Raw genomic sequence first — 57,384 nt, forward strand, 5'->3', positions numbered from 1 at the left:
ATCGTCGGCGTCCTGGCCGTCGCGCGCCACTGGCGCACCGCGATGGCCTCCGCGGTTCCGTTCGCCCGCTACGGCGAGGCCGCGCTCGTGCTCCCATCGCCGGCCATCCTCACCGAGGACTACGTCGGCAACTGCCTCCCGCGGGCCCGCGCGTACGGCCTCGCGGTCGTCACGGCCGACCCCAACGCCGTCGTGGACCTCGACCTCGAGGGCCGTCACCTCGCCGACGGGTTTCCGCCGGCAACGCGGGGGTACCTGCGGCGGATGGCGGGAAGACGCGAGGAACTGCAGCGGATCGCGGCCGAGAACTTCGGCTGGTCCCGGCTGACCGGCGAGCAGCTGGCGGCGATGGAGCAGGTGATGGCCGGCCACGACGTCCTCGCCGTGCTGCCCACCGGGGCCGGCAAGTCCGCGATCTACCAGGTGCCCGCGCTGCTGCTGGACGGCCCGACACTGGTGGTGTCGCCCCTGATCGCCCTGCAGAACGACCAGATCGAAGGCATCGGGGACAGCCGCGCCCCGGCGGCGGTCGCCGTGAACTCGGCGCAACGCGCGGCCGAGCGCGAGCACGCGTGGGCGTCGCTGCGGGCGGGCGAAGCCGAGTACCTGTTCCTGTCTCCGGAACAGCTGGCCTCCGACGAGGTGCTCGACGCCGTCGCCGAACTCGGCGTCTCGCTGTTCGTGGTGGACGAAGCGCACTGCGTTTCGGCGTGGGGCCACGACTTCCGGCCGGACTACCTGCGCCTGGCGCCGGTGATCGAGCGGCTCGGGCACCCGCGCGTGATCGCGTTGACGGCGACGGCCGCGCTGCCGGTCCGCACCGACATCGTGGCCCGGCTGGGACTGCGCGACCACCGCGAGGTCCTCGCCGGGTTCGACCGGCCCAACCTGCGCCTCGGCGTCGATCCGCTGCCGGACGACGACGACCGGCACCAGGCGGTCATCACCCGGACGCGTGCCCTGACCGCGGACCCCGCGACGCGGCCGGGTCTGGTGTACGTCACCAGCCGCAAGGACGCCGAAACCTACGCCGGCGAGCTCGCCGCGGAGGGCGTCCGCGTCGCGGCCTACCACGCCGGGATGAAGGCGGCCGACCGCGAGCGGGTGCACGAGCAGTTCCAGACCGGCGACCTCGACGCGGTGGTGGCGACCTCGGCGTTCGGCATGGGGATCGACAAGGCCGACCTGCGGTTCGTGCTGCACGCGGCGGCACCGGAGTCGCTCGACACCTACTACCAGCAGATCGGCCGCGCCGGCCGCGACGGCGAACCGGCGGAAATCACGCTGTACCACCGGCCGCGCGACCTCGGCAGGCAGAAGTTCCTGACCGCGGCGAAGGCGCCGGAGCAGGCGCTGGCGGAGGTGGCGGCCACCCTCGCCGAGGGCACCCCGCTGACGCCGGCCGAACTCGCCGAGCGGGTCGGCGTCTCGGCGGCCCAGCGCACCCGGGCGGTGAACCTGCTGGAGCAGACGGGCTCGGTCGGCGTCACGGCCGACGGCCGCCTCGAATACCTCGATTCCGATGTGGACCCCGCGGAGGCCGTGGAACGGGGCGTCGAAGCCGCCGAAGCGCACCAAAGGCTGATCCGGAGCCGGATCGAGATGATGCGCGGCTACGCCGAGACGACCGGCTGCCGCCGCCAGTACCTCCTCGGCTACTTCGGCGAGCAGCTCGGGAAACCGTGCGGCAACTGCGACACGTGCATCGCGGGGACGGCCGAGGCGTCAACGACCGGCGATGGTGCCTTCCCGGCCAACAGCGTGGTGGAGCACGCGGAGTGGGGCCGGGGAATCGTGATGTCCACGAACGAGAACACGGTGACGGTGGTGTTCGACGACCACGGCTACAAGACGTTGTCGGCGCAGGCGGTGCGAGAGCACGACCTCCTCACGGTTTTGACCCACGGCGGGTAACGGCGTCGTCCGACACCGACCTATCATGGCCCGCATGGTGAGGGATTCCGGCGCTGCGCCGGCCGGTGCGCGGCTGAGCAGCCAAGACGCCATTCTGAACGCGGCTCGCTCCCTCGTCGGTGAAAAGGGTTACGACGGCATGGCCATCTCGGACCTGTCGGCGCAGTGCGGCCTGCCGCCCAGCTCGATCTACTACCACTTCGGGAACAAGCTCGGCGTCCTGTCGGCCCTGCTCGAACGCACCTTCGAGGAACTGCACGCCGCGTTCCCGAACCCGTCCTCGTTCGACGACCGGGAGCCGCTCGAGCGGCTCGAAGCGTGGTTCTCGGCGGCCTGCGCCTCCCTCGACCGGCGGCCGGACTACCTCCAGCTCCTCGTGGCCATCAGCATCGGCCCGCAGAAGGACGCCGAGGCCGTTCAGGCGACCGTGCGGCGGATCCGCGACTACGCCCACGCTTCCTGGGTGGACGCCCTCACACCGATCTTCGCGCCGAACGGCGGCAAGAACAACGAGGCCCTCGTCGAGCAGCTGGCCGTTCTCGGGCGGGCGCTGACGGACGGCCTTTCGGTGGCCAACAACTTCGACGGCGCCAGCTACAGCTCGCAGGTCGCGCCGTTCGTCTCCCTGGTACGCGGACTGGCGGCGCAGCGAGCCGCGGGGGCGAAGCGGAAGCGCTGAGCCCCCCGGCCGCTCGCGGGCCTTGATAACCCTGCCGTCCGTTGTATAGTGAGCGCTACATACAACGGATGGGTGGCACTGTGACGAGCACCTTGGATGTCGGAGACGCGCGCCTGGCCTACGCCGAGACCGGCTCCGGCGACGCGGTCGTGTGGCTGCACGGCTCGGGGCCGGGCGCCACGGGGATGAGCAACTTCGGCGGCAACCTGCCTGCTTTCGCCGACTACCGCAACATCGTGGTCGACCTGCCGGGCTGGGGCGAATCGCCGCGGCCGGATTCGGCCGAGCCGCTGATCTTCCACGCCGCCGAGCGGGTGTGCCGGGCCATGACGGCGCTCGGGATCGACCGGGCGCACCTGGTCGGCAACTCCTACGGCGGCGCGGTGGCCATGCGGATCGCGATGCGGTACCCGGACCGCGTGCACCGGCTCGTGCTGATGGCGCCGGGCGGGGTGCTCCCGGCCGACGCGCCGCCGTGGCCGGCCGGGCTCGACCGCCTTTTCGGTTACATGGCCGCGGAAAAGCCGTCGCGCGAGGCGATGGCCGAGTTCGTGCGGCTGATGGTCTTCGACGAGTCGCTGGCGACCGAGGCGCTCATCGACGAACGGTACGAGTCGAGCCTCCGGGCCCATCCGGAGCTGCCGATCCCGCCGAACTTCGGTGACCTGACGCCGGACCTGGGCCGGATCGCCGCCCCGACACTGCTCGTGTGGGGCCGCGAGGACCAGACCGTTCCGCTGACCTGGGCGCCCAAGATCCTCGACGGCATCCCGAACGCGGAGCTGCGCGTGCTGCCGCACTGCCGGCACTGGGTCCAGTACGAGCGGGCGCCCGAGTTCAACCACATCGTCCGCGAATTCCTGCGGGGCGGCGCGGCCGCCGCGGCGGAGGGGTGAGCCCGGTGGGGATCAGGAAACTGGGCTACGTCGGCCTGGAGGTCACCGACGTCGACGCGTGGACCGACCTGCTCGGGCGCACCCTCGGCGTGGGGGTCACCCACGCCAAGTCCGGCACGGACGAGATCGTCCTCGCCGAACTCGACGAGTTCAAGTACCGCCTCGCACTGCATCCGTCCACCGAGGACCGCCCGCGCGAGCTGGGCTGGATCGTCGACACACCAAGGGAACTCGACCGGCTCACGCGGAGGCTTGCCGACGCCGGATTCGCCGTCGCCGACGCCTCGGCCGAGGAGAGGGAACTGCGCGGGGCCACCCAGCTGCGCTGGTTCACCGACCCGGTCGGCTACCGCGTGGAGCTGGCGGTCGGCGAGGCCAAGGTGCGCCTCGGCGTCGACCGGCCGGCCGGCGGCCCCGGCATCACCGGCCTGGGCCACTTCGTCCTGGCGAGCCCCAAGCTCGCGGAACTGCGCGAGCTGTACGAGTCCGTGCTCGAATTCGAGCTCACCGACTACCGCGCGCCCGGCCTGTTCTTCTTCCGCTGCAACCGGACCCACCACAGCATCGCGCTCGCGAACGCGGAAACGCCGTCGATCCACCACCTGGAGTTCGAACACGCCTCGCTCGACGACGTCGGCCGCGCCTACGACCGGGCGCAGGCACACGGCGTGCCGATCTCGATCAGCCTCGGTAGGCACATGAACGACAAGGCGATCTCCTTCTACGTCCGCAACCCCAGCGGGTTCCACCTGGAGATCGGCTGCGGCGGCATCGAGGTGGGCGACGACTGGGTCCCGCACGACTTCGGGCGCTCCGACGAGTGGGGTCACCACCACGCCGAGGCCAACCCGTTCGCTTCGCCGAAGTCGTGACCGGCCCGGAGGCACACGGTACCGACCGTTCTCTCTGCTAGACTTGACCGGGTGACGCACAGCTCCCGAGGTCAGGTGTCCGAAGCGCGGTCGAGGCTGCTCGCGACGGCCACCCGGCTGTTCTACGCGGAGGGCCTGCACTCCGTGGGGATCGACCGGATCGTCGCGGAGGCGAAGGTCACCCGCGCCACGCTGTACCGGCACTTCCCGAGCAAGGAAGACCTGGTCGTCGCGTACCTGCAGGGCGTGCACGAGATGGAACGCGAAGGCGTGGACAAGCTGCTCGCGAGCGGCCTGCCGCCGGTCGACGCCCTACGGGGCATCGCGGAGCAGATCGCCGGGGGGATCCGGTCGGCGCACTTCCGCGGCTGCGCCTTCCTCAACGCGGCAGCGGAGTACCCGGACCCGGAGCACCCGGTGCACCGAGCGATCGTCGACCACCGCGCGTGGTTCCTCCGCACGGTGACGGACTTGCTCGCCCAGGTCGGCGAGGAGTCTTCGCAGCCCGCGGGCCGGCACTTCGTGATGCTGCGGGACGGGGCGATGGCGTCCGGCTGCCTGGCCGATCCGGCTGAGGTCTGCGACACCTTCCTCAAGGGAGTCGACGGGATCCTCCGGTTCCACGAGGACTCCGTTTCGGGCTAGCTCTCCGGAGCGGAACCTTCGATCCCGGCGGGCTGAAGACCCCGACACTGTGTAGTGATCGCTCTATACAACGAGTTGTCCGAGTTGTAGAGTGAGCGCTACATACAGAGCTTCCCGGGGGGACGTAACCGGCCGCCGCAACGAAGCGAGGTTTCCCTTGAACGTCCTTGAACAGGTGAAGAACTCACCGATGAGCCGTGCCCAGGTGAGAGCGGTCGCGCTCTGCCTCGTGATCAACCTGGTCGACGGGTTCGACCTGCTGGTCACCTCGTTCGTCGGCCCGGCGATCACCCGGCAGTGGGGCCTGTCGCCGTCCGCGGTGGGCGTGCTGCTCAGCGGCGGGCTGGCCGGGATGGCCGTCGGCGGGCTCTTCCTCGCCCCGCTGGCCGACCGCGTCGGCCGCCGCCGGCTGACCCTCGGTTGCCTCGCCCTAGCGTCGCTGGGCATGCTCGCCGCCGCTGCGGCGCAGGACTTCGGCCAGCTGCTCGCCTGCCGCGTCGTGACCGGAGCGGCCGTCGGCGCGATGGCGGCCGGCCTGCCGGTGCTCACCTCCGAGTACGCGAACCACCGGCGCCGGGGGCTGGTGGTCGCGCTCATCACCACCGGCTACGGCCTGGGTTCGGTGATCGCCGGAATCGCGTCGAGCCTGCTGCTCGGCGCGTTCGGCTGGCGCTCGGTCTTCGTGTTCGGCGCCCTGGTCACCGCGCTCCTCTTCGCGGTCGCGCTGCGCTTCCTGCCCGAGTCGATGGACTTCCTCGTCGCCCGCCGCCCGCGCCAGGCGCTGGAGAAGCTCAACCGGATCCTCGTTTCGCTGGGCCGGGCCCCCGTCGACGCCCTGCCCGCGGTGACGTCGGCGGCGACGTCGCGCAAGGTCGTCCTCGATTCGCTGTTCCGCGGCCGCAACGCGGTGCGGACCGTGCTGGTCTGGGTGGCGTTCGTCTCGGCGCAGCTGATGTTCTACTTCGCCAGTTCGTGGACCCCCAGCCTGCTGCTGAAGGCCGGGATGTCCGGTCAGCAGGGCCTCAGCGGGGGAGTGCTGCTGAGCCTCGGCGGCGTGACGGGCGCGGTCGTGCTGGGGTTGCTGGTGTCCCGGATCGGCCCGCGGCGGCTGACCGCGGCCTACTTCGGCATCGGCGCCCTCGTGCTCATCCTGTTCTCCTTCTCGCTCGGGACGCTGGCGACCGCGCTGGTCGTGGCGGTGCTCGTCGGGCTGTTCCTCAACGGGACGGTCACCGGGATCAACGTCATCGTGCCCGGCCTGTACCCGGCCGAGGCTCGGGCGACGGCACTCGGGATGGCGGTCGCGGTGAGCAGGCTCGGCGCCGTCCTGGCCCCCCTGCTCGCCGGGTTCCTGCTGCAGGCGGGCTGGGCCCCCGGCGCGATGTTCCGGTTCTTCGCGATTCCCGGGGCGATCGGCGCGGTCGCGACGCTCCTGCTCGCCCGGTTCGGCCGGGTGCGCGAGAACGAAGCCACCCGAGTCGTCGCGCGGCTGCCGTGAGCCGCGTGCCGACGTACCATCCACAAAGGAGGACCGACGTGCCTGCCCTGGTGCTGCTCCACGGCGGCGGGCCCGGCGTCGACGCCGCGAGCAACTGGGCGAGCGTGCGGGCCGGGTTCGACGGCGAGTTCCGCTGCCTGGCCCCCGATCTGCTCGGGTTCGGCACGCAGGTCGCCGGGACCGGCGGCCTCGTGGGGCCCCGCGCCTGGGCGCTCGCCCGCGCCCGGCAGGTGCTGGACCTGCTCGACCACCACGGGCTGGAACGCGTGCACCTGGTCGGCAACTCGGCCGCGGGTGGCGCCGCGGCACTCGCGTTGCTGTCCGTCGCACCCGGCCGGGTCGGCCGCGCGGTCCTCATGGGCGGAGCCGGGACCGGGCCGCCGCCGCCCGCGGTTCCCTTCTACGACAACCCGACCAGGACGTCCATGCGGGCCACCCTCGGCCGGCTGGTCGCGGACGAGAGCGTCCACAAAGGACTCCTCGACGAGCTCACCGACCTGCGGCTGAAGCAGGCACTTCGGCCCGGCGCCGAGTCGGCGTTCCGGTCGATGTTCGCCGACGTCGTGGGCGGCCCGCCACCGCCCGACCCGGCGAAGATCACCACGCCCGTGCTCGCGCTGCACGGCGAACGTGACCGGGTGCAGCCGGTCGAGGTCTCCGAGCGGCTGGCCGAGGCGTTGCCGCACGGGCGGCTGCACGTGGTCGCGGGGGCCGGGCACTGGATCCACGTCGACCGGCCGGACGAGTTCGTCAAGGTGGCAGGGGAGTTCCTGAGCGCATGAGCGAAATCCTGATCGTCGGCGCCGGCCCGGCCGGCCTGACCCTGGCCATCGACCTCGCGCAGCGCGGCGTCGCCTGCCACGTCGTGGAGGCGACCGAAGCGCGCGGCGTGAACCCGCGGTGCAACACGACGTCCGCGCGGTCGATGGAGATCTTCCGGCGGCTCGGGCTGGCCGAGGAGATCCGGCGCGCCGGGCTGCCCGAGGACTACCCCACCTCGATCCACTACCGGACGACGTTGACCGGCGAGGACATCTACCGGATCGACCTGCCTTCCGCGGGCGACGTCCTGGCCGGGGTGGGCCAGGAAACCTGGCCGACGCCGGAACCGCAGCACCGGATCTCGCAGCTCTACCTCGAGCCCATCCTGGAGCGGCACGCGCGCAAGCAGCCCGGGCTGACCCTCGAGCGCGGCACGCGGCTGGTCGAGCTCCGGCAGCACGACGACCACGTCGAAGCCGTCGTGGAGAGTGCCGGAACCCGGCGCACGCTGCGCTACGCGTATGTCGTCGGCTGCGACGGTGCCCACAGCACCGTGCGCCGCCAGCTCGGCATCCGCTACGAGGGCGTCGACGCGATCCAGCGGTTCGTGTCGACGTTCGTCCGCTCACCCGAGCTGGGCCGGCTGGCCGCGAAAGACCGGGCCTGGACGTACTGGACCTACGGCCGCCGGATCGCGTCGCTGATCGCCATCGACGGCGACGAACTGTGGCTCAACCACGTCGCCTTCGCCCCCGATCACGACACCGAGGGCGAAGACCCGGAGCGCCTGCTGCGAGAGTCGGTGGGGAAGGACGTCGAGCACGAGGTGCTCGGTGTGGTGCGCTGGACCGGCCGCCGATTGGTCGCCCAGCGGTACCGCGCGGGCCGGGTGTTCCTGGCCGGCGACGCCGCCCACATCTGGATCCCCGTCGGCGGGTTCGGCATGAACGCCGGCATCCAGGACGCGGCGACGCTGGCGTGGATGCTGGCCGCGGTTCACCACGGCTGGGCGCCCCCGGAACTGCTGGACGCCTACGAGGCGGAGCGCAAGCCGGTCGGCGACCAGTTCGCCACCGCGGTGGGCGCCCAGGCACGCACGTCGTTCGCGGACGTCTCGCCGGACATCCACTTGCCCGGTCCCGAAGGTGACCGGGCTCGCGCGGAGTTCGCCGCGCGGCTGGCCGCCACCGAGCCGCGCCGGTATTCCCCCGACGGCTTCAGCTTCGGCTACCACTACGCGGGTTCGCCGCTGGTGGTCGGCGGCGAAGACCACGCCGAGCTCACCATGGGGGACTACCAGGACCGGCTGCGGCCCGGGTTCCGGCTCCCGCACCGCCGGCTCGACGACGGCCGGCCGGTGCTCGACGTCCTCGGCCCCGGCTTCACCCTGCTGCGCACCGACCCGGCGGCCGGGACGACGGCCTGGGTACTGGCGGCCCGCGACCTCGGGATCCCGCTCACCGTCGTCGACCTGCCCGGCCGGTACCCCACCCCGCTGCTGCTGGTGCGCCCCGACCAGCACGTCGCCTGGATGGGCGGCCCCGACGTCGGGCCCGCCGGCATCCTGCGGACCGTCACCGGCCGCGTCCCCGCCCACCGGCGCTGAGAACCAGGAGAACCGCAATGCCATACGCACTGGGCATCGACGTCGGCGGCACGTTCACCGACGCGGTCGCCTCCGACGGCGCCGGCCGGATCGTGTCGGCCAAGACACCGACCACGCCGCCGAACCGGGAGGCCGGCGTCATGCGCGCGATCGAGGACCTCGCCGGTGAGCTCGGCATCGGCGTCGGCGAACTGCTGGCGCAGACCGACTACATCGCCCACGGCACGACCGCGTCGATCAACGCGCTGGTCCAGGGCCAGGTCGCCGACGTCGGGCTGATCGCCACCAAGGGGCACCGGGACGCGATCTACATCATGAACGCCGAGGGCCGCACGCTCGGCCGGTCGGCCCACGAGATCCAGGACACGCTGCGGCAGCGCAAGCCCGCGCCGTTGCTGCCGAAGTACCGGGCACTGGAGGTCACCGAGCGGATCGACCACGCCGGGAAAGTCCTGGTACCGCTGGACGAAGCCGAAGTACGCCGCGTCGCGCGGTCCCTTGTGGACGAAGGTGTCGAGGCGATCGCGGTGTGCCTGCTGTGGTCGTTCAAGAACGGCGGCCACGAGCAGCGCGTGCGGGAGCTGATCCACGAAATCGCGCCGGACATGTACGTCACGCTGTCTTCGGAGGTCAGTCCCCGCATCCGCGAGTTCGCGCGGACCTCGACGACGATCATGAACGCGCAGGTGGGTCCCCGGTTGCGCACTTACCTGCTGCCATTGCAGAAGCACCTGGAGGCGAACGGCCTCAACGGACCGTTGCTGGTGATGCAGAGCGAGGGCGGCACGATCACCGCCGACCGCGCGCCGGAGCACGCCATCACCACGGTGGGGTCGGTGCTGTCGGGCGGGGTCGTCGGCGGGATGCGCCTGGCCGGGCAGCTGGGCCACCGCAACGTCATCACCACCGACGTCGGCGGCACGACGTTCCTCGCCGGGCTGATCGTCGACGGCGAGCCGGTGATGGCGCCCGGCTCGATCGTGAACCAGTTCCCGATCAACGCGGCGACGATCCGCGTGCACACCATCGGTTCCGGTGGCGGGGCGCTCGCGTCCGTCGACGACGGCGGCAACCTGCGGCTCGGCCCGCAGAGCGCCGAAGCCGTCCCGGGCCCGGCCTGCTACGGCAACGGCGGCACACGGCCGACGAACACCGACGCCAACCTGGTTCTCGGCATCCTGAGCGAGCGGGGGCTCCTCGGCGGCCGCAAGCCGTTGCGGCTGGACCTGGCGCGGGAGGCGATCCGCGTCCACGTGGCCGAGCCGCTCGGGCTGACGGTCGAGGAGGCCGCCATCGCCATCCACGAGGTGCAGAACGCGCAGGCGGGCGACCTCCTGCGCCGCGCGGTCGTCCAGGCCGGCTACGACCCCCGTGACTTCGTCGCCTACGCCTTCGGCGGCGCGGGTCCCGCCCACTGCGCCGGGTATTGCCAGGACCTCGGTGTGCGCGAGGTCGTCGTGCCGCTCGGCCCGGTGGCGTCGGCGTTCTCGGCGTACGGGCTCGCGGCCTCGGACGTCGCGTTGAGCGCGGAACTGTCGGATCCGTCGTCATTCCCGGTCGACCACACCGTGCTCGAGTCGCACTTCTCGCGGCTGGAAGCGGACCTGCAACGCGCGCTCGACCGGCAGAAGGTGAAGTTCCACGACGTGACGCTGCACCGCGAAATCGACCTGCGGTATTCGATGCAGGTCACCGAGCTCGCGACGGCCGTGCCGGACGCGAAGTTCACCGAACGCACCGGCCAGGAGATCCTCGAGCGGTTCGAGGAGCAGTACGAGCGCATCAACGGCAGCGGGGCCGGCTACCGCGAGGCGGGGGTGCAGGCGATCACCTACCGCGTCCGCGCGAAGGCGGGGCTCGGGTTCCCGGTCGCGCTGCCGGAGATCCCCGCGGCCGACGGACCCGACCCGCGGGAGGCCCTGCTCGGCGAACGGTCGGTCTGCCTCGACTCGCAACTCGGTTACGTGATGACGCCCGTCTACGACTACGCGCGGCTGCGGGCGGGTCACGAACTCGTCGGGCCCGCGATCGTCGACGTCCCGACCACCGTGGTCGTGGTGCCCGCCGGGGTCACCGGCCGCGTCGACCACCTCGGCAACCTCGTGCTGCGCTACCAGGGAGGGCACTTCGCATGACATCCAGGATCCCCGGCGCGGACGAGTTCACCAGCCGTCCCATGCCCCGCGAAGAACTGCTGCGGCAGATCTCGCCTTCGTTGCCCCTGCACCAGGTCGGCGACGCCGAGGTCGACGCCCTGACCTACGAGGTCGTCCGGCACCGGCTGTGGGCGATCACGCAGGAGATGGGGGAGACGCTGCGGCGCATGTCGGGCTCGCACGTCGTCACCGAGTCCAACGACTTCAACTTCTCCATCTGCGACGAGCTCGGCGAGCAGGTCCAGGTCGGCACCTACAACATCGGCCTGATCGGGTCGATGGACCTGGCCATCACCTGGACGTTGCGCAACCGCGGCGACAACCCGGGCATCGCCGAGGGTGACATGTTCCTGTGCAACGACCCGTGGATCGGCGGCGGGCTGCACCAGAACGACGCCGCGGTCCTCGCGCCGATCTTCCACGACGGCCGGCTGTTCGGCTGGACGACGGCCATCGCCCACCAGGTCGACCTCGGCGGGCCGCGGCCGGGCTCGTTCAGCCCGTCCGCCCACGACGTCTTCGGTGAAGCCGTACCCACGCCGCCGATGAAGGTGGTCCGCGGGGGCGTGCTGCAGCGCGACGTCGCCGACGCCTGGGTCCGCCGGTCGCGGTTGCCGCACCTGGTGGGGCTGGACCTGCGCGCCAAGATCGCGGCCAACAAGAACGCGGCCGAGCAGATCCTGCGGCTCATCACCAAGTACGGCGCCGACCCGGTCAAGACGGTGATGCGCCGGATGATGGACGACGCCGAACGCCGGCTGCGGGCCAAGCTCGAGACGTTGCCCGACGGGACGTGGAGCGCGGTCGGCTACCAGGAACAGTCCCGGACCGGCGACCGCGGCCTGCACGCCATCAAGGTCGCGATGACCAAGGAAGCCGGCAAGCTCGTCTTCGACTTCCGCGGCACCGCCGGGCAGACCGGCATCATCAACTGCCCCTACCCGGGACTGCGCGCGGGCATCGTGTTCACGATGCTCCCGTTGCTGGCCGGGGACATCCCGTGGGCCGCGGGCGGGCTGATGCGCTGCTTCGAGATCATCACCGACGAGGACACGATCACCAACGCGTCCTTCCCGGCCGCGGTGGGCAAAGGCCCGTTCGGGCCGGCGTGGGGCTCGGGCAACCTGGTCGCCGAGGTGCTCGCGAAGATGCTGGACGCCGAACCGGACCACCGCACCGATGTGCAGTCCATCTGCAACGGCACCACCGACCTCTGCGTGGTGTCCGGTGTGGACACCCGCGGCGGCGGCAGCAAGGGCTTCGTGTCCCCGGTGTTCGACGTCATGGCGGGCGGCTACGGCGCCCAGGTGCACCACGACGGCGTCGACACCGGCGGCCGGTTGATCATCCCCTCGGCCCGGGCACCGGACGTCGAGATGACCGAGTACCTCTACCCGCTGGTCGCGCTGTGGCGCCGGGAGCAGCCGGACTCCGGCGGGCCGGGGCGGCAGCGGGGCGGGATGAGCGGCTCGGTCTGCTACGTCCAGCACCCCGACCAGACGGGGACGATGTCCCTGGTCGTCTCGGGCACCGGCAAGGTCGCGAACCAGAACGTCGGCCTGGCCGGTGGCTACCCGGGCAACTCCCAGCTCGACCTGGTCGTGCGGGGGGTGCGCCGACCCCAGCTCGCCCAGGCGGACACCATCCCCGCCCACCTGGGCGAGCTGGGCGGGGAGATCGAGGTGCTGCCGTGTGAAGGGGAGTCGGACCTCGGCCCCGGTGACGCGCTCTACCTGCACTGGCAAGCCGGTGGTGGGTACGGCGACCCGTTGCTCCGCTCGCCCGAAAGCGTCCGCGAGGACGTACGGCAGGTCCGGGTGACCGCGGACGCGGCGGAGGACGTCTACGGAGTCGTGCTCCGCGGCGGCGAAGTGGACGTGGCCGCGACCGAAGAGCAACGCGCGAAACTGCGGCGTCGCCGGGCTTCCGGCGCCGGGCTGACCGGGCTCACGCCCAGCGGCACGCCGGACCTGAACGTGGTGCGCCGGCTCGACGACAACCTCGCCGTCCTGGCGAACGGGACGGTCGGGTGTGTCCACTGTGGAACGGAGATCGGGCCGCTGGCCGGAGGTGCGTTCTTCGCTTCACTGGCCCGCCGGGACGCGGCGCCGACCGAAGCGGGCCCGCACATCTGGCACGACCCCCTGGAGTACGTCGACGCGGAAGTCGTGTTCCGCCAGCTGTTCTGCCCGGGCTGCCTGACCGCGGTCCATTCGCGGGTCGTGCCGGTGGAGCACCCGCTGCCCGTGGACGAATACCGGCATTGGACACGGTGAGGTAGAACGTTCTGTCTTGACAACGCGGAGGCCGGCCGCCATGCTGAGATGAGATAGAACGTTCGGTATACCTTTCGAAGGGGATCATGGTGACTACAGTCGACTCGCCCACCGTCGGTGGGCTCGCCCCGGCGCTGCGCCGGTTGTATTTCGTGCGGTTCGCGTTCGCCGTCGTGTGGGCGGTCCTGGTGTTCCTGACGACGAAGTCGGGCTTGGGTGCGGCCGGCGCGGTTCTCGTGGTCGTGTACCCGCTGTTCGACGTAGGAGCGGCCATTGTGGACGCTCGCTCGGCCAAGGGTGCCGGGTCGGTCACCGGGTTGTACGTGAACATGGCGATCAGCCTGCTGGCCACGATCGGCATCGGGGTCGCGGCCGCGTCGGGTATCCCGGCGGTGTTGCGGGTGTGGGGTGCCTGGGCGATCGTCGCCGGGCTGGTCCAGCTGGTCGTCGCCGTCAGCCGCCGCAAGATGGGCGGTCAGTGGCCGATGATCCTCAGCGGCGGCATCTCCGTGCTGGCCGGGGCCAACTTCGTGATCAGCGCCTCCGCGGCGAACCCGGCACTGTCCAGTGTGGCCGGTTACGCGGTGCTCGGTGGCATCTTCTTCCTCGTCTCGGCGATCCGGCTCGGCCGCGCCGCCAAGGGGAACTGACGTGACCACCTACGACGTCGTCGTCATCGGGGCCGGCCCGGTCGGGGAGAACGTGGCCGACCGCGTCGTGCGGGGCGGGCTCACCGCCGCGATCGTGGAGCGGGAGCTGGTCGGTGGCGAGTGCTCGTACTGGGCGTGCATGCCGACGAAGGCGTTGCTGCGCAGTGGTGCGGCGCTCCGCGCGGCCCGGCAGGTACCCGGCGCGCGGGAAGCGGTGACCGGTGAGCTGGACGTGGCCGCGGTGCTGCGCCGGCGCGACTCGTTCGCCTCGAACTGGAACGACGAGGGCCAGGTGTCCTGGTTGGACTCGGTCGGCGTTCCGCTGTTGCGCGGGCACGGCCGGCTCGCCGGTGCCCGGGTCGTCGAGGTGACCGGCGCCGACGGCACCACGACGACGTTGACCGCGCGGCACGCGGTCGTCGTGGCCACCGGCAGCGGTGCGCTCGTCCCGGACATCGAAGGCCTTCGGGACGCCAAGCCGTGGACGAGCCGCGAAACCGTTGCGGCGAAGGAGGTTCCGGCCCGGCTGGCCGTCATCGGCGGCGGGGTGGTGGCTTCGGAGATGGCGACGGCGTTCAGCGACCTGGGGTCGTCGGTGACGGTGCTGGCCCGCGACGGCGTGCTGCACCTTCACGAGCCGTTCGTCGGCGAGCAGGTGGCGGCGTCGTTGCAGGACAAGGGGGTTTCGGTCCGCATCGGCGCCGAAGCCGGGTCGGTCAAGCGCAACGACGACGGTACGGTGTCCATCACGCTCACCGACGGCGAGCAGATCGAAGCCGACGAACTGCTCGTCGCGATCGGCCGCACGCCGAACACCCAGGACCTCGGGCTGGACAACGTCGGCCTGCAGCCGGGTGCCTGGCTCACGGTCGACGGCACGCTGCGCGTCGACGGCGTGGCGGGCGGCTGGCTGTACGCCGCCGGCGACGTCAACCGGCGTGTTCTCCTTACGCACCAGGGCAAGTACCAGGCCCGCGCCGTCGGAGACGTCATCGTGGCGCGCGCGAAGGGCGAACCCGTCGACGACGGTGAGTGGGGCAGGCACGCGGCCACCGCCGACGAGCGCGCGGTTCCGCAGGTCGTCTTCACCGAGCCGGAGGTCGCCTCGGTCGGCCTCACCGCGGCCGCCGCCGAGGCCGCCGGGCTGCGGGTCCGCGTCGTGGACTACGACCTGGCCGCCACCGCCGGGTCCGCCCTGCACGCCGAGGGCTACCGGGGGCACGCCCGGATGGTCGTCGACGAGGACCGCAAGGTGCTCGCCGGCTTCACCCTCGTCGGCCCGGACGTGGCGGAGCTGATCCACGCGGCGACGATCGCGGTGGCCGGAGAGGTGCCGCTGGACCGGTTGTGGCACGCGGTCCCGGCGTTCCCCACCGTCAGCGAGGTGTGGCTGCGGCTGCTCGAAGCCTACGGCCGCTGACCGGTTTCACCCGGGAGGCGCCGCCAACGAGGTGATGAAGTGCTCGGCGGCGGCGTCGACCTCGGCGGCCGGCGTCAGCAACCGCTGCAGCAGGAGTCCTCGCAGACACGCGGTGGCGATGACGCTGCGCCGCTTCGCCTCCGCGGCCTCGAGCCCGTCGCGAACAGCCGCTGCTTCGAGCAGGCGCGTCAGGTCGTCGAGGCCGGCGACGAACTCCTGGAACGCCTCGGGCTCGTAGACCGCGAGCCCGGCCAGGCGGAAGAAGGCCCGGATCCGGTCTTCGTGCGCGGCGTTCGCGTAAAAGGTCCAGATGGCCCGGCACAGGGTGGCGAACCCGGGCTCGTGGCCGGCCGCGGCGATGACCCGGTTGTCGCGGCGGCGTGCTTCCGAAAGCACGGCGGCCAGCAGCCCCGGGCGGGAGCCGAAGTGGTAGGTCAGCAGCGTGTGGTGCACGCCGAGCCGCTCCGCCACCTGGCGCATCGACAGGTTCGGCCCGGGGCCGCCCTCGCCGAACTCGTCGAACAAGGCCTGCAACAGGCGCTCCCGTCCTTCCCCGACCGGCGATCGCACGCTTGCCTCCCTTGACGAGTTCACCACTGTTTAGTACGTTACCGCACATCGAATTCACCACTGTTTAGTTCGGGGAGGCGCGGTGACCGACGTGTGGTTCGCCGGCGGCGTGGTCGCGGACGGCTCGGGTGCCGACCCGGCCGCGGCCGACGTGTGCGTGCGCGACGGCACCATCACCGCGCTCGGCCGGGCGCCGGCGGGCGCGACGACGGTCGACCTCGACGGCATGCTCCTGACCCCGGGACTGATCGACGCGCACGTCCACTTGGGACTGTCGAGCCCGGTCCGGGCGCAGTTCGGGTTCCAGCTCTCGGCCGCCGAACTCGCGGCCGACATCTTCGCCACCGCGGGACACGCCCTCGACGCGGGGTTCACGACGGTGCGCGACACCGGCGGCATCGACGCCGGCGTCGTCGACGTCATCGCGAGCGGCAAGGTGCGGGGACCGCGGGTCCTGTCCTGCGGTCCCGTGCAGTGCCAGACCGGCGGGCACGGCTACTACGGGGCTGCGTGGGAACCGACGGAGCTGTGGAACAGCCACCACATCCCCGGGCTCTGCGCCCTGTCGCTGATGTCGGCCAACGCCGACGAGCTGCGGCGCAACGTCCGCGAGTCGTTCCGCCGCGGTGCGACGTTCCTCAAGCTGTGCGTCACCGGCGGGGTCGTCGGGGGACACGACCGCCTGGCCGACACCCAGTTCACGACCGAAGAGATCGCCGTGGCGGTGGAAGAAGCGGCCGCGCGGGGCACGTACGTCACGGTGCACGCGCACAACAACGCGGGCATCCGCAACGCGGTACGGGCCGGCGTCCGGTGCGTCGAGCACGGCACCGGCATCGACGAGCCGACGGCCCGGCTGATGCGGGAGCACGACGTGGCGCTGGTACCGACCTTCGCCGTGGTCGAGCAGCTGAGCGACACCGAGAGCATGGACCTGGACCCGGCGGCGCGGGACCGCGCCGCCGGGGTCCGCCGGCGCATGGCCTCGGCTCTCGAAGTCTCCCGGGCCGTGGGGCTGCGAATCGGCCTGGGCTCGGACCTCATCGGGCCGCACCAGCGGCGCCGGGGCGAGGAGCTGCGCCTGCGCGCCGAGCTGGAGTCACCCATGCAGGCGCTCGTGTCGGCGACCAGCGTCAACGCCGACATCCTCGGGTTGGGCGGCAGCGTCGGGCTGGTCCGCGTCGGCATGCGGGCCGATCTGGTTGCCTGGCAACGGGATCCGCTGCAAGACGCGAAGGTGTTCGCAGCTCCGGAGCTGGCCGCTCTCGTCGTGAAGGACGGCCGCGTGGTGAAAGGGAAGACTCGATGAGCGCACTGCTGCACGGCTGCTTCGCGGACACGGAGTACTTCGAACTCACGGCGCGATCAGGACACCGCTACGGCGTCTGGGTCACCACACCTCCCGGCTACGCGGACTCCAGCGACCCGCTGCCGCTGATCTACGTGCTGGACGGCAACTGGACGGTCGGCCTCACCGCGCCGCTCATCGTCACCCAGGCGGACCCGTACCTGACGATCGCGCCGTACATCCAGGTGACCGTCGGCTACGCCGGTGCGGAGGCCGCGGACTGGACACGGCTCCGCAACCGCGATCTGGTGCCACCGGGCGAACCCGTCGGCGAGGAGATGGTGGCGGTCCTGGCGGCGGCGCGCGACGCGGGTTCGATGACCCAGGAGCACATGGACGCCTACCTCGCCGAGCTGGCGGACACCCACGCGGACGTCTTCCTCGGCTTCCTGACCGACGAGCTCCACCCGCACCTGCGGTCGCGGCTGCGGGTCAGCGACTCCGGGCACGGCCTGTTCGGTTACTCCTACGGAGGTCTTTTCACCCTCTACGCGTGGCTGCGCGAGGCGGCTCCGTTCGCGACCTTCGGTGCGGGCAGTCCGGGTGTCGTGGTGGCGGACAGCCGGATCTTCGGCTTGGTCGACGCCCTGCCGGCGGCCGGCTTGGGTGCGCGCCGGCTGCACGTGACGTTGAACGAGGCCGAGTTGCTGGGTGCCGTCCCGCTCTATCGGGGCGTGGCCCGCAACGCCCTTGCGGTGGTGGAGCAGTTGCACGGCAAGGGTCGGGCGGGGGACGTCTCGAGTGCGATGTTGCGCGAGACGCACCTCACCGGGTTGCAGGCGTCGTTTCTGAGCTACTTGAAGACGTGCCATTCGCGGTGACCGGGGTCGGGTGGCCGGCTGCTCTGTTCGTACCGTTGACGGATCGACGTCTTGACGGCGGCCTGCCGTTCGTCGATAGTGATAACCCAATCCGAACGCCCGAGCACGAACGAACCGGCCAGAACTGTTAGCGCTAACATCAAGCCCGATGAACTCCGACGACGGGGGGCATCGGCGCTATTCGACGCACCGAAAACACGGCCGGGCGGCGCGTTTGTTTCCGTATCGATGAACAAAGGAGTTCATGGTGCCTGCGCTGCAACCCTTTCGCCGATGGCTGACCGCGGCCGCCTCCGTGGTGGCGCTCGTCTCCGCCGGTCTCGTCGCCTCCGGCGGCGCCTCGCAAGCCGCCGCGCAGGGGCCCTGCGACATCTACGCCTCGGGCGGCACCCCGTGCGTCGCCGCGCACAGCACCACCCGTGCCCTGTACGCCGCCTACAACGGCCCGCTCTACCAGGTCCAGCGCGCCTCCGACGGTGCTACCAGGGACATCGGCGTGCTGAGCGCCGGCGGCTACGCCAACGCCGCCACGCAGGACTCCTTCTGCGCCAACACCAGCTGCGTCATCACCGTCATCTATGACGAATCGGGCAAAGGCAACCACCTCACCCGGGCGCTGCGGGGCTACTGGCCCGGACCGGCGGCCGGCGGGAACGACAACCTCGCCAACGCCTTCGAGGCGCCGGTCACCGTCGCGGGGCACAAGGCGTACGGCGTCTACGTGGCTCCCGGTACCGGCTACCGCAACAACCACACCTCGGGCATCGCCACCGGCGACCAACCGGAAGGGATGTACGCGGTCCTCGACGGCACGCACTACAACGGCGGCTGCTGCTTCGACTACGGGAACGCCGAAACCACCGGCAACGACGACGGCAACGGCACCATGGAAGCCGTCTACTTCGGCAACAACAAGGGCTGGGGCTACGGCGCCGGACCCGGCCCGTGGGTCATGGCCGACCTGGAGAACGGCTTGTTCTCCGGCGTGAACCAGCACTACAACGCGGGCGACCCGACCGTCGCCAACCGGTTCCAGACCGCCGTGGTCAAGGGCGGCCCGAACCAGTGGGCCATCCGCGGCGGCGACGCCCGGGCGGGCGGTCTGTCCACTTACTACAGTGGCGTCCGGCCGAACGTCTCCGGCTACAACCCGATGAAGAAGCAGGGCGCGATCATCCTCGGCATCGGCGGCGACAACAGCAACGGCGCCACCGGAACCTTCTACGAAGGTGTCATGACGTCCGGTTATCCCTCGGACGCGACGGAGAACGCGGTCCAGGCCAACATCGGCGCGGCCGGCTACAGCGACGCCCCGACCGGCAGCGGGACCCTCACCCCGGGCGCCCGGGTCTCCCTGCAGGCCACCACCGCGTGCTGCACCTCCGACTACCTGCGCCACAACGACGCCGACAACAAGGTCGTCATCTCCGCCGTCGATTCCGCCAGTTCGGCCACCACCAAGGCCGACGCGACCTGGATCGTCCGGGCCGGGCTGGCCAACAGCTCCTGCCTGACGTTCGAGTCCGCCAACGCACGCGGCCGCTACTTGCGCCACTACGCCTTCCGGCTGCAGCTGGACATCGACGACGGCGGCAGCACGTTCGCGCAGGACGCGACGTTCTGCCCCACCGCGGGCAACAGCGGCACCGGCCGCTCGTTCCAGTCCGTCAACTACCCGGCGAAGTACATCCGCCACTACGGCTACGCCGGCTACCTGGCCGGCAACGGCGGCACGAACGCCTGGGACGCCACCACGTCGTGGGCCCAGGACACCAGCTGGCTCACGGCGACTCCGTGGAGCTGACGAAGTGACTCTTCCGACCACGTCCCCGCTGAACGGAGAACTTCGGTGACCGCTTCCTACACCCGGCGGCAGTGGCTGCGCGCCGTCGGTGCCACCGCTCTCGCTTCCACCGCCGGACCGGCCCTCGGCGGAGTGTTCGCCGACGCCGCAACCGGTCCGGCGCCGCTGGCGGCCGGCGTGGCCGCCTCGCCGTTCGCCCTCGGCCAGGTACGGCTCACCGCGAGCCGGTGGCTGGACAACCAGAACCGGACGCAGAACTACCTGCGGTTCGTCGACGCCGACCGGCTGCTCTACGTCTTCCGGGCCAACCACCGGCTCTCCACCAACGGTGCCGCGAGCAACGGGGGCTGGGACGCGCCGGACTTCCCGTTCCGCAGCCACGTGCAGGGCCACTTCCTGACGGCGTGGGCGCAGCTGTGGGCGGTCGCCGGTGGCACCACCTGCCGGGACAAGGCCACCTACCTGGTCGCCGAGCTGGCCAAGTGCCAAGCCAACAACACCGCGGCCGGGTTCGCCGCCGGGTACCTGTCCGGCTTTCCCGAAGCCGACTTCGACAACCTCGAGGCCGGCCGCCTGTCGAACGGCAACGTGCCCTACTACTGCGTCCACAAGACCATGGCCGGCCTGCTCGACGTGTGGCGGTACGTCGGCAGTACCCAGGCCCGCGACGTGCTGCTGAACCTGGCGGCGTGGGTCGACCGGCGGACCGGCCGGCTCGGCTACAGCCAGATGCAGTCGGTGCTGGGCACCGAGTTCGGCGGCATGAACGCCGTGCTGACCGACCTCGCCCAGGAGACCGGCGACACGCGGTGGCTGGCCGTCGCCCAGCGGTTCGACCACGCCGCCGTGTTCGACCCGCTGGCGGCCGGGCGCGACCAGCTCAACGGGTTGCACGCCAACACCCAGGTCCCGAAGTGGATCGGTGCCGCGCGGGAGTACCAGGCCACGGGCACGACCCGCTACCGGGACATCGCCACCAACGCCTGGAACATCACCGTCGGCGCGCACACCTACGCCATCGGCGGCAACAGCCAGGCCGAGCACTTCCGCGCCCCCAACGCCATCGCCGCGTACCTGAACCAGGACACGTGCGAAAGCTGCAACACCTACAACATGCTCAAGCTGACCCGGGAACTGATCACGCTCTACCCGGACCGCGCCGACCTCGCCGACTACTACGAGCGGGCGCTGCTCAACCAGATGATCGGCCAGCAGAACCCGGCCGACAGCCACGGGCACGTCACCTACTTCAGCTCGCTCAACCCCGGCGGCCGCCGCGGCCTCGGCCCGGCGTGGGGCGGCGGCACGTGGAGCACCGACTACGGCTCGTTCTGGTGCTGCCAGGGCACCGGGCTGGAGACCCAGACCAAGCTCGCCGATTCGATCTACTTCCGCACCGGCACGACGCTGATCGTCAACCAGTTCCTGCCTTCGGTGCTCACCTGGACCGAGCGCGGCATCACCGTCACCCAGACGACGTCCTTCCCGGCCGGCGACACGACCACGCTGCAGGTCACCGGGAACGTCGGCGGGACGTGGGACGTGCGCATCCGCATCCCGAGCTGGACGAGCGGGGCGACCATCGCCGTCAACGGCGTGGCCCAGAACATCGCCACCACCCCCGGCAGCTACGCCACCGTGACCCGCGCGTGGGCCACCGGCGACACCGTCACCGTCCGGCTGCCGATGAAGGTCGTCCTGCGGCCGGCCAACGACAACGCGAACGTCGCGGCGGTCACCTACGGGCCGGTCGTCCTGGCCGGCAACTACGGGAACAGCACGCTGACCGGGCTGCCCACGCTCGACCCGAGTTCGATCACCCGGACCAGCAGCAGCACGTTGTCCTTCAGCGCCAAGGCGAACGGCGCGACGGTGGGCCTGGTGCCGTTCTACGACGCACAGGGCTTCAACTACACGGCGTACTGGAACACCGGCGGGCCGGCGTACCACCTGGTCAACGCGGGAAGCGGGCTGCTGCTGGGGATCGAGAACATGTCGACCGCCGACGGCGGCCGCGCGCTGCAGTGGACCGACAACGGCACCGCGGACCACAACTGGGAGATGATCACCGACGGTACGGCGGTCCGGTTCCGCAACGCCAACAGCGGCAAGGTCCTCGGCGTCCAGGACATGTCCACAACGGACGGCGCGCAGGTCCTGCAGTGGTCGGACAACGGCACGGCCGACCACCGCTGGACGGTCGTCGACCAGGGTGACGGAACGGCGAAGATCCGCAACGTCAACAGCGGCAAGCTGCTGACCGTGGCGAACGGCTCGACCGCGGCCGGTGCGTTCGCGGTCCAGGGCCCCGACAACGGTGCCGCCGCCAACCGGTGGCGCATCGTCCGCACCGGCTGAGGGCGGGGACCGATCTCGGTGCCGGGCCGCCGCACCGAGATCGGTCGCCGCCGCATCCGGGCGTGAACCGCGGTCAAGCGGGACGCGCCACCGCGGATCCAGCCGGGTAGTACTTGCGCAGATCGGAATTCGTCATCCGGTCGAGCACCCGGTCGGGGAGGAAGCGGGCGGCGCGGATGAGAAAGGCCGTCATGGCGCCGATGGTGTAGCGCGTTCGTGGCCTGCGGTCGGTCGCCGCTTTGGCGATCGTCCGAGCGGCGATGTCGGCGGTCACGCCGGCTTCGGTGAACGCGGCGACGTGGGCGGGCAGCGCCTGCGTCAAGGCGCCGTAACGCGTGGTCTGCTCCGGGGTCATCCGGGCGCTGAGGCGGCTCAGGCTCGTCAAGCCGAGGCCGGCCATTTCGGTCTTGACCCCGCCCGGTTCCACGACCACCACCCGCACGCCGTGGGGAGCCAGTTCGTTGCGCAGGGCGTCGCTCACCGCTTCCAGGGCGAACTTGCTGCTCGCGTACGCGCCGTAGCCGGCCATGGAGACCTTGCCGTTCAGCGAGCTGATGTTGACGATGCGGCCTTTGCTGCGCACCAGCGCGGGGAGCAGGGCCTGGGTGAGCGCGACGTGGCCGAAGACGTTCACCTCGAACAGCCGCCGCCATTCGTCGAGAGCCACCACCTCGACCGGACCGGCGCAGGGGAGGCCGGCGTTGTTGACCAGTGCTCGCAACGCCCGCTGCCGCGGGTCGCCGTCGATGCGTGCCACCAGCGCCGCGATGTGGCTCTGGTTGGTGATGTCGAGGATGACCGGCTCGATGCCGTCGGCGAGGAGGGCCTTGCCATCGGCTTCGCGGCGCACGCCGGCGAGGACGTGGAAGCCGCGGCGGGCCAGTTCCCGCGCGGTGGCCGCGCCCATCCCGGTCGATGCCCCGGTCACGACGACGAGTTCCGGACTTTCGGATGACTTTGTCACCTCAACGAGCCTGCCGCGTTGAGGTGACATTGTCAACTGTCTCGGATGACTGTGTCATCGCTGCTTCGCTACGATCTGGGGATGACCAGCCGCGCCGCCTCCGCCGCCGCTACCCGCCGGGCCCTGCTCGACGCCGCGGCCGACCTGCTCGACCGCGGTGGCCTCGAAGCGGTGACGCTCCGCGCGGTCGGCGCGCAGGCCGGCGTCACCCGAGGGGCGCCCTATCGCCACTTCCCGGACAAGGAGAGCCTGCTGATCGCGATCGGCGTGCGGGCGTGGGAGCGGCTCGGTGCGCGGATGGCGGCGCTGCGCGCGGATCGGGGCTTGTCCGCCGGGGAGAAGCTGCGCACCGGGATCATCGCGCTCATCGGCATCGGCCGCTCCCAGCCGCACCTCTACAAGCTGATGTTCGGCAATCCGCCGGGCGACCCGACGGCGCTGGCCCGTGCGGCCGAGCACAGCCAGACCGAGTTCCTCGCGATCGTCGCCGACCTCGTCGGCGAGCGGGACGCCCAGCGGTACGGCGCCCTGCTGATCAGCACGGCGAACGGGATCGCCGGCATGGAGGTGGGCGGCCAGCTGCCCAACGAGAAGTGGGGCACCGTCACCGCCGAAGAGCTCGTCGACACGCTGGTCGCCATGATCGCCGGCGAGGCTGTGCCGAAGTAGCGGCCGGAGCCCACTTGTCCGTGCGGGCGACCCGGGAAGTGCCGTCCTTCACCGGCGGCGCGCGTCGTCCAGGCGGCGGGCTTCGGCTGCCTGCTCGAACGGCGTGTCGCCCGCCGGGTGGCGGTCGCCGAGGCCGGCGAACAACTCGGCGACCTTGACGGAGTCGTGGTGTGAGGCGAACTCGGCCAGTGCGGGGTCCGTCGCGGCCAGCACCTGGCGGAACCGGAGCTCCGCGAGCGGGCCGAGCCGGTCGTAGATCTGGAGGAACACCTTCTGGGCCCGGTCGCGCGCCCAGTCGGCGGGCAGCAGGTCCGCGGGCAGGTCGGGGTCGGTCTCCGGGAACCGGCGCCAGTCCACGCGCAGCTCGGTGCGGGTGCGCAGCGCCTGCGCCGGGCTGATCAGGCCGGCGTCCAGGCCGGTGAGCACCTGCTCGTAGCGCTCGACGAACTGCTCGTACTCCCGGGCCAGCGGGTCGAGGTCGAACGCCGTGACCGCCGCGGCCGGGCCGGGGACCTCGGTGGCGCGGAAGACCGTCGCGCTGCGGAGGCCGAGCTCGTCGAGGGCCGCGAGCGCCGGGCCGGTGAGGTCGTGCGGGCTGATCCACACGCCGTCGTAGAGCGCCGCGAACCGCAGGACCCGCAACCGCGACCGCAGCGCGGTGCGCAGCCCGCGATCCTGCTCCGGCACCGAAAAGGTCACCACCGTCCACTGCCCGTCCCACTCGGGCGCGGTCGTGCCGAAGGTCAACATCCGGTGCGTGCGCTCGATGATCACCTCGGACGTGCGGGCGGGGATGCCGTACGCCGTCGTCCGCCCGTTGCGCGACACGGTGAGCAGGCCGCGGGCGGCCAGCCGGCGGATGGCCGCCCGCGCGCTCGCCGGGCTGATGTCGAACTCGCCGAGCAGTTCGACCAGCGCGGCCGAGGGGATGTGTTCGTCGCGCCAGTACCAGAAGTCGCCGAGCAGGGACGTCAGCAGCAGCTGCGGTTCGGCTCCCTGTTGGGCGCGGGGAAGCGGGCCCGAGGGTGTCGCCGTCATCGCGCGCCCACTGCGGGTGTCCATGGTCTCCATGGTGTCAGTGCGGTCCGGCCGTCCGCATCGAGGGGTTGAATCACGCGACACATCATGCGACGATCGGCATCCACTTAGCAACCTATCGCCTTCCGCAGGAAGTAATCGACATGGGTTCCTCACTTCGTCAATGGCGTCGAAGCACGCTCGCCGCGGTCGCCGCGGGACTCGCGCTGGCCGGGTGCACGGTCGACGACGGCGCCGCTTCCGCCCCCACGGCCGCGGCTCTCACGACCGACCAGGCCCTGCACGACCAGCTGCCGCAGGCGGTCAAGGATTCGGGTGTCCTCCGGTTCGCCGGGGACTCGCACCCGCCGTACCGCACCGTCGGCCCGGACGGCAGGACCGTCACCGGCATCGACCACGACTTCCAGCAGGCGCTCGGCCAGCTTCTGGGCGTGCGCACGGAGACCACCATCGTCAGCGGGCTGCCTGCCGCGCTGCAGGGCATGCTCAGCGGCCGCTACGACGCCTTCAACGGGCCGGTCAAGGCCACCGCCGAGCGCGAGAAGCAGTTCGACACCGTCACGTGGATGACGACCCGCACCTCCTACGTGATCCCGGAAGGTTCCGCCGCCGGGATCAAGCAGGCGGACGACCTGTGCGGCAAGCGCGTCGCGGTGGTCACCGCCAGCGTCGTCGAAGAGCAGCTCGCCAAGCTGTCCGCGTTCTGCGAAAAGCAGCAGCGCCCGGCGGTGCAGGTGGTCGGGCTCGACGACACGAACGCCACCCTGCTGGCCGCCAAGTCCGGCCGAGCCGAGGCCGCCGGCATGACCCAGGCCGCCGCGATCGACGTGACCACCCAGCAGAAGGGGCAGTACGGATACGTGACGCAGACCGAGGAACAGGGCGCCACGAAGGACAACCTCGCGCTCTACACCCCGAAGGCCGGCAAGCTCGGGCCCGTCCTGCAGAAGGCGTTCGAGGAGCTGTTCCGCAACGGCACCTACGCGCGGATCATGAAGCAGTGGGGTCTGCAGGACGTCACGGTCCCGGCGCCCGTCTTCGACGCGGCGTCCGCGAAATGACCGCCGTGTCCACTGTGGAGGAACCGGCGGCGGTCCACGAGGACGTCGCCCGCGCCCGCGGCCGGTTCCGCCCGCTGCGCTGGTTGTTCGTGCTCGTGCTGGTGCTGCTGGCCGCGCAGCTGGTCGTCTTCCTGGTCGGCAACTCCCGGTTCCAGTGGGACGTCGTCGCGAAGTACCTGTTCGAAAAGAGCGTCCTGGCCGGCCTGGGCACCACGGTGCTGCTCGCGGTCGCGGCGATGGTGCTCGGGTCGCTCGCCGGCGGGGTGGTCGCGGCGATGCAGCTGAGCGGGTTCGGGCCCGCCCGGTGGGTGGCGACGCTGTGGGTGGGCCTGTTCCGCGGGATCCCGCCGCTGGTGCAGCTGATCTTCTGGTTCAACCTCGCCTACCTGCTGCCGAAGCTCTCGCTCGGCATCCCGTTCGGCCCGATGTTCGGGACGTGGGACGCCAACAGCGTCATCACGCCGCTGACCGCCGCGGTGATCGGCCTGTCGCTCGTGGAATCGGCCTACCTGGCGGAGATCTTCCGCGCCGGGGTGTCGTCGGTCGATCCCGGGCAGCGCGACGCGGCCCGCGCGATGGGCTACCCGCCGGGCCAGACGCTGGTGCGGATCGTGCTGCCGCAGGCGATGCGGGTGATCATCCCGCCCGCGGGCAGCCAGTTCATCAACGTGCTGAAGGGCACCGCGCTCGTGTCGGTCATCGCGATGTCGGACCTGCTGCACTCGGTGCAGGTCATCTACAACCGCACCTACGAGATCGTGCCGATGCTGCTGGTCGCCTGCTTCTGGTACCTCGTCGTGGTCACGGTCCTGACGGCCGGGCAACGCCGGCTGGAACGCCGGTTCTCGCGCGGCCACCGGAGTGCCCGATGAGCGCGCCGGTGCTGCGGATGAGCGACGTCCGCAAGGAGTTCGGCGCGGTGACCGCGCTGGCCGGGGTGAGCCTCGACGTCCACGAAGGCGAGGCGGTCGTGGTGATCGGGCCGTCCGGGTCGGGCAAGTCGACCCTCGTCCGGTGCGCCCACCAGCTCGAACCCATCGACGGCGGCGCGATGTACCTCGACGGCGAGCTGCTGGGGCACCGCCGCTCGCCGGGCGGGCTGCGGCCGCTGACCGAGCGGCGGATCGCCGCCCAGCGGCGCCGGATGAGCATGGTCTTCCAGCAGTTCAACCTGTTCCCGCAGTTCACCGTGCTGCGCAACGTGACCGACGCGGCGATCCGCGTCCACGGCCGTGACCGGTCCACTGTGGAGCGGGAGGCGCGGGACCTGCTCGAGCGCATCGGCCTGGCCGGCCGGGAGGACCACTACCCGCGCCAGCTGTCGGGCGGGCAGCAGCAGCGGGTCGCCATCGCCAGGGCCGTCCTGGTCCGGCCGCGGATCATGCTGTTCGACGAGCCGACCAGCGCCCTCGACCCCGAGCTGGTCGACGAAGTGCTGGCCGTGCTGCGCACCCTCGCCGCGGCGGGCACCACGATGGTGGTGGTCACCCACGAAATGACCTTCGCTCGCGAGGTCGCCGACCGGTGCGTGTTCATGGAGGCGGGCCGGATCGTCGAGGAGGGGCCGCCCGCCGAGCTGTTCACCCGGCCGCGGACCGACCGGCTGCGCGCCTTCCTGTCCCGTCATCTGTCCGAAAAGGAGGGTGTCTCGTGATCACTGTCGGCGCCGTCGGCGACCTCATCCTGGACGAACCCGACCCGGAGTTCTTCCTCGCCCCGGCCGCGCCGGTGCTCAAGGGGATGGACCTGGCGATCGGCCACGTCGAGGTCCCGCACTCGACCACGGCGGTCCAGCAGAGCACCGATGTCCCGGCGCCGCCCGCGGACCCCGCGGCGCTGAAAGCGGTGGCCGAGGCCGGGTTCGACGTGGTCACCCTGGCGGGCAACCACGTCATGGACGCCGGCGACGGGGGACTGGCCGACACCATCGCCTACTCCCGCGCGGCGGGCCTGCTGACCACCGGTGCCGGGCCGGACCTCGCGCAGGCGCGGCGTCCGGCGATCGTCGAACGGGGTGGCCTGCGCATCGGCGTGCTGTCGTACAACTGCGTCGGCCCCCGCGAGTCCTGGGCGACTTCACGCAAACCCGGCTGCGCGTACGTCCACGTGCTGACCCACTACGAGCTGGACCACGCGAGCCCGGGCGGCCCGCCGAAGATCTACACCTTCGCCGACCCGGACAGCCTGGAAGCGATGGCCGACGACGTGCGCGGCCTGCGGGCCGAGGCCGATGTCGTGCTCGTGTCGCTGCACAAGGGCGTCGGCCACACCCCGGTCGAGGTCGCGATGTACGAGAGCCCGGTCGCCCGTGCGGCGGTCGACGCCGGGGCGGACGCGGTGTTCTCCCACCACCCGCACATCATGCGCGGCATCGAAGTCCACAGAGGACGGCCGATCTTCCACGGCCTCGGCAACTTCGCCACCGTCACCCACGCCCTCACCCCGGGGGCGGGCGTGGGCGCCGACGAACTGCGCGCGTGGGCCGAGCGGCGGACGAAGCTGTACGGCTTCGCGCCGGACCCGGACATGCCGTTCTTCCCGTTCCACCCCGAAAGCCGCAACACCGCCATCGCGTTCTGCCGCTTCGACGAAACCGGATTGCGCGAAGCCGGCTTCGTCCCGTGCTGGATCGACGACCGGGGACGTCCGGTGCCGGTCGGCGGGACGCCGGAAGGCGAAGCCGTGACGAAGTACGTCGAGGACATCACCCGCGGGGCCCGGCTCAACGGCCGGTTCACCACCCGCGGCACCGAAGTGCTCGTCGATCTCACCGAAGGGGTTCCCGCATGACCGACCAGCCACTGGCCGGCCGCACCGTCATCGACCTGACCACCGCGCTCGCCGGCCCGTACGCGACGCTGCTGCTCGCCGGGCTGGGGGCCACCGTGATCAAGGTCGAAAACCCCGCCACGGGCGGGGATTCCTCGCGCAACAACGCGCCGTACGTCGGCCGCGACGGGCTGAACCTCGCCCGGCGGCACGACGACGACCTCTCGGTGTCGATGTTGCTGCGCGGCCGCAACAAGCTCAGTGTCACGCTCGACCTGAAGAACCCGCGCTCCCGCGCGGTGTTCACCGACCTCGTCCGCGACGCCGACGTACTGGTCGAGAACTACAGCCCGGGCGTGACGGACCGGCTCGGTATCTCCTACGAGCGCGTCAAGGAGATCAACCCGCGGCTGGTCTACACGTCCATCAGCGGGTTCGGCGCCCAGGGCGGGCCGGGGTCGGGCAAGGCGATGGACTCGATCATCCAGGCGCTGAGCGGCGTGATGATGACCGCCGGCGAGCCGGACGAGGGCCCGGTCCGGTTCGGGCTGCCGATCGGCGACCTGCTGGCCCCGCTGTTCGCCGTGGTCGGCACGGTTTCCGCGCTGCTGCAGGCCGAACACACCGGCGAAGGCCAGCACGTCGACGTCTCGATGCTCGGCGCGCTGACCTCACTGGTCGCCTGCGAGCCCTTCGACGCCTTCGACGCGGTCGGCCTGCCGCAGCGCACCGGGTCGATGGTGCCCCGGCTGGCGCCGTTCGGCATCCTGCCCGCCCTCGACGGTTTCGTCGCCCTCTGCGCGCCGACCGACGCGTTCGCCCACGGCGTCCTGCGCGCGATCGGGCGGCCGGAGCTGGCCGAGGACGACCGTTACCGGACACGGGACCAGCGCGTCCGCGCGGCCGACGAGCTGCACGGGCTCATCCGCGAGTGGTGCCGGGTGCGGCCGCTCGCCGAGATCCTCGCGGCGTTCACCGCCGAAGGCGTCCCCGCGGCCGAGGTCCGCGAACCGCGTGACGCGGTGCGGGACCCGCTGGTACTGGCGCGTGAGGAAGTCGTGCCGCTGCGGCACCCGCGGCACGGGGACGTCGCCGACCTGGCCGGGACCGGCGTGCCGATCCGGTTCTCCGCCGCCCGCGTCGCCCTCGACCGGCCCGCGCCGGGGCTGGGGGAGCACAACGAGCACGTCTACCGCGAACTGCTCGGCTACACCGAAGAGCAGCTGGCGGAGCTGGTGTCGGAGGCGGTGATTTGAGCGCCCCGGTCGTCGGGTACGTCGGCGCGGACGTCCCGGTCGAGCTGATCACCGCGGCGGGCCTGCTGCCGCTGCGGCTGGCGGGGAAGCCGGGCGTGGACCACGCGCTCGGCGACCGCTACCTCGGCGGCGGGGTGGACCCGGTCGCCCGGTCGATCCTGACGCGGATCCTCACCGGCGACTACGGGCCGCTCGAAGCGATCGTGGTCTCTCGCGACTGCGAAGCGTCCTTGCGGCTGTTCTACGCCCTGCGGGAGCTGCACCGGGTCGAGCCGGCGCTGGGCTTGCCGCCGGTCCGCCTGGTCGACGTCCTGCACCTGCCGCACCACACGACCACCCGGTACGTCCACGCGAAGATCGCCCAGCTGCGCGAGTGGCTGGGCCGTTGGCACCCGATCGGCGACGACGACCTCGCCGCGGCCATCACCGCGCACGACACCCTGCGGCGGTCGCTCGGGCGGCTCGCCGGCCTCCGCCGGGCGAACCGGCTGAGCGGCACGCGGTTCCTCGGGATCGTCGCCGAGACCACCAGGCTGCCGGTCACCGACGCCATCGCGCTCGTCGACGGCGTGTCCGCCGGCCCGCGCGAGACCGAAGGCACGCGGCTGTTTCTCACCGGGAGTTCCCACGACGGCCCGGGCGTCTACGAAACGTTGGAGCACAACGGTTTTCTCGTCGTGGGGGAGGACCACGACTGGGGCGAGCTGCTGTTCGCGCGGACCTGCGCGGCCCCGACGGAACTCGCGCTGGCCGAGCGGTACCAGTACAACGGCCCGGCCGCGCCGCGTGCGTCGATCCGGCAGCGCGCCGCCCACACCGCCGCGGCCGCCCGCGCGTGCGGTGCGGAGGTCCTGCTGTCGTACGCCCGGGTCCACGACGACGCGCCGCCGTGGGACTTCCCGGAGCAGCGGGCCGCCACCGGCTTGCGGGCGGTCCTGGCGGAACGCCAGCCGTACGGCGAACTGACCGGCGACGTCCTGGAAGCGCTCCTCCCGATCGGGGTCGCGCGATGACGGAACGGCTGGCGTCCGCGACGACCGCGACCGCCTACCAGCGCGAGTGGTTCGCCGGGGTGCGCGCCGAGGGCGGCCCGCTGGCGCTGGTCAACGCGGACGCGCCGCAGGAGATCTTCCGCGCGATGGGCATCCCGTATGTGGTCAACCAGTGGTGGGCCTCGATCGTCGCGGCGAAACGGCAGACCCAGCGCTACCTCGGCCTGCTGCGCGACCGCGGTTACCCCGACTACGTCGAGCAGTACAGCGCCACCTCGCTGGCGTCGGCGTTCGAGGACGATCCCGCCCAGGCACCGTGGGGCGGGCTGCCGACGCCGTCGATCGTGCTCGGCGAGACCACCGGCGACGCGGCCCGCAAGATCTTCGACGTCTGGGACGCCCAGCCCGGCGTCACCTACTACCCGCTGGAAAGCGCGGCGGAGAACGCCGTCCCGGAGCGGTGGTGGGAGCTGATGCCGCACCGCTGGGAAGAGGCGATCGGCAGCGACCGCCTCGACCTGCTGACCGGCGAGCTGACCGGGCTCATCCGGTTCCTCGAGCAGACCACCGGCCGGGTGTTCTCCGAGACGCGGTTCCGCGAAGTCCTGGACCTGGTCAACGAGCAGCAGGAGTGGAACCGCCGCACCCGCGACCTGATCGCGGCCGCCCGGCCGTGCCCGATCGCCGTCACCGACGGCATCCCGAGCGTCATGGTGCCGCAGTGGCACCGCGGCACCGAATGGGCGCGCGACGCCGCGCGGGCGTTCCACGACGAGGTGCGCGACCGGATCGACGCCGGCGTCGCGGTGTGCCCGGACGAGCGGCTGCGGCTGATGTGGATCGGCCGCGGGCTGTGGTTCGACCTCGGGTTCTACCGGCGGTTCCAGGAGTCGCACGGCGCGGTGTTCGTGTGGTCGATGTACCTGGCGATCGCCGCGGACGGCTACCTGCGGTACGGCGACGACCCGCTGCGCGCGCTGGCCGCCCGCTTCGCCGCCTTCGGCGACCAGCTCTACACCCCGCCGTGGTCGGCGGAGTGGTACGTCAAGGAAGCCCGGCACCACGGCGTGCACGGCGTGGTGCACCTCGTTTCCGACGACGCCCGTGGCAGCTACTTCACCACCCGCGCCCTGCGCGCGGCGGGCATCCCGGTGCTCGAACTGCACGCCGACAACGTGGACGCCCGCACGGGCGGCGACCTGGACGCGCGGATGACCGCGTGGCTCGACGGATTGCTTTGACCGTCCGGAAAGGACCTCGATGAGATCCCCACTTCGCCGACGAAGCCGAAGTGCGCTCCTCGTGACCGCCGCCCTCGGGCTGACCGCCACCGGGTGCACGGTCGGCGCCGATTCCCCCGGCCTGGCCACCGGGACGAACCTCCCGGTGGTGCAGGCGCTGCACGACGCGCTGCCGCGGGCGATCAAGGACGCCGGCGAAATCCGGTTCGCCGGCGACTCCCACCCCCCGTACCGCACGATCGCGCCGGACGGCACGGTCACCGGGATCGACGCCGACTTCCAGGCCGCGATCGGCCAGGTGCTCGGCGTCCGCACCCGGACCGTCGTCGTCGCCGGGCTCCCGGCCGCGCTGCAGGGCATGCAGGCCAACCGGTACGACGCGTTCAACGGCCCGGTCAAGGCGACCGCCGAACGCGAGCGGCAGTTCGACACGATCACCTGGATGACCACCCGCACCGCCTACGTGTTCCCCGCGGACTCGACGGCCGGGATCGCGCGGGTCGAAGACCTCTGCGGCAAGCGCATCGCGGTGGTGACCGCGAGCGTCGTCGAAGAGCAGCTGAACAAGCTGTCGCGGTTCTGCACCGACAGCAAGCGCAAGGCGACGCAGACCGTCGGCCTCGCCGACACGAACGCCACGCTGCTGGCCACCCGCTCGGGCCGCGCGGACGCCGCGGGCATGACCGAGGCCGCGGCGATCGACGTCACGCAGCGGCAGGGCGGGAACAAGTACGTCACCCAGACCGAAGCGCAAGGGGCGACCAAGGACGACCTGGCGTTGTACGCCCCCAAGTCGTCCGGGCTGGGCCCGGTGCTGCAGAAGGTGTTCGAAGAGCTCTTCGAGGACGGCACGTACGTCGGGATCATGTCCCGCTGGGGGCTCAACCAGGTCTCGGTGCCGAAGCCGGTCTTCAACGCGGCCACCCCACGGTGAAAGGACTTTCGATGGCACGAACCTGGCTCAAGCCCGCCCTGGTCGCCGCCGCGACCGCGCTCGTCGCGGTCACCGCCGCGACGGTGCCCGGCTCGTCGGACGCGGACGTCGCGGCCGCCCCGGCGCCGCCCGCGGCCGCGGTGTTCCACCCGGTGGTCCGCGAACCCGGTGCCCGGACGGGGGACTACGCCGCCGAGTACACCGTCTACCGGCCCGCGGACCTGGACCGGGTGCGGGGGCGCCTGCCGGTCGTGGTGTTCGGCAACGGCGCGTGCCGGCACACGAGCAACGACGAGCTGCTCACCCTGGAGACGCTGGTCGCCGCGCACGGGTTCGTCGTGGTCGCCGTCGGCGGGTTCGACGAACCCGCCCTGACCGAGAACGGCAGCCCGGAACCGGCGGTGCTCCTCGACGCGATCACCTGGGCGGAACGGGAGAACGACCGCCGGGACAGCGCGTTGCGGACCAAGCTCGACACCCACCGGATCGGCGTCGCCGGTCACTCCTGCGGCGGCATCGAAGCGCTGGTCGCCGGGGCGGACCCGCGGGTGAAGTCGGTGCTTTCGCTCGACAGCGGGTTCTTCGCCGACGGCACCCTCGGCTACGGCCGGGAGAACCTGCGGAAGCTGCACACCCCGGTCCTGTTCGCCGACGGCGGTCCCGCCGACGTCGCCTACCCCAACAGCGGGGCCAACTACGACCTCGTCACCGTCCCCGCCGTCCGCGTCACCAATCCCGCCGCCGGCCACACCGGGTTCGTCTACGGCCAGCGCGACGGCAACCCCGACCCGAGCGTCCGCGAAGAGGCGGTGCGGGTGCTCGTCGGCTGGTTCGACTTCACCCTCAACGGCAACCGCGCCGCGCGTGCCTACTTCCTCGGCGCGGGCTGCGGTCTGTGCACCACGCCGGGCTGGACCGTCGCCGCCAAGAACTTCTGACAGGAGCGAAGAATGCGTATCAGGATCACCGCACTGGCCGCGGTCGCGGTCCTCTTCACGGGCCTGCCGGCGACCGCGGCGGCGGCCGGCGAGCCGTGTCCGGCGGCGGCCTGCGTTGACGGGCAACTGGCCGACGGCACGCCGTACGCGTTCGCCAAACCGTCCGGGTGGAACGGTGCCGTGCTGGTGGACCTCGACTTCGCGGCGGGCGGGCTGACGAGCCCCCTCACCGCGAGCCTGCTGGCGCGCGGCTACGCGGTCGGCGGCACCACGCGCACGGTCACCGGCTGGAACATCGCGCGCGCCATCGACAACCAGGCCGAGGCGCTCGGCCGGTTCGAAGCCCGGTTCGGCCGGGCGCGGTACGCGATCGCCGAGGGCCGTTCGATGGGCGGCATGGTCGCCGCCGGGGTCGCGCAAGTGCACCCGGACCGCTTCGCCGCGGCCGTCCCGATGTGCGGCGGCCTGGGCGGCGCGGTGGGGCAGTGGAACCAGAAGCTGGACACCGTGTTCACGCTCAAGACGTTGCTGTTGCGCGACACCACCCTGCCGGTGACCGGCATCCCCGCCGACGTCCCCGGCCTCCAGCAGCAGTGGGTTTCGGCGATGACGGCGGCGCAGTCCACCGCCGCGGGCCGGGCGCGGACCGCGCTCGCGGCGGCGATCGGCCAGGTGCCGGGCTGGGGCTTGGCCGCCGACGGCACGACGACCCCGGTCCCCGACGGCCGCGACGCCGACGGCATCGAGCGCGGAATGTTCCTGGCGCTCGCGGGCGGCCCGCTGCCGTACCTCGGGCAGGCGGTCAGCAGCCGCCGCGCGATCGAGCAGCTGGCGGGCGGGAACCCGTCGTGGAACACCGGGGTCGACTACGCGCGCCAGCTCGCGCTGGCCGCGCCGGAGCAGCAGAACGCCGTCCGCCGGCTGTACGCGCGGGCCGGGCTCGACCTGAGCGCCGACCTCGGCAGGCTCGCCGCGGAGCGGCGCGTGTCCGCCGATCCCGCCGCCGTCCGCTACCTCGCGCGGGGCATCGTGTTCACCGGCAGCTTGCGGATCCCGGTGCTCACGGTCAACGGCACCGGCGACCAGATCTCGACGGTCGCCCAGCAGCAGTCGTACGGAACGTTGGTCGACCGCGCGGGGAACGGTTCGCTGCTCCGGCAGACGTACGTACAGACGGCAGGGCACTGCACGTACACAACGGGCGAACAGCAGGCGGCGATCGACCGGATGCTGACCCGCCTGCGGACCGGCCACTGGCCGGACACCGCACCCCGCACGATGAACGGGCTGGCGATGGCCGCGGACGGCGTGCCGGGACGTTACCTGCCTTACATGCCGCCGCGGTTCAACCGGATGTACCCCGCGGTCGGCGGGTGAGCGACCCCGCCGTCCGAGGTGTACCTGCGTGGTGTGGCTCAGATGGCCGTGGTGCCGCCGTCGGTGACCAGTTCCAGGCCGTTGACGTAGCTGGAGTCGTCGGAGGCGAGGAACAGCGCGACCGTGGCGATCTCCTCCGGGCGGCCCATCCTTCCCCGCGGGATCAGGGATTCGAACGCGGCTTTGGTGGCTTCGTCGAACAGTTCTTCCTGCTTGGCCGTGGCGACCTGGCCGGGGGTCAGGACGTTCACCCGGATCCTGCGGTCCTTCAGCTCGTTGAGCCACACCCGGGCCCAGGCCTGCTGCACGGCTTTGCTTCCGGCGTAGAGACTCCAACCGGGGAAGGCCCCGAGTGAGGCGTTGGAGCCGGTCATGAAGACCGAGGCGCCGTCGTTGAGCAGCGGCAGTGCCTTCTGGACGGTGAACAGCGTGCCGCGGGCGTTGAGCGAGAAGGCGCGGTCGAACTGTTCTTCGGTGATCTCGCCGAGCTGGGCCGGTTCGCCCATTCCGGCGCTGGCCCACAGCACGTCGATCGAGCCTTTCTCCCGCTTGACCGTGTCGTACAGGCGGTCGAGGTCGGCCAGTTCGGCCGCGTCGCCCCGCACGGCGGTCACGTTCCGGCCGATCAGCTTGACCGCGTCGTCCAGCGCGTCCTGCCGCCGGGCCTGGATGAAGACGTGCGCTCCCTCGGCCACGAACAGTTTGGCGCCGGCCAGTGCCATGCCGGTCGATCCGCCGGTGATCACCGCGACCTTGCCGTCGAGCTTTCCCACGATCACTCCTCCGAGTTGCCTGCCGGCTCGTTATGTGTACCGACCTGTTTGGTTAACGTAGCGGACGGCCGGCCGGGTGGGCAAGTTATGTACACCGATCAGTACTCGACGCGGTTATGCTGGAGGCATGACGGAGTTGGAGAAGGGGCCGCAAGGCCGCCGCCGGGGCCGGGGCGCGCGCGAGCGGATCCTCGGCGCGGCACAGCGGCTGTTCCGCGAACAGGGCATCAACCGCACCGGCATGGACCAGCTCTGCGCGGCGGCCCAGGTCTCGAAGCACACGGTTTACCAGCACTTCGCCGGCAAGGACGAACTGGTCGCCGAGTACCTGCGCCGCTTCGATCCCGACGTCTTGCCGGGGGTGTTCGACCGCACCGACCGCACGCCTCGCGAGCGCCTGCTCGCCGCCTTCGAGGTGCCGGCGTCCACCCCCCTGTGCCCGTACATCGGGGCGGCCGTCGAACTCCACGACCCCCACCACCCGGCGTCCGAGTGCGCACGCGACTACAAGAAGGCCATCGCCGCGCGGCTCGCCGAAACCGCCCGCGAAGCAGGCGCCACCGACCCCGAACAACTGGGCGAACAGCTGGCGCTGCTGATCGACGGCGCCTCCGCTCGCACCCGGGTTCTCGACAGCGACTGCTTCCCTGCCGCCGCCGCGATCGCCGCCGTCCTCATCGACAACGCCATCCCGGCGTCGTCGGCTCAGCCCGGCGATGACCGCGGGATCGCGATCGCGCAGTAGACAGCTCGCCCGCTCCAGGCCGCCCATGGTTCGGCCGTGAGGCGGCTCAGGGAGTGGCTTGCTTGTGCTACGACGGGCGGCAGGCGAGACTAATCTCCGGGAAGCAGCCGGGACTTCAACCGGTTGAATTCCTCGTGGGTGATCAGTCCGCGATCCAGCAACTTGGCGGCGTTGCCGAGTTGCTCGATGATGGCGGCGGCATCCGAACTCGTCTCCGGTTGATGGGCAACCCTCGTCGAGGCGAGAACTTCCCTGATTCTGCCGAGTACCGGCGACAGATCTATTCGTAGCTGGCCGGGCTCGGTTACGGTATATAGGAAGAACAATTCCGAATCCGTGGTGCGTACGGCAAGAATTGTCTTGATGGTGCTGCGAGTGCCGGCTGCCTTCAAACCGGCCGAAATCAGACTGTCGGCCACGTTCAGAAAACTGTCACTGATGCCCACCTGGGTGGCCCGAATGGCCGTACCGATGATCTTCCCGGCCGAGTCGACGAACGGGTTGGTCGACTGGTTCTCACCCGGTCCGCCTATCTGAATATTCGTGAAGTCGCCGTAAGGTAATTCACCGACGATGTGCGGTGTCCCGACATTGAGCACCGCAAGCTTGTCGTCCATGAACCGCAAGTCGTAAGCCGACTTCGCTTTCAGGTTTCCGCATTTTACGTGATCGCCGCCCAGGAAGATCACCGGAGTCAGCAGCATCCGCGTCCCGAGTTCGACTTCTCGGCGAAGTTCGTGATCATCGGTTCGGTTGCGGTAGGCGCCCTCGTTGCGAGCGACAGCTCTGCGGCATCTTTCGAATTCTCGCCGATCGAGGGTCGCAAGGGTCTTCCAGGCTTCGAACCAGCCCTGTTCCGTGACCGGGAAGTGTTCTGAAACGATCTTCTCGAAGCCACTCAAGGAGTTCCGGGCGACAACCAGGCCGGGACCACCCTTCCTCGGTGGCCGATCCCGGAGGAAAACGAAGTATTTGCCGCCTGGCTCGCGGTAGCTGAGGATTCGCGCCAACTCCGGAATGCTCACCGCGGGATATGGTGGCAGGCGGACTTCGGGACCCGATCCATCGGCTTCTACCGTGACCACCTCCGCATGACCATGCCTGCGCAGCGAGCGCGTGAAGTGTAACGTAGGTCCAGTGCCGGAGGCAGGCAGTTCGATAACTGCGTCGCCGAGAAATGCCGATCTCGAGCCCGGCTGTGTTCCCGCCTCGGCCGACCGGATCACCGCGCCAGGAAGCGCAGCACCGCAAGAACCCGGCGGTCGCCGTCGCCCGGTGCCAGGTCGAGTTTGGCGAAGATCGCGTTGATGTGTTTGGCGACCGCGCTGTCGCTGATGCCGAGTGTGCGGGCGATGTCGGCGTTGGCGTGGCCCTGGGCCATGAGGGTGAGCACTTCCCGCTCGCGGCGGGTGAGCCGGTCGAGTGGATCACTGGTGTGCCGCAGAAGCAGCTGCGCGACCACTTCGGGGTCCAGTGCCGTGCCGCCGCCGGCGACCCGGTGGAGCGCGTCGACGAACTCGGCGACGTCGGCCACCCGGTCCTTCAGCAGGTAGCCGACCTTGCTGGTGTTGGCCGACAACAGGTCGGCGGCGTAGCGCTCCTCGACGTACTGGGACAGGATCAACACCGCCACCGCCGGCCATTGGCGGCGGATCACCAGCGCGGCCTTGACGCCCTCGTCGGTGTGGGTGGGTGGCATCCGCACATCGACGATCACGGCGTCGGGCCGGTGTTCGGCGACGGCCGCCAGCAGTGTCTCGGCGTCACCGACGGTGGCGGCGACGTCGATCCCGGCCAGGCCGAGCAGCCGGGCGAGGCCGGCTTGGAGCAGGACCGAGTCCTCGGCGATCACGACGCGCACGGCAGCTCCGCGGTGACGACGGTCGGCCCGCCGGCCGGGCTGCTGATCGACAGCGTTCCGTCGACCGAGCGGACGCGCTGCGCCAGGCCGGTCAGTCCGGTCCCGGCGGCCGGGTCGGCTCCGCCGACGCCGTCGTCGGTCACGGTCACCGCCAGCACGTCGCCGTGCCGGCGAACGTCGATCTCGGCGCCGGTGGCGCGGGCGTGTTTGGCGATGTTGGCCAGTGCTTCCGCGACCAGGAAGTAGGCGACGGCCTCGACGGTCGGGGACGCCCGATCGGGCACGTCCACGTGCAGGCGGACCGGCACCGGCGCCCGGGCGGCGATACCGGACAACGCGGCGTCCAGGCCACGGTCGTCCAGGATGGCGGGATGCAGGCCGCGCACGAGGGTGCGTAGCTCGGCGAGGGCTTCCTTGGCCTGCTCGTGCGCGTCGACGATCACCTGTCTCGCCTCGGCGGGGAGGTCGGGCAGGCCGGCCCGGGCCAGGCCGAGGTTCATGGCCAGCGACACCAGCCGTTGCTGGGCGCCGTCGTGCAGGTCGCGTTCGATGCGGCGGCGTTCGGCGTCGGCGGCGTCGACGACACCCGCGCGGCTTTCGGTCAGGTCCACCAGCCGGCGTTGCCACCGGTTCGGGCCCAGCAGCGCGTCCGCCGCCCAGACGTCCAGCTGGGCGAGGAGACCGGCCGTGCGTGGTCCGGCCACGAGGACCGGCCGGACCGCGCCGAGCGCGGCCGGCCGGGCGGCGACCGTGGTGCGCAGCAGGCTGGTGGTCGGGAAGACGAGCAGGTAGGCGAAGGCTCCGGCCAGGACGACACCGGTCGCCCACACGACTGCCGCCAGTAGCGCGAACGCGGTCACGGCCGGCCCCGCCAGGGCGTGATAGCCGAGCTGCCGCCCGATCGCCGTGAGCCCGCGCCCGGTCCATCGCCTCGCGGTGACCGGCGGGACGTCCACGCCGAGCCAGGCACGCAGCCGGCTCCGCTGAACCGCGGTCAGCACCGGGGACGCGGCCAGCAGCACGACAGCGGTGAAGACCACGCCGCCCAAGGCGAGGTCTCTGGCGAACTTCACGTCGGTCCGGTGCAGGCCGAACCAGAGTGCGGCGGCGATCCCCAGGGTGAGCAGCTGCACGGACGCCCCTGCCGCGACGAACCCGAGAGCCGGGGATACGCCGGCTCGCCCGCGGGATGCCGTGTCCATGATCCGACGGTAATCGAGACGGGATCGGCGGCACCATCCCGCAGCCACCCGGATCGGTGCGGTAGCAGGCACCACCACGAAGTCGGAATCACGGGCTACTGATCCCGGCCGGTTCCGGCGGCAAGGTTTCGCCCCAGGGCTGCCCGACACCCGGCGTCGGCGGCAGCACCACGACGTCCGGCGGAGGAGTTTCGATGACCGTTCAGACCATGCCCTGGCCGCCACGCCCGGCGACGTCGCCGGGCGCTCGGGCGCGACGGCGATTCACCTGGGTGCCCGGCGTCCTGGGCGCGGTGGCGGCGGGCCTGGTGCCGTGGGTGGTCGTGCTGGGCCGGACCCTGCCCGAGACCACCGAAGTGCGGCACTGGCCGGCCGTGTGGATCGGGCTCGACCTGGCCATGGCGCTCGGCTGCGCGGCCACCGCGCGGTGGTATCACCGGGGCGATGGCCGCGCCCGCCTGTCGGCATCGGCGGTCGCGGCGCTCATGGGGATGGACGCCTGGTTCGACGTCCTCACCGCCCGGCCGGGCACCGAATTCACCCAGGCCCTCGTCTGCGCGGTTCCGGAACTGGCCCTGGCCGGACTGTGCACCTGGCTCGCTCTGCGCGAAACCGAAAGGCTGCCGTGACAGGCGAGGGAGGTCGGATGCCGTCACCCGGCCGGTGGCGCACCCGGCTCGGATCGCGGCGCGTTGAGCAGGTCGCTGAGCCCGCCGCGGGCGTCCTCGATCACGATCGATTCGGCGCCTTCCGCGTCGCCCGCGCGCAGGGCGCGGACGAGTGCGCGGTGGCTCGAATAGCGGTCCAGGCCGAAGGTGTGGTCGTGCGCGATCCGTTCGAGCCGGCGGGCGCGGCGTTCGGCCGGGGAGAACACCCGGGCCTGCTCCAGCAGCCGGGACAGCACGGGGTTTCCCGCGCACGCCTCCAGCGCGTCGTTGAACCGCTGCATGGTGTCCATCAGCCGGTCGAGGTGGCGCTGCGGGAGCTGCCCTTGCCCCTTCCGCTGGACGATGAGGATCAGCAGGTCGTCGGCCTCGTCGAGGATCGCGTCGAGGCCGTCGAGCTGCTCGGGGGTCGCGTGCCGGGCGGCGAACCGCGCGACCATGCCGCGCAGGCCGACCTCCACCTCGGCGAGGTCCTGCAGTGCCGTGTCCCCGATGTCGGAGACGACGACCGTGCGCGGCCCCTTGCGGACCAGCAGGCCGTCCTGCTCCAGGCGCCTGATCGCCTCCCGGATCGGGGTCGGGCTGACGGAGAGCTGGGCGGCCAGCCCGCGTTCGGTGACCTTCTCCCCGCTGCGCAGGCCGCCGGTCGCGATGGCCGCACGGATGGCGTTGTACGCGCGATCGGCCAGCGTGACGCTCTTCAGTGTCGCGAGGTCCTCGGTCACCGCTCCAGCGTAGCGGACACGCAACTACGGAGCGATTTGCTATAACTTGATGCGGGCCGGGAGGCGCGCGGCGAGGTGTTTCACCAGCTCGCTGATCCGCCGGGGCACGTGGACGTCGTCGGACAGGAGTGCGTAGATGTCCGCGGACGGCGTCGGCACACCGGGCAGCACCCGCACCAGCGCGCCGCTTTCGAGGTGGGACCGGACCTGCCACTCCGAGCGCATGATCACCCCGTGGCCCCGCAACGCCCAGTCGGTCACGATGTCGCCGTCGTTGCTCGACAGCCGGCCGCGCACCCGGACCTGGCGCGGGTGGCGGGCGTCCCCGAAGCGCCACAGGTCGAAGTCGCCCTCGTTCTCGCGGAGCACGATGCAGTCGTGCTCCGCGAGATCCTCGACGCGCTCCGGCATCCCGCGTCGCTCCACATAGGACGGTGCCGCGCAGGGCACCCGGCGGTTCTTCGCCAGCCGGCGCATCCGCAGCGTGGAGTCCGGCGGCGTGCCGACGTGGACCGCCAGGTCGAACTCGCGCCGGTGCGGGCGCAGGGGCAGGGCCGAGGTGTGGAGCCGGACGTCGAGCTGCGGATGCCGGGCGGTGAACTCGCCGAGCAGGGGTGCGATGTGCGCGCGGCCCAGGCCGAGGGTCGCCTGGACCGCCATGGAACCACGCAGCTCGCCGGAGCGGTGCGTGAGCTGGTCCTCGAGTTCGCGGACCTGCTCGAGGATCGTTTCCAGCCGCGATGCGTAGAGCTCGCCTTCCGAGGTCAGCACCAGCCGTCGCGTGCCGCGGTGCACCAGGCGGGCGTCGAGCCGCTGTTCCAATGCCTTGAGGCGCTTGCTGACCACCGGCAGGGACCAGCCCAGTTCGCGGGCGGCGGCGGTGAGCGTCTCGCTGGCCGCGACCACCTGGAAGAAGTGGAGGTCGTCCAGAGCGTTTTCCATGGGCGAAAGGATAGGTTGCCGCGGACGCTCTTGTCGCGGTGTTCCCGCATGACCACAGTGGAGGGACGTTCAGCGTCGAGGTCGGAGGAGGAACCGGTGTCCCGCCGTTATCGTGTCGCGGTCATCCCGGGTGATGGCATCGGGCGTGAGGTCGTCCCGGAGGGGCTGAGGTGCCTGCGCGCCGCCGCCGGGATCCACGGGTTCGAGCTGGAGACCGCGGAATTCGAGTTCGCCTCCGCCGAATACTGGGCACGAAACGGAGAGATGCTGCCCGCGGACTGGCGAGAGGTGCTCGGCGGCTTCGACGCGATCTTCTTCGGCGCGGTGGGCTGGCCCGCGGTGGTGCCGGACCACGTGTCGCTGTGGGGGAGCCTGCTGCAGTTCCGCCGCGGGTTCGACCAGTACGTCAACCTGCGGCCGGTCCGCCTGCTGCGCGGGGTGCGCAGCCCCCTGCGGGATCGCGGGCCCGGGGACATCGACTTCCTCGTCGTCCGGGAGAACACCGAGGGCGAGTACTCGAGCATCGGCGGCCGGATCTTCGAGGGCACCGGCCGCGAGACGGTGCTGCAGGAGACGGTGATGACCCGCACCGGCGTCGACCGGGTGCTGCGCTACGCGTTCGACCTCGCCGCCGCCCGCCCCGCCAAGCACCTGACGTGGGCCACGAAGAGCAACGGGATCTCCATCTCGATGCCGTACTGGGACGAGCGCGCGGCCGCGATGGCGGCGCAGTACCCGGAGGTCGTCGCCGACAAGGACCACATCGACATCCTGACGGCCAAGTTCGTCCTGCGCCCCGACTCCTACGACGTCGTCGTCGCCAGCAACCTCTTCGGGGACATCCTGTCCGACCTCGGTCCCGCCTGCGCGGGGACGATCGGGATCGCGCCGAGCGCCAACATCAACCCCGACCGCACCTGGCCGAGCCTGTTCGAGCCCGTGCACGGTTCGGCTCCGGACATCGCCGGCCGCGGGATCGCCAACCCCGTCGGGCAGATCTGGAGCGGCGCCATGATGCTGGAGCACCTGGGGGAGCCCGACGCGGCCGCGGGGGTGGTGGCCGCGATCGAGAGCGTGCTCGACGAGCGGCCGGACGTGCTCACCCCGGACCTCGGCGGCACGGGCACGACCGAGGGGCTCGGCAAGGCGATCGCGGACGCCGTCACCGCCGGTGCGGCGGGGGTGGCGGCATGACCCCGCCCGTCGCCGACCCGGTCGGCCTGGAGGTCCGGTGGGACCGGCTCGCGGCCGCGACCGACGAGGCCGCGTCGACCATGCTGCGCACGGCGTTCTCGACGATCATCCGCGAATCCAACGACTACACCGTCGTCCTGATGGACCGCCGGGGCCGCACCATGGCGGAGTCGCGGGCCGGCATTCCCGGCTTCGCGGCCCTGATGAGCTCGCTGACCGCACTGGTGCTGGAGCGGTTCCCGGCCGGGGACTGGCAGGACGGTGACGCCGTGATCACCAACGACCCGTGGATCGCCACCGGGCACCTGCCGGACATCGCCATGATCACGCCGATCTTCCGCCGCGGCACGCTGGTCGGTTTCGCGGGCACCGCCGCGCATTCCCCCGACATCGGTGGCACGCCGTCGCTGGGAGCCACGGACCTGATGTCGGAGGGCGTGCTGATCCCGCCGCTGCGGCTGTACCGGGCCGGGCGCGTCGAACCGGGCGTCCGGGACCTCTTGCTGGCCAACGTCCGTCTCCCCGGCGAGTTGTGGGGCGACCTGGAGGCGCAGGCCGCGGCGCACGAGGTGTGCCGCCGGCGTGCGCGGGAGTTCCTGGAGGACTTCGGCGAACCCGACTTCGAAGGCTTCGCCTCGCAGGTGCACTCGCTGACCGACGCGGCGATGCGGGCGGCGATCCGCGCCCTGCCCGACGGCGTCCACCGCGCGAGCGTCGACGCCGACGGCGTCGAGGGGCACCCGACCCACATCGAGTGCGCGGTCACGGTCTCCGGCGACCGCATCGAGATCGACTACACCGGGACTTCGGCCCAGGTGCCGTTCTCGACCAACGCCACCCTGAACTACACCCGCGCGTATTCGGTCTACCCGCTGAAGATCCTGCTGGACCCGGCCACGCGGACGAACTGGGGCTCCTACCGGTCCATCGCCGTGCGCGCCCCCGAAGGCACCATCGTCAATCCCACGTTCCCCGCACCCGTCGTCGCCCGGCACCTGACCGGCCACCTGCTCTCGTGCGCGATCTACCGGGCGCTCGCGCCGGTGCTGCCCGGCCGGGTCATCGCCGACAGCGGAGGAGCGCCGGCGCTGCGGATCCGCTTCGCCGGGGTGGACGACGCGGGCCGCCCCTTCGCACAGATGCTCTTCGCCAACGCCGGGATGGGTGCCTCGAAAGAGAAGGACGGCTTGTCCACCACCGCGTTCCCCACCAATTCCGGCAGCGGCAGCATCGAAGCGCTCGAAGCGGCCGCTCCGCTGCGGTTCGTGCGCAAGGAGCTCCGGGCCGGTTCCGGTGGCCGCGGCCGGCGCCGGGGCGGGCTGGGGCAGGACATCGAGGTGCACAACCCGACCCGCCACCCGGTCCAGCTGGTGCTGCTCGGCGACCGCGAACGGCATCCCGCGCTGGGACTCGACGGCGGGGAGCCGGGGGCGACGGCACAGGTGGTGCTCGGCACCGGGGAACGCGTGCCGCTGAAGTCGATTTCGCAGCTGGCGCCGGGTGCTTCGGTCGTCATCTCGTTCCCCGGCGGCGGCGGCTTCGGCGCGCCGGAGGACCGGGAGCCGGAGCTGGTACGGGCCGACGAACTCGGCGGGTACGTCCGATGAGCCGCACCGTCCGGATCGGCGTGGACGTCGGCGGCACGTTCACCGACCTGCTGCTGCACGACCCCGCGCGCGACCTGACCTGGCCCGGCAAGCTGCCCACCACCCCCGAATCCCCCAACGAGGCGATCACCGCGGGCATCGCGCGCCTGCTCGAGGAGACCGGGACGCCGGCCGGTGACGTCGCCGGGGTGGTGCACGGCACGACGCTGGTGACCAACACGTTGCTGGAACGCACCGGCGCCGTCGTGGGACTGCTGACCACCGCCGGTTTCCGCGACACGCTGGAAATGGGCCGCGAGATCAGGTTCGACACCACCGATCTGCTGGCCCGCCCGGCCGACCCGCTGGTGCCCCGGCACCTGTGCCGAGGGGTCGGCGGCCGCATCACCGCGGACGGAACCGAGCTGGAACCGCTGGACGAGGCCGGCGTGCTGGCGCAGGTCGCGGATCTGCTCGCCCACGGCGTCGAGGCGCTCGCCGTGGCGATGCTGCACTCCTACCGCAACGACGAGCACGAACGGCGCGTGCGCGAGCTGCTCGCGCACGCACATCCACAGCTGCCGGTCACGCTGTCCAGCGCGGTCGCTCCCGTGCTCGGGGAGTACGAACGGGCGAGCACCGCGTGCCTCAACGCCTACGTGCAGCCGCTGATGGCGCGCTACCTGGACGCGCTGGGCGAGGACCTGCTGGCGATGGGCATCGACGCGCCGCTGCGGATCATGCTGTCCGGGGGCGGGGTCACGACTTCGGCGGACGCGAAGGAGTTTCCGGTCCGCCTGCTCGAATCCGGGCCGGCCGCGGGCGCCATCGCCGCGGCCGCGGTGGCGCGGCGGCTGGGTGAACCGGACGTCATCTCGTTCGACATGGGTGGCACGACGGCCAAGATCGCGCTCGTGAGCGGCGGCCGGCCGCGCCGCAAGCACGACTTCGAAGCCGGCCGCGTCGACAAGTTCAAACCCGGTTCCGGCCTGCCGGTCCGGCTGACCGTCGTGGACATGATCGAGATCGGCTCGGGCGGCGGCTCGATCGCCGCCCCGGACTCGCTGGGGCTGCTGAAGGTCGGGCCGCGCAGCGCGGGGTCGGTGCCCGGACCCGTCGCCTACGGGCGTGGCGGAGAGCATCCCACGGTGACCGACGCCGACCTCGTGCTCGGCTACCTCGACCCGGCCACGTTCCTCGGCGGGGAGATGCGGCTGCGGGCGGCCGACGTCCACAAGGCGGTGGACCGGGAACTGGCCGGGCCACTGGGTCTCGATCGCATCGGGGCGGCCTCGGGCGTCGTCGAGGTGGCCACCGCGAGCATGGCCGCCGCCGCCCGGATGCACCTGTCCGAGCAGGGGAAGGACGCCGCCGGCTTCGCCCTGGTCGCGTTCGGCGGCGCGGGTCCCGTGCACGCCTACGGCCTGGCGAAGCAGCTGAAGATCTCCCGGATCATCGTCCCGATGCGCGCCGGGGTCATGTCCGCGTACGGGTTCCTCGTCGCCGTGCCCACGGTGGACCTGGCGCGGAGCCTGCCTTCGCCGCTGGCCGGAGTCGACGGGAAGCGCGTCGCCGCCTTGTACGAAGAGATGATCGCGCACGCCACGGCGGTGCTGCGACCGGAGCGGCCGGACGCGGTCCTGCTGCGCCGCTCGGCCGACGTGCGGTACCTCGGCCAGGGGGCCGAGATCGAGGTCGAGCTGCCGGAGGGGGACCTCGCGCGGCTGGACGCCGGGCGCCTCCACGGTGCCTTCGAAGAGACCTACCAGGCGACGTTCGGGCGGTGCCTCGACGGTCCCGCCGAGGTGGTGAACTGGCGGCTTTCGGCGTCTCTGCCCGGTCCCGACCTGTCCCTGGGCTGCAAACCCGTCGCCGGTGACCCGCTGCGGGGCACGCGCGAGGTGTGGCTGCCCGGCCACGGCCGGGTGCGGGCCACGGTCTGGGACCGCTACCGGTTGCGGCCCGGGACGGAGATCACCGGGCCCGCGGTGTTCGAGGAGCGCGAGTCCTCGTGCTGCTTCGGGCCGGACTGCCGCATCCGGGTCGACGACGATCTGACGCTCCTCGTCGACCTCGAACCCATGGCATAAGAATTTAGCCACTATTGACCGACTTGCTATAGCAACAGTACCGTGACGGACGCCACCAACGGCGGTGGCGAAGGGAAGGTGGGCGGATGTCGACGGTGACCACGCAGCGCGTCCGGACCGGGCGGATCACGTTTCTGGTCGCTCTCGCGGTGTTCGCGCAGGAGTCGACGTGGAACCTGTACGAGTCGCAGGTTCCGCCGCTGCTGCGGCAGCACCTGGGCAGCGCGGCGGTGATCGGCCTGCTGATGGGGATGGACAACCTGCTGGGCATCTTCGTGCAGCCGTGGATGGGGAACCGGTCGGACAACACGCGGACGTCGTGGGGGCGGCGGATGCCCTTTCTGGTGGTCGGGATGCCGGTGGCGGCGTTGTTGTTCCTGGCGATCCCGCACACGGCGGGTTCGTTGCCGCTGCTGATCGCGACGATGTTCGGCTACGCGCTGGTGGCGAATTCGTTCAAGCCGATCGCCGAAGCGCTGCTGCCGGACTTCATCGCGCCCGAGCGGCGGAGCCGGGCCAACGCGGTGGTCAAGATCGCGGCGAGCGTCACCGTGATCGTCGCGGCGTTGATCAGCATCTTCCTGATCGACGACCACCCGATGCTGTCGTTCGCCATCCCGTCGATCCTGATGCTGGCGGCCATGCTCGTGCTCGTCGCGAAGGTGCGCGACAGCCGCTCCCCGGCCTACCGCGCGGCGGTGGAGGAGGATCGCCGGGCCGACGGCGAGGCCACGGCCGAGGTCCGGGTGCGCGACATCGTGCCCGAGATCCTGAAGGACCGCGACCGCAGCCGCTTGCTGCTCATCGTGTCCATCCTGGTCTTCGGCGCCGCCTGGGCCGCCTCCCGCTCGCTGGTCACGAACTACGGCATCGAGGCGCTGGGCATGTCCCGCGGGGACGCCGGCGGCCTGACGCTGCCCAGCGGGGTGGCGTTCATCGTGGTGGCCTATCCGGTGGCGATGCTCGCCGAACGGTTCGGCCGGCTGCGGGTGATGACGGCCGGGATGGGCGTGTTCGCGGCCGCGATGGTGCTCGGCACGGTGGTCCAGACCGCCGCCGGCACTGTGGCCGCCCTGTGCGTCGCGTCGGCGGGTGCGTCCGCGTTCCTGATCAACGCCGTCGTCGTGCTGTGGAACCTGGCCCCGTCAGACCGGGTGGTGGGCACCTACACCGGCCTCTACACCGTCGGCTGGGCCGGTGGCGGCTTCCTCGGGCCGGCGTTGGTGGGCGGCATGGTCGACGTGACCGGCTGGCCGCTGATGCTGCTCGACGTGGCCGTGGTCGCCCTGATCGCCGTGCTGGCGGTGGTCCGGGTCCGGGTGCTGCAGCGCCGGTCCGCCGCGGAGCGTGCGCTGTGACGCGGCGCGTGCTCGTCACCACCGACTACCTGCGTCCGGGCGACGAGGTCGACCGGTTCCTGCGGGAGGCCGGGCTGGAGACCACCCACCTGCCCATGGCCGGCCGGCGTGATCCGGCGCGGCTCGTGGCGGCACTCGCGGGCATCGAGGGCGCGCTCGTGGCCAACGAACCCATGTCGGCCGACGTCCTCGCCCGGGCGCCGGAACTGCGGGCCGTCGTGCGGACGGGAGTGGGGTATGACTCGATCGACGTGGTGGCCGCGGCCCGGCTGGGCATCACGGTCAGCAACCTGCCCGGCGTCAACGCGAACGCGGTGGCCGAATACACCATGGGTCTGCTGCTCGCCGGGGCGCGCCGCCTGGTGCAGTCCGCGCGAGGCGTGGCGAACGGGGCCTGGCCACGCGAAGACGGGCACGAACTGCGCGGGTCCACGCTCGGGCTCGTCGGTTACGGCGCGTCCGCACGGGCGGTGGTCCCGCTGGCTCGCGCGTTCGGCATGCACGTGGTCTGTACCACCGGCGTCACGGTGCGGGACGACCCGGCCGTGCGGTTCGTGGAGCTGCCGGAGCTGCTGGCGGTCTCCGACTACGTCTCCGTGCACACGTCGCTCACGGACCGGACCCGGGGCCTGCTGGGCGAATCGGCGTTCGCGCGGATGAAACCGACGGCGCTGCTGGTCAACACCGCGCGCGGGGCGATCGTCGACGAGGACGCCCTCGCCGGCGCCGTGCGGTCGGGCCGGATCGCGGGTGCCGCGCTCGACGTCGTGCGCGAGGAGCCGCTGCCGCCGGACAGCCCGCTGCGGGGCGTGGACGGCATCGTCGTCTACTCCCACCTGGCCGGGCAGACCGCCGAGGCCCGCGCCGCCGCGGGACGCCAAGGAGCCGAAGAACTGGTGGCGGCCCTCGAAGGCCGCGCGAAGTTCGCGGTGAACGCCGACCTGATCACCCACGTGAGGAAATGAGGAAGATGAACGACGAACCGGTGGGGTCCGTGCGGGTGCTGGCACCGAGCGGAATGCTCGGCGCGGGGTGGGACCACGCGACGGTCGAGCGTGGTATCGCGCTCGGCGCGGACGTGATCAGCATCGACGGCGGGTCGACGGATTCGGGTCCGCACTACCTGGGGTCGGCGACGCCGAAGACGACGGCCAAGGCGGTGAAACGCGATCTGCGCAGCCTGCTGACCGCGGCCGCGGAGGCGGGCATCCTGGTGATCGTGGGTTCGTGCGGCACGAGCGGGACCGACAGCGGCGTCGACTGGGTCGCCGGCATCGCCGCGGAGGTGCTGGCGGAGGAAGGTCTGGACCTGAAGGTCGCGCGGATCTACAGCGAGCAGAACGCGGCCGAGCTGAAGGAGCACCTGAACGCGGGCCGGATCCATGCGTTGCCACCGTTGGGAGAACTGCGCGCCGAGACGCTGGAAAGCTGCACGCACATCGTCGGGGCGATGGGGCACGAGCCGATCGTCGAGGCGCTGCGCGCGGGGGCGCAGGTCGTGCTCGCCGGGCGTGCCACCGACACGGCGTTGGCGGCCGCGTACCCGCTCATGCGGGGGATGCCGCCGGGCCCGACGTGGCACGCGGCGAAGATCGTCGAGTGCGGGGGCCAGTGCACCACGAACCCGCGGGCGGGCGGGGTGCTGGCGACCATCGACGCCGGCGGTTTCACCATCGAGCCCTTGGACCCGGCGGTGGCGTGCACCCCGATCACGGTGGCCGCACACATGCTCTACGAGACCGTGAACCCGTTCGAGATGCGCGAACCCGACGGCACCCTCGACGTCCGCGACGCCCGCTACACCGCGCTGGACGACCGGATCGTGCGGGTCGAAGGATCGCGGTTCCACGCCGCCGAGCAGTACACGATCAAGCTGGAAGGCGCCCGGATCACCGGCTACGAGACCATGTCGTTCTCGGCGATCCGGGACCCGCTCATCCTCGCCGACCTCGACGCGTGGGCGGAGCTGATGCGCACGATCCTCCGGCAGCGGGTGAGCCAGACGCTGGGGCTCGCGGACGACGAGTACGCCTTCGACCTCCGCCTCTACGGCCACAACGCCGTGCTGGACGAGCTGGAGCCCGAGAGCGGACCGCCCCGCGAGGTCGGCGTCATGCTGCTGGTCAACGCGCCGGACCAGGCGACCGCGACGGCGGTGGCGAAGGTGGCCAACCCGCTGATGCTGCACCTGCCGGCGCCGGAGATGAACTACCTGCCGAGCCTGGCGTTCCCGACCTCGCCCGCAGAGGTCGAGCGCGGCGCGGCCTACGAGTTCGTGCTGAACCACGTCGTCGACTGCGTCACCCCCACCGACCTGTTCCGCACCGAAATGGAGGAGACCGGTGCCTGAGACCACCCTCGCGGACCTCGCGCACGAGGTCCGTTCCAAGAACGCCGGCCCGTTCTGGGTCACCATGGAACTGTTCCTGCGCGACGACGACGGCTACCGCATCGCCGCCGACGAGTCCGTCCTCAACGAGCGCGTGATCGCGGAGCTCTACCGCGTCGAGGCGGATTCGGTGCAGCTGTTCCGGATTCCTTCGCTCAACGTCGTGAAGATCTCCTTCCCCCGCCCGGTGAGCCAAGGCTCGCTGCGGGACCGCGACATCCACGCGGGCCAGCACCACGTCCCCCTCGCGCGCCTGCCGATCGAGCGTATCGACGCCGCGGTCGTCGACCGACCGTCGAGGGAGACCTCGTGATCCGTGTCGCGGACCTGCCTGCCACGCATCCCGGCCGCCGCCTGCTCACCAAGCGGACGCCCTTCTTCGTCGCACCACGCGAACCCCGGTGCAGCTACAGCGTTTACGTCCCGACGAGCTGGACCCCCGAAACCGAAATGCCGGTGCTGGTGGCCGTGCACGGCACCGGCCGCAGCGTGGGAGAGCTGCGGGAAGGATTCATTTCCTTCGCCGAACGCCACGAGCTGATCGTCGTGACGCCGCTGTTCCCGGTCGGCATCACCGATCCGGACGACGTGGACAGCTACAAGAAGATCGAGGCCGGCGGCATCCGCTTCGACCTGGTGCTGCTGGACATCCTGGAGCAGGTCCGGATCCGGTGGAACGCCCGGATCGGCAAAGTGCTGCTGTGCGGGCATTCCGGCGGAGGACAGTTCGCCCACCGCTTCCTCTACCTGCATCCGGACCGGGTCGCGGCCGTCGCGGTCGGCGCTCCGGGCAACGTGACCCCGCTCGACGATTCCCGCGACTGGCCGGAGGGTATCGCCGACACCCCGCGGCGGTTCGGGACCACAGTGGACCGCGAAGCGGTCGCCCGGGTGCCGGTGATCCTCGTGATCGGCAGCGAGGACGACGGGCGGGCCGATCTGGCCGCGATGGGTCATCCCGGCCGCAGCAGGCCGGAGGAGCTCGACCTGCTGGAGAAAAGCCTGGCACAGCACGGAACGACGGTCCGGCAGGTCGTGGTCCAGGGCGTGGGCCACGACGCCGCGGGCACCCGGGGACCGGTGGTCGAGTTCTTCACCGGTCAGCTGGACGCCGGCGCGGTGTGAGGGCATGACCGCCGACACGGTCCGCGTGCCCTACACCACCCAGGTGGCCCGGCCCGCGCCGCGGGCCGGGCCGCTGGCCACCGACACCCACCACCACATCTTCGACGACCGCTTCCCGAGCACCGGCGGGAAACCTCCTCCGCAGGCCACCGCCGCGGACTACCGGTCGTTCCGCACGTGGCTCGGCTTGTCGCGGTCGGTGGTCGTCGCGCCCTCGAACTACGGCACCGACCACCGCAACGTGCTGCAGTCGATCGCCGAGCTGGGACCGGACACCACCCGTGGAGTGGTCATCGCCGACCCCGGCGTCGATCCCGGGGAACTGCGGGACCTGCACTCCGCGGGTGTCCGCGGAGTGCGGGTCTACCTCACGAAGAACCGCGTTCCCACGGCCGGGGAGTTGCGCGTCCTCGCCCGCAAGGTCGCCGACCGCGGGTGGGTGCTGCAGCTCGTCGCCGGTTCCGGTGACGAGGTCCTGCCCCGGTGGGAGGCCGTCCTCGGTGAGCTTCCGTGCCGCGTGGTCATCGACCACCTCGGGTGGACACCACAGCCGGCGGGCGCCCACAGCGCCACCGCCGGCACCCTCTTCCGGCTCATCGAGCGCGGCCATGTCTACGTGAAGGTCTCCGGCTTCTACCTGTCCTCGGTGACCGGGCCACCGGCGTACTCCGATGTGGACGCGTTCGCCACGACGGTGTGCCGCCGCGCTCCGGAGCGGGTGGTGTGGGGTACCGACTGGCCGCACCCGGTCGCGCTCCTGCGAGGCGAGGCCCTGCCCGACGACGCGGCACTGCTCGATCGGCTGGGGGTCTGGCTGCCGGACGAGACGGACCGCGAACGGGTGCTGGCGGACACCCCGACGGTGCTCTACTGGAGCGACTGACTCCAAGGCCGTCAGCTTGTGTGCGGGCCGCGACCGTCGCCAAGCCTCGACGTACTGGCCGCCGAACCAGCCGGCGACGTCAAGAGGACTCAGGCGGGCATCTTCAGCGAACCCGCGTGCAGGGCCCAGTTCGATCCGACGGCGCTCGGCAGCGTGGGCGAGGACAGCAGCACGATCACCCGGGCGATCTCGGACGGGTCGATCAGCTGCCCGGTGACCAGGCCGTTCTGCCGGGGGAACTCTTCGAGGACCGCGGCGTGGTCCACGCCCACAGCCGCCGCCAGCTTCGCGGTGACGCCGTCTTCGCCCGTCACGAGCGGGGTGTGGGTCGCGCCGGGGGTGACCACGTTGACTCGCACGCCCGACTCGCCCACCTTCTCGGCCAGGCCCCGGGAGAACGCATTGAGGGCCGCCTTCGCCACGGCGTAGGACAACGGCGCCGTGTGCGGCAGCAGGGAGGAGCTCGAGCCGACGTTCACGATCGCGCCGCGGGCCGCGGTCAACGCCGGCAGCGCGGCCCGGGAGAGGCGCACGGCGGCGTGGAGGTTCAGGGCGAACGCCCGGTCCCAGTCCTCGTCGTCGCCGCCGAGCGGGTCGGTGAGCATCCCGTCCGGGATGGTCCCTCCGCCGACGTTGTTGACCAAGACGTCGAGCCGCGGGTCGGCCGCGAGGACGTTCTCGATCGTGCGGCGGGGGCCACCGGGCGTGGACAGGTCGGCGGCGAAGAAGGTCGCGGCGGTGGCGTCGAGTTCGGGCGTGCTGCGCCGCGCGACGGCCGTCACCGAGGCGCCTTCGGCGAGGAACATCCTGACCGTGGCGAGCCCGATGCCCTTGCTCGCGCCGGTCACCAGGACGCGCTTGCCTGCGAGGTCGAGGTCCATGTCGATTCTCTCCGTTGCTGAGGCGTTGTCGATTAACTGAACAACGGCAGCCCCAGTAATGTCAATAGCTGAGTCACAAGCGTCGCAGTTAATGCGCGTGTGACGACCTGACTGCTGCGGATAGCATGTGAGGTGTGCAGGAGCCGATGAGTGAAGGGGTCCGGTCGCGCCGGGTGCGAGCCGACGCTCAGCAGAGCATCGCCCGGATCCTCGACGCTGCGCAGAAGGTGTTCGCGGACGACCCGAACGCCCCGGTGGAGCAGGTGGCCGAGGTGGCGGGCCTGGCACGGGCGACCGTCCACCGCCACTTCTCGTCCCGGCAGGCCTTGCTGGACGCACTGGTGCGCGATCTGAACACCCGGTACCGGCGCGCCTTCGAGCAGGCCAGGGTGGCCACGTCGCCGCCGGCGGTCGCCTTGTACCGCCTCACCGAGCTGGCCTTCGAGCTGAAGACCAGTCATCCCTTCGTCATCGGCCTCGCTTCGGCGCCGGAGAGCCCCGGCTCGCCGGCGTCCGACCCGGCGATTCAGGAAGGCCTGGACCTGCTCTTCGGCCGGCTCCACGCGGCGGGGGAGATCGCCGTGGACGATCCGGTCTGGTGCCGGCGGCTCTACCTCGCGCTCCTGCACGAGGTCCACGAACTCCCGGCCGACGCACCGGTCCTGACGACAACCGGCGACGCGGCGGCCGACGAGGTGAGCGCCCGCGTCCAGCTCCTCATCGGCACCCTGGTCGCCGCTTTGGGCGGCCGTCGCCGGGAACTACCGGGACGTCCCGGCTCGGGATAGCAGGCGTCCGCTTCAGCTGTAGGTGACCTGGGTCGTCGAGGTGGCGTTGACCCAGGTGATCGTCCCGTGCTGGAAGTTGTTGCGCCTGCCCCCGGTGACGCCGAATTCGTCGCTGGTCGGGTAGGCCAGCCCACTGCGTTCCCAGCCCAGCGAAGCCCACTTCTGGCGGATCTGGCCGTGGATGGACTGGGCGCCGGTGGCCGAAGTCCAGTAGATGGAAGCGCCCTGAGCGCCGTTGAAGTGGTTGAAGCGGCCGACTCCGTCCGGCGTGCCGTCTTCGTCCGTGGTCGGGTAGCCGAGTCCGGTTTCCCAGCCGAGCGCGGCCCACTTCTGGCGGATCTGGCCGTGGATGGACTGGGCGCCGGTAGCGGGCGTCCAGTAGATGGAGGCGCCCTGGGCGCCGTTGAAGTGGTTGAAGCGGCCGATGCCGTCGGGGGTGCCGTCTTCGTCGTTGGTGGGGTAGCCGAGTCCGGTTTCCCAGCCGAGCGCGGCCCACTTCTGCCGGATCTGGCCGTGCACGGAATGGGCGCCGGTAGCCGAAGTCCAGTAGATCGAAGCGCCTTGCGCGCCGTTGAAGTGGTTGAACCGGCCGACGCCGTCGGCGGTGCCGGCCTCGTCGGTGGTCGGCAAGCCCAGCAGCCCGCCGGGGCCGCCGAGCTGCTGGTAGCGCTGCCAGATCGCGCCGTGCACCGCGTACGCGCCGGTCGTCGGGAAGTAGCCGATGACGCCGTGTTCGTAATTCTGCGCCCAGCCGCCCGCGGCCGGGAACTCGCCGCCGGACGGGTTGCCCAAATAGGACGACGCGCCGCCGAGCTCGGTGTAGTGCTGCGCGATCTTGTCGGCCACCGTGCCGGTGGCGAAGGCCTGCAGATCGGTCACGCTGCCGTTGAACACGTCCTGGTCGCCCGGGAACGTGCCGGCGGACGCGGTCTGGTCGAAGGTGAAGTCCGTCCAGCTCGCCGGCATGGTCACCGTGGCCGCGATCCACAGTGGATCATCGGCGAAGTTCGGGCTGTTCGCGGTGCAGTTCGTCCACCAGCCGTTGGTGGTGTAGATGACCGGCCACCGGTTCGTGCGGTCGTGGACGGTGGTGACGAAGTCGGAGATCCACGCCGAAACCTGCGCCGGGGTCATGTTGTAGCACCAGCCGGCCCAGTCCTGCGTGCTGTAGGGGTTGTACTCGATGTCCAGCACCGGCGGCAGCGTCTTGCCGTCGGCGACCCAGCCACCGCCGTGGCTCAGGAAGAACAGTGCCTGCGCCGCACCGGAGGAGGTGTCCGGCAGTCCGAAGTGGTACGCCCCGCGCAGCAGCCCGGCGTTCGCCGAGCCGGCGAAGTTGGCGGCGAACTGCGGGTCGGTGTAGGTCGTGCTCTCCGTGGCCTTCAGGTAGGCGAACTTCGCGCCCTGGCCGGCCGCGGCGGTCCAGTCCACTGTGCCCTGGAAGTGGGAGACGTCCATGCCCGGCGTCGTCACGCCCGAGGCCGCCGCCGTGCGCGCGGTGGCCTTCGGCGTCGCCGTCGCGTGGGAGCCGACCGTGGAACCCATGAAGTCCGCGTCCGGGTGAGCCGGCGCACTCGCGCCGCTGCGGGGCGCCGGTCCGCCTGAAGCCACCGCGCTCGCGGGGGTCCCGGCGAGCACGCCGGCGACCACCACGGCGACCGCACTCGCGGTCACCGCACTACGAAACCCACCCACCGCAACCTCCACCGGTATTCGTTCATCCCGCTATCGACGGGAAGCCGGTGGTGTTACCGATGTGGACGCGGATCACCCTCGCCGGCGGGAAAACCGGACATATGCGCCGCGGTTCGGGCCACCGCGCACCCGGCCCGGGCGGGCGACGTACAGTCCGGCGTTCGCTCCTTCCGTTTGGTAAAGGAATTCCCATGACTTCCACCGGCATCGCGCCGGCGCCGGTTTTCGACCCGGCCGCGGCCTACCCGGAGGCCGGCGTGCTGCGGTCCGCCGCGGAAGCGGGCGACTGGCCGACCGTTTCGGGCTTCTTCACCCGGTTCACCGAGCCGGACGAGCACAGTTTCGGGATCGGCACCACGATGTCCGTGCCGGCGGCGGAGCCGATGCTGCGCGCCGCGGTCGAGCGGGAACCCCGTTCGGAGCGGGCCCGGGTGCTGCTCGCCGCCCAGTTCATCCAGCGGGGGTGGACGATCCGGGGCAGCGGGCGGGCCACCGGGGTCAGCCGCGAACAGTTCGCCGGGATGCACGAGCACCTGCGGCGGGCCGAGCAGCTGCTGATCGACGTCACCGCCCGCGAACCGGCGAACGCGGCGGCCTGGTGGCTGCGGCTCACCACCGCGCGCGGGCTCGAGCTCGGCCAGAGCGAGGCGCGGCGGCGCTACGACCGGCTGACCGTCCACCACCCCGGTTTCCTGGCCGCGCAACGCAACCTGCTCCAGCAGCTCTGCCCCAAGTGGGGCGGCTCGTGGGAGGCCGCGCACGCCTTCGTCCGCGAATGCACGACGGCGGCCCGGCCCGGCGATCCCCAGGGCGTGCTGGTCCCGGAACTGCACCTGGAGCGCTGGCTCGAGCTCAAGGCCGACGCGGGCGGGGATTACCTGCGACAGCCGGGAGTCCGGGAGGAAATCACCGCGGCGGCGTCGGCGTCGGTGCTGCACCCCGCCTACCGGTCGCGGTTCGGCCGGGTC

The 57,384-nt window shown here is 71.4% G+C and carries 51 protein-coding genes (1 of these 51 only partly in view); 40 read left to right on the plus strand and 11 right to left on the minus strand.

Annotated features, from left to right (window positions below; genetic code table 11):
* Positions 1–264 precede the first annotated feature (264 nt).
* The 12 genes from AB0J40_RS44485 (at position 265) to AB0J40_RS44540 (ending at position 15,374) form a co-directional block, all read left to right on the plus strand.
* A complete protein-coding gene (locus tag AB0J40_RS44485; protein WP_364466318.1) occupies positions 265–1,914 on the plus strand; it encodes a RecQ family ATP-dependent DNA helicase in 1,650 nt (549 codons plus the stop codon).
* 34 nt (positions 1,915–1,948) lie between these two features.
* Positions 1,949–2,593, plus strand: a complete 645-nt coding sequence (locus AB0J40_RS44490) for a TetR/AcrR family transcriptional regulator (RefSeq protein ID WP_364466184.1) — start codon at positions 1,949–1,951, stop codon at positions 2,591–2,593.
* Between the two features lie 80 nt (positions 2,594–2,673).
* Positions 2,674–3,489 (plus strand): alpha/beta fold hydrolase, encoded by an 816-nt coding sequence (locus AB0J40_RS44495; RefSeq protein WP_364466186.1) that lies wholly within the window; start codon positions 2,674–2,676, stop codon positions 3,487–3,489.
* 5 nt (positions 3,490–3,494) lie between these two features.
* Positions 3,495–4,361, plus strand: coding sequence for a VOC family protein (locus AB0J40_RS44500; protein ID WP_364466188.1), 867 nt, complete (start codon positions 3,495–3,497; stop codon positions 4,359–4,361).
* A gap of 51 nt (positions 4,362–4,412) precedes the next feature.
* Entirely contained in the window at positions 4,413–5,006 is a 594-nt protein-coding gene (locus tag AB0J40_RS44505) for a TetR/AcrR family transcriptional regulator (RefSeq protein ID WP_364466189.1), read from the plus strand.
* A gap of 190 nt (positions 5,007–5,196) precedes the next feature.
* Positions 5,197–6,504 carry an MFS transporter gene (locus AB0J40_RS44510; protein ID WP_364466191.1) on the plus strand — a complete coding sequence of 436 codons (1,308 nt, stop codon included), beginning with the start codon at positions 5,197–5,199 and terminating at the stop codon, positions 6,502–6,504.
* 38 nt (positions 6,505–6,542) lie between these two features.
* A complete protein-coding gene (locus AB0J40_RS44515) occupies positions 6,543–7,286 on the plus strand; it encodes an alpha/beta hydrolase (protein ID WP_364466193.1) in 744 nt (247 codons plus the stop codon).
* Positions 7,283–8,872 carry an FAD-dependent monooxygenase gene (locus AB0J40_RS44520; protein ID WP_364466195.1) on the plus strand — a complete coding sequence of 530 codons (1,590 nt, stop codon included), beginning with the start codon at positions 7,283–7,285 and terminating at the stop codon, positions 8,870–8,872. The genes AB0J40_RS44515 and AB0J40_RS44520 overlap by 4 nt, the downstream gene beginning before the upstream one ends.
* 17 nt (positions 8,873–8,889) lie before the next feature.
* Positions 8,890–11,007, plus strand: a complete 2,118-nt coding sequence (locus AB0J40_RS44525; RefSeq protein ID WP_364466197.1) for a hydantoinase/oxoprolinase family protein — start codon at positions 8,890–8,892, stop codon at positions 11,005–11,007.
* Positions 11,004–13,304, plus strand: coding sequence for a hydantoinase B/oxoprolinase family protein (locus AB0J40_RS44530; protein ID WP_364466199.1), 2,301 nt, complete (start codon positions 11,004–11,006; stop codon positions 13,302–13,304). The genes AB0J40_RS44525 and AB0J40_RS44530 overlap by 4 nt, the downstream gene beginning before the upstream one ends.
* 86 nt (positions 13,305–13,390) lie before the next feature.
* Positions 13,391–13,954, plus strand: a complete 564-nt coding sequence (locus AB0J40_RS44535) for a hypothetical protein (RefSeq protein ID WP_364466201.1) — start codon at positions 13,391–13,393, stop codon at positions 13,952–13,954.
* Position 13,955: 1 nt separating this feature from the next.
* On the plus strand, positions 13,956–15,374 hold the full coding sequence (locus AB0J40_RS44540) for an NAD(P)/FAD-dependent oxidoreductase (RefSeq protein ID WP_364466203.1): 1,419 nt from the start codon (positions 13,956–13,958) through the stop codon (positions 15,372–15,374).
* 6 nt (positions 15,375–15,380) lie between these two features.
* Here the strand turns inward: AB0J40_RS44540 and AB0J40_RS44545 are convergent, their stop codons facing one another.
* Positions 15,381–15,944, minus strand: coding sequence for a TetR/AcrR family transcriptional regulator (locus AB0J40_RS44545; protein ID WP_364466204.1), 564 nt, complete (start codon positions 15,942–15,944; stop codon positions 15,381–15,383).
* Between the two features lie 82 nt (positions 15,945–16,026).
* Here AB0J40_RS44545 and AB0J40_RS44550 point away from each other — a divergent pair, with 82 nt between their 5' ends.
* From AB0J40_RS44550 to AB0J40_RS44565, 4 genes are all read left to right on the plus strand, one after another.
* Positions 16,027–17,253: an amidohydrolase family protein gene (locus tag AB0J40_RS44550; protein WP_364466206.1), complete on the plus strand. Its 1,227-nt coding sequence runs from the start codon at positions 16,027–16,029 to the stop codon at positions 17,251–17,253.
* On the plus strand, positions 17,250–18,113 hold the full coding sequence (locus AB0J40_RS44555; protein WP_364466208.1) for an alpha/beta hydrolase-fold protein: 864 nt from the start codon (positions 17,250–17,252) through the stop codon (positions 18,111–18,113). The genes AB0J40_RS44550 and AB0J40_RS44555 overlap by 4 nt, the downstream gene beginning before the upstream one ends.
* 244 nt (positions 18,114–18,357) lie before the next feature.
* Complete coding sequence (locus tag AB0J40_RS44560) at positions 18,358–19,917, plus strand: alpha-L-arabinofuranosidase B (RefSeq protein WP_364466210.1); 1,560 nt, start codon at positions 18,358–18,360, stop codon at positions 19,915–19,917.
* 45 nt (positions 19,918–19,962) lie between these two features.
* Positions 19,963–22,275 carry a beta-L-arabinofuranosidase domain-containing protein gene (locus AB0J40_RS44565; RefSeq protein ID WP_364466212.1) on the plus strand — a complete coding sequence of 771 codons (2,313 nt, stop codon included), beginning with the start codon at positions 19,963–19,965 and terminating at the stop codon, positions 22,273–22,275.
* Between the two features lie 73 nt (positions 22,276–22,348).
* On the opposite strand, the gene AB0J40_RS44570 is transcribed toward AB0J40_RS44565, so the two are convergent.
* Positions 22,349–23,239, minus strand: coding sequence for an SDR family NAD(P)-dependent oxidoreductase (locus AB0J40_RS44570; protein ID WP_364466214.1), 891 nt, complete (start codon positions 23,237–23,239; stop codon positions 22,349–22,351).
* 81 nt (positions 23,240–23,320) lie between these two features.
* Here AB0J40_RS44570 and AB0J40_RS44575 point away from each other — a divergent pair, with 81 nt between their 5' ends.
* Positions 23,321–23,908: a TetR/AcrR family transcriptional regulator gene (locus AB0J40_RS44575; protein ID WP_364466216.1), complete on the plus strand. Its 588-nt coding sequence runs from the start codon at positions 23,321–23,323 to the stop codon at positions 23,906–23,908.
* Positions 23,909–23,956: 48 nt separating this feature from the next.
* Here the strand turns inward: AB0J40_RS44575 and AB0J40_RS44580 are convergent, their stop codons facing one another.
* Positions 23,957–24,970 carry a PaaX family transcriptional regulator C-terminal domain-containing protein gene (locus AB0J40_RS44580; RefSeq protein ID WP_364466218.1) on the minus strand — a complete coding sequence of 338 codons (1,014 nt, stop codon included), beginning with the start codon at positions 24,968–24,970 and terminating at the stop codon, positions 23,957–23,959.
* Between the two features lie 119 nt (positions 24,971–25,089).
* Here AB0J40_RS44580 and AB0J40_RS44585 point away from each other — a divergent pair, with 119 nt between their 5' ends.
* From AB0J40_RS44585 to AB0J40_RS44630, 10 genes are all read left to right on the plus strand, one after another.
* The gene (locus AB0J40_RS44585; RefSeq protein WP_364466220.1) at positions 25,090–26,007 is read left to right on the plus strand and encodes a transporter substrate-binding domain-containing protein; all 918 of its coding nucleotides are present in this window, start codon (positions 25,090–25,092) and stop codon (positions 26,005–26,007) included.
* A complete protein-coding gene (locus tag AB0J40_RS44590; protein WP_364466222.1) occupies positions 26,004–26,879 on the plus strand; it encodes an amino acid ABC transporter permease in 876 nt (291 codons plus the stop codon). Before AB0J40_RS44585 ends, AB0J40_RS44590 begins: the two co-directional genes overlap by 4 nt.
* Positions 26,876–27,661 carry an amino acid ABC transporter ATP-binding protein gene (locus AB0J40_RS44595; protein WP_364466223.1) on the plus strand — a complete coding sequence of 262 codons (786 nt, stop codon included), beginning with the start codon at positions 26,876–26,878 and terminating at the stop codon, positions 27,659–27,661. Before AB0J40_RS44590 ends, AB0J40_RS44595 begins: the two co-directional genes overlap by 4 nt.
* A complete protein-coding gene (locus AB0J40_RS44600) occupies positions 27,658–28,797 on the plus strand; it encodes a CapA family protein (RefSeq protein ID WP_364466225.1) in 1,140 nt (379 codons plus the stop codon). Before AB0J40_RS44595 ends, AB0J40_RS44600 begins: the two co-directional genes overlap by 4 nt.
* A complete protein-coding gene (locus AB0J40_RS44605) occupies positions 28,794–30,032 on the plus strand; it encodes a CoA transferase (RefSeq protein WP_364466227.1) in 1,239 nt (412 codons plus the stop codon). The genes AB0J40_RS44600 and AB0J40_RS44605 overlap by 4 nt, the downstream gene beginning before the upstream one ends.
* The gene (locus tag AB0J40_RS44610) at positions 30,029–31,045 is read left to right on the plus strand and encodes a 2-hydroxyacyl-CoA dehydratase family protein (RefSeq protein ID WP_364466229.1); all 1,017 of its coding nucleotides are present in this window, start codon (positions 30,029–30,031) and stop codon (positions 31,043–31,045) included. The genes AB0J40_RS44605 and AB0J40_RS44610 overlap by 4 nt, the downstream gene beginning before the upstream one ends.
* Positions 31,042–32,265, plus strand: a complete 1,224-nt coding sequence (locus tag AB0J40_RS44615; protein WP_364466231.1) for a 2-hydroxyacyl-CoA dehydratase family protein — start codon at positions 31,042–31,044, stop codon at positions 32,263–32,265. Before AB0J40_RS44610 ends, AB0J40_RS44615 begins: the two co-directional genes overlap by 4 nt.
* 61 nt (positions 32,266–32,326) lie before the next feature.
* Positions 32,327–33,199 (plus strand): transporter substrate-binding domain-containing protein, encoded by an 873-nt coding sequence (locus tag AB0J40_RS44620; RefSeq protein WP_364466233.1) that lies wholly within the window; start codon positions 32,327–32,329, stop codon positions 33,197–33,199.
* A gap of 11 nt (positions 33,200–33,210) precedes the next feature.
* Positions 33,211–34,137 carry a hypothetical protein gene (locus AB0J40_RS44625; RefSeq protein ID WP_364466235.1) on the plus strand — a complete coding sequence of 309 codons (927 nt, stop codon included), beginning with the start codon at positions 33,211–33,213 and terminating at the stop codon, positions 34,135–34,137.
* Positions 34,138–34,149: 12 nt separating this feature from the next.
* On the plus strand, positions 34,150–35,514 hold the full coding sequence (locus AB0J40_RS44630; protein ID WP_364466237.1) for a hypothetical protein: 1,365 nt from the start codon (positions 34,150–34,152) through the stop codon (positions 35,512–35,514).
* A 38-nt stretch (positions 35,515–35,552) separates the two neighbouring features.
* Here the strand turns inward: AB0J40_RS44630 and AB0J40_RS44635 are convergent, their stop codons facing one another.
* Positions 35,553–36,287, minus strand: a complete 735-nt coding sequence (locus tag AB0J40_RS44635; RefSeq protein ID WP_364466239.1) for an SDR family oxidoreductase — start codon at positions 36,285–36,287, stop codon at positions 35,553–35,555.
* Between the two features lie 127 nt (positions 36,288–36,414).
* On the opposite strand from AB0J40_RS44635, the gene AB0J40_RS44640 reads away from it, so the two are divergent.
* A complete protein-coding gene (locus tag AB0J40_RS44640; RefSeq protein ID WP_364466241.1) occupies positions 36,415–37,032 on the plus strand; it encodes a helix-turn-helix domain-containing protein in 618 nt (205 codons plus the stop codon).
* Positions 37,033–37,121: 89 nt separating this feature from the next.
* Here AB0J40_RS44640 and AB0J40_RS44645 read toward each other — a convergent pair whose 3' ends face one another.
* The 3 genes from AB0J40_RS44645 to AB0J40_RS44655 form a co-directional block, all read right to left on the minus strand.
* Complete coding sequence (locus tag AB0J40_RS44645) at positions 37,122–38,057, minus strand: SHOCT domain-containing protein (protein ID WP_364466243.1); 936 nt, start codon at positions 38,055–38,057, stop codon at positions 37,122–37,124.
* A 197-nt stretch (positions 38,058–38,254) separates the two neighbouring features.
* Positions 38,255–38,893 carry a response regulator transcription factor gene (locus AB0J40_RS44650; protein WP_364466245.1) on the minus strand — a complete coding sequence of 213 codons (639 nt, stop codon included), beginning with the start codon at positions 38,891–38,893 and terminating at the stop codon, positions 38,255–38,257.
* A complete protein-coding gene (locus AB0J40_RS44655) occupies positions 38,881–40,095 on the minus strand; it encodes a sensor histidine kinase (protein WP_364466247.1) in 1,215 nt (404 codons plus the stop codon). The genes AB0J40_RS44650 and AB0J40_RS44655 overlap by 13 nt, the downstream gene beginning before the upstream one ends.
* Before the next feature lie 194 nt (positions 40,096–40,289).
* Here AB0J40_RS44655 and AB0J40_RS44660 point away from each other — a divergent pair, with 194 nt between their 5' ends.
* Positions 40,290–40,724 (plus strand): hypothetical protein, encoded by a 435-nt coding sequence (locus AB0J40_RS44660; RefSeq protein WP_364466249.1) that lies wholly within the window; start codon positions 40,290–40,292, stop codon positions 40,722–40,724.
* 23 nt (positions 40,725–40,747) lie between these two features.
* Here AB0J40_RS44660 and AB0J40_RS44665 read toward each other — a convergent pair whose 3' ends face one another.
* Together AB0J40_RS44665 and AB0J40_RS44670 are read right to left on the minus strand one after the other, a co-directional pair.
* Positions 40,748–41,485 carry a GntR family transcriptional regulator gene (locus AB0J40_RS44665; protein WP_364466250.1) on the minus strand — a complete coding sequence of 246 codons (738 nt, stop codon included), beginning with the start codon at positions 41,483–41,485 and terminating at the stop codon, positions 40,748–40,750.
* A gap of 39 nt (positions 41,486–41,524) precedes the next feature.
* On the minus strand, positions 41,525–42,427 hold the full coding sequence (locus AB0J40_RS44670; protein WP_364466252.1) for a LysR family transcriptional regulator: 903 nt from the start codon (positions 42,425–42,427) through the stop codon (positions 41,525–41,527).
* A 48-nt stretch (positions 42,428–42,475) separates the two neighbouring features.
* On the opposite strand from AB0J40_RS44670, the gene AB0J40_RS44675 reads away from it, so the two are divergent.
* From AB0J40_RS44675 to AB0J40_RS44715, 9 genes are all read left to right on the plus strand, one after another.
* Complete coding sequence (locus AB0J40_RS44675) at positions 42,476–43,621, plus strand: tartrate dehydrogenase (protein ID WP_364466254.1); 1,146 nt, start codon at positions 42,476–42,478, stop codon at positions 43,619–43,621.
* Positions 43,618–45,228, plus strand: a complete 1,611-nt coding sequence (locus tag AB0J40_RS44680; RefSeq protein ID WP_364466256.1) for a hydantoinase B/oxoprolinase family protein — start codon at positions 43,618–43,620, stop codon at positions 45,226–45,228. Before AB0J40_RS44675 ends, AB0J40_RS44680 begins: the two co-directional genes overlap by 4 nt.
* The gene (locus tag AB0J40_RS44685; RefSeq protein WP_364466258.1) at positions 45,225–47,297 is read left to right on the plus strand and encodes a hydantoinase/oxoprolinase family protein; all 2,073 of its coding nucleotides are present in this window, start codon (positions 45,225–45,227) and stop codon (positions 47,295–47,297) included. The genes AB0J40_RS44680 and AB0J40_RS44685 overlap by 4 nt, the downstream gene beginning before the upstream one ends.
* Before the next feature lie 86 nt (positions 47,298–47,383).
* On the plus strand, positions 47,384–48,655 hold the full coding sequence (locus AB0J40_RS44690; RefSeq protein WP_364466260.1) for an MFS transporter: 1,272 nt from the start codon (positions 47,384–47,386) through the stop codon (positions 48,653–48,655).
* Positions 48,652–49,620: a phosphoglycerate dehydrogenase gene (locus tag AB0J40_RS44695; protein ID WP_364466262.1), complete on the plus strand. Its 969-nt coding sequence runs from the start codon at positions 48,652–48,654 to the stop codon at positions 49,618–49,620. The genes AB0J40_RS44690 and AB0J40_RS44695 overlap by 4 nt, the downstream gene beginning before the upstream one ends.
* A gap of 5 nt (positions 49,621–49,625) precedes the next feature.
* A complete protein-coding gene (locus AB0J40_RS44700; protein WP_364466264.1) occupies positions 49,626–51,005 on the plus strand; it encodes an acyclic terpene utilization AtuA family protein in 1,380 nt (459 codons plus the stop codon).
* A complete protein-coding gene (locus AB0J40_RS44705; protein ID WP_364466266.1) occupies positions 50,998–51,357 on the plus strand; it encodes a DUF4387 domain-containing protein in 360 nt (119 codons plus the stop codon). The genes AB0J40_RS44700 and AB0J40_RS44705 overlap by 8 nt, the downstream gene beginning before the upstream one ends.
* Entirely contained in the window at positions 51,354–52,169 is an 816-nt protein-coding gene (locus AB0J40_RS44710) for an alpha/beta hydrolase (RefSeq protein ID WP_364466267.1), read from the plus strand. The genes AB0J40_RS44705 and AB0J40_RS44710 overlap by 4 nt, the downstream gene beginning before the upstream one ends.
* Before the next feature lie 4 nt (positions 52,170–52,173).
* Positions 52,174–53,052 carry an amidohydrolase family protein gene (locus AB0J40_RS44715; RefSeq protein WP_364466269.1) on the plus strand — a complete coding sequence of 293 codons (879 nt, stop codon included), beginning with the start codon at positions 52,174–52,176 and terminating at the stop codon, positions 53,050–53,052.
* A gap of 89 nt (positions 53,053–53,141) precedes the next feature.
* Here the strand turns inward: AB0J40_RS44715 and AB0J40_RS44720 are convergent, their stop codons facing one another.
* Positions 53,142–53,933, minus strand: coding sequence for an SDR family NAD(P)-dependent oxidoreductase (locus AB0J40_RS44720; RefSeq protein ID WP_364466271.1), 792 nt, complete (start codon positions 53,931–53,933; stop codon positions 53,142–53,144).
* A 146-nt stretch (positions 53,934–54,079) separates the two neighbouring features.
* Here AB0J40_RS44720 and AB0J40_RS44725 point away from each other — a divergent pair, with 146 nt between their 5' ends.
* Positions 54,080–54,721 (plus strand): TetR/AcrR family transcriptional regulator, encoded by a 642-nt coding sequence (locus tag AB0J40_RS44725; RefSeq protein ID WP_364466273.1) that lies wholly within the window; start codon positions 54,080–54,082, stop codon positions 54,719–54,721.
* A 12-nt stretch (positions 54,722–54,733) separates the two neighbouring features.
* Here the strand turns inward: AB0J40_RS44725 and AB0J40_RS44730 are convergent, their stop codons facing one another.
* The gene (locus AB0J40_RS44730) at positions 54,734–56,395 is read right to left on the minus strand and encodes a GH25 family lysozyme (RefSeq protein ID WP_364466275.1); all 1,662 of its coding nucleotides are present in this window, start codon (positions 56,393–56,395) and stop codon (positions 54,734–54,736) included.
* A gap of 212 nt (positions 56,396–56,607) precedes the next feature.
* Between AB0J40_RS44730 and AB0J40_RS44735 the strand changes: the two genes are divergently transcribed.
* Positions 56,608–57,384 carry the 5' portion of a hypothetical protein gene (locus AB0J40_RS44735; protein ID WP_364466277.1) on the plus strand. Its footprint extends 171 nt past the window's final position, so 777 of the gene's 948 nt are visible here — the first part of the coding sequence; its start codon is at positions 56,608–56,610; the stop codon falls past the right edge of the window.

Origin of the sequence: Amycolatopsis sp. NPDC049691 (assembly GCF_040675005.1) — a bacterium.
In the GTDB taxonomy this organism is placed as follows: Bacteria; Actinomycetota; Actinomycetes; order Mycobacteriales; family Pseudonocardiaceae; genus Amycolatopsis.

Excerpts from the sequence above, each read along its gene's own strand:
- AB0J40_RS44510 (WP_364466191.1), top strand. The coding sequence starts at position 5,197 with ATGAGCCGTGCCCAGGTGAGAGCGGTCGCGCTCTGCCTCGTGATCAAC.
- AB0J40_RS44725 (WP_364466273.1), top strand. The coding sequence starts at position 54,080 with ATGAGTGAAGGGGTCCGGTCGCGCCGGGTGCGAGCCGACGCTCAGCAG.
- AB0J40_RS44660 (WP_364466249.1), top strand. The coding sequence starts at position 40,290 with ATGACCGTTCAGACCATGCCCTGGCCGCCACGCCCGGCGACGTCGCCG.
- AB0J40_RS44640 (WP_364466241.1), top strand. The coding sequence starts at position 36,415 with ATGACGGAGTTGGAGAAGGGGCCGCAAGGCCGCCGCCGGGGCCGGGGC.
- AB0J40_RS44595 (WP_364466223.1), top strand. The coding sequence starts at position 26,876 with ATGAGCGCGCCGGTGCTGCGGATGAGCGACGTCCGCAAGGAGTTCGGC.
- AB0J40_RS44615 (WP_364466231.1), top strand. The coding sequence starts at position 31,042 with ATGACGGAACGGCTGGCGTCCGCGACGACCGCGACCGCCTACCAGCGC.
- AB0J40_RS44555 (WP_364466208.1), top strand. The coding sequence starts at position 17,250 with ATGAGCGCACTGCTGCACGGCTGCTTCGCGGACACGGAGTACTTCGAA.
- AB0J40_RS44580 (WP_364466218.1), bottom strand. The coding sequence starts at position 24,970 with ATGGACACCCGCAGTGGGCGCGCGATGACGGCGACACCCTCGGGCCCG.
- AB0J40_RS44525 (WP_364466197.1), top strand. The coding sequence starts at position 8,890 with ATGCCATACGCACTGGGCATCGACGTCGGCGGCACGTTCACCGACGCG.
- AB0J40_RS44670 (WP_364466252.1), bottom strand. The coding sequence starts at position 42,427 with ATGGAAAACGCTCTGGACGACCTCCACTTCTTCCAGGTGGTCGCGGCC.
- AB0J40_RS44575 (WP_364466216.1), top strand. The coding sequence starts at position 23,321 with ATGACCAGCCGCGCCGCCTCCGCCGCCGCTACCCGCCGGGCCCTGCTC.
- AB0J40_RS44535 (WP_364466201.1), top strand. The coding sequence starts at position 13,391 with ATGGTGACTACAGTCGACTCGCCCACCGTCGGTGGGCTCGCCCCGGCG.
- AB0J40_RS44715 (WP_364466269.1), top strand. The coding sequence starts at position 52,174 with ATGACCGCCGACACGGTCCGCGTGCCCTACACCACCCAGGTGGCCCGG.
- AB0J40_RS44585 (WP_364466220.1), top strand. The coding sequence starts at position 25,090 with ATGGGTTCCTCACTTCGTCAATGGCGTCGAAGCACGCTCGCCGCGGTC.
- AB0J40_RS44685 (WP_364466258.1), top strand. The coding sequence starts at position 45,225 with ATGAGCCGCACCGTCCGGATCGGCGTGGACGTCGGCGGCACGTTCACC.
- AB0J40_RS44605 (WP_364466227.1), top strand. The coding sequence starts at position 28,794 with ATGACCGACCAGCCACTGGCCGGCCGCACCGTCATCGACCTGACCACC.
- AB0J40_RS44690 (WP_364466260.1), top strand. The coding sequence starts at position 47,384 with ATGTCGACGGTGACCACGCAGCGCGTCCGGACCGGGCGGATCACGTTT.
- AB0J40_RS44680 (WP_364466256.1), top strand. The coding sequence starts at position 43,618 with ATGACCCCGCCCGTCGCCGACCCGGTCGGCCTGGAGGTCCGGTGGGAC.
- AB0J40_RS44560 (WP_364466210.1), top strand. The coding sequence starts at position 18,358 with ATGGTGCCTGCGCTGCAACCCTTTCGCCGATGGCTGACCGCGGCCGCC.
- AB0J40_RS44675 (WP_364466254.1), top strand. The coding sequence starts at position 42,476 with ATGACCACAGTGGAGGGACGTTCAGCGTCGAGGTCGGAGGAGGAACCG.
- AB0J40_RS44700 (WP_364466264.1), top strand. The coding sequence starts at position 49,626 with ATGAACGACGAACCGGTGGGGTCCGTGCGGGTGCTGGCACCGAGCGGA.
- AB0J40_RS44720 (WP_364466271.1), bottom strand. The coding sequence starts at position 53,933 with ATGGACCTCGACCTCGCAGGCAAGCGCGTCCTGGTGACCGGCGCGAGC.
- AB0J40_RS44655 (WP_364466247.1), bottom strand. The coding sequence starts at position 40,095 with ATGGACACGGCATCCCGCGGGCGAGCCGGCGTATCCCCGGCTCTCGGG.
- AB0J40_RS44520 (WP_364466195.1), top strand. The coding sequence starts at position 7,283 with ATGAGCGAAATCCTGATCGTCGGCGCCGGCCCGGCCGGCCTGACCCTG.
- AB0J40_RS44590 (WP_364466222.1), top strand. The coding sequence starts at position 26,004 with ATGACCGCCGTGTCCACTGTGGAGGAACCGGCGGCGGTCCACGAGGAC.
- AB0J40_RS44630 (WP_364466237.1), top strand. The coding sequence starts at position 34,150 with ATGCGTATCAGGATCACCGCACTGGCCGCGGTCGCGGTCCTCTTCACG.
- AB0J40_RS44490 (WP_364466184.1), top strand. The coding sequence starts at position 1,949 with ATGGTGAGGGATTCCGGCGCTGCGCCGGCCGGTGCGCGGCTGAGCAGC.
- AB0J40_RS44485 (WP_364466318.1), top strand. The coding sequence starts at position 265 with ATGGCGGGAAGACGCGAGGAACTGCAGCGGATCGCGGCCGAGAACTTC.
- AB0J40_RS44625 (WP_364466235.1), top strand. The coding sequence starts at position 33,211 with ATGGCACGAACCTGGCTCAAGCCCGCCCTGGTCGCCGCCGCGACCGCG.
- AB0J40_RS44530 (WP_364466199.1), top strand. The coding sequence starts at position 11,004 with ATGACATCCAGGATCCCCGGCGCGGACGAGTTCACCAGCCGTCCCATG.